This is a genomic window from Paenibacillus xylaniclasticus (assembly GCF_004001065.1).
Classification (GTDB): Bacteria; Bacillota; Bacilli; order Paenibacillales; family Paenibacillaceae; genus Paenibacillus_T; species Paenibacillus_T xylaniclasticus.
The window spans coordinates 1-57,671 of record NZ_BIML01000015.1; the positions used below are offsets into that span (position 1 = coordinate 1).

Annotated in this window: 49 protein-coding genes (2 of these 49 only partly in view); 12 read left to right on the forward strand and 37 right to left on the reverse strand. The window is 51.8% G+C overall.

The genetic code is table 11. The features are described 5' to 3' along the window. Window positions 1-150 precede the first annotated feature (150 nt). The 19 genes from PXY01_RS14520 to PXY01_RS14610 form a co-directional block, all read right to left on the reverse strand. A complete protein-coding gene (locus tag PXY01_RS14520) occupies window positions 151-543 on the reverse strand; it encodes a DUF4280 domain-containing protein (protein WP_127570747.1) in 393 nt (130 codons plus the stop codon). Between the two features lie 61 nt (window positions 544-604). After that, entirely contained in the window at window positions 605-1,132 is a 528-nt protein-coding gene (locus PXY01_RS14525) for a hypothetical protein (RefSeq protein WP_246027952.1), read from the reverse strand. Continuing rightward, complete coding sequence (locus tag PXY01_RS14530; protein WP_127570749.1) at window positions 1,132-1,734, reverse strand: hypothetical protein; 603 nt, start codon at window positions 1,732-1,734, stop codon at window positions 1,132-1,134. Before PXY01_RS14530 ends, PXY01_RS14525 begins: the two co-directional genes overlap by 1 nt. Beyond that, window positions 1,734-3,143 (reverse strand): phage baseplate assembly protein V, encoded by a 1,410-nt coding sequence (locus PXY01_RS14535; RefSeq protein ID WP_127570750.1) that lies wholly within the window; start codon window positions 3,141-3,143, stop codon window positions 1,734-1,736. Before PXY01_RS14535 ends, PXY01_RS14530 begins: the two co-directional genes overlap by 1 nt. Continuing rightward, entirely contained in the window at window positions 3,140-3,742 is a 603-nt protein-coding gene (locus PXY01_RS14540; protein ID WP_127570751.1) for a hypothetical protein, read from the reverse strand. The genes PXY01_RS14535 and PXY01_RS14540 overlap by 4 nt, the downstream gene beginning before the upstream one ends. 19 nt (window positions 3,743-3,761) lie before the next feature. After that, window positions 3,762-4,535, reverse strand: a complete 774-nt coding sequence (locus tag PXY01_RS14545) for a DNA and RNA helicase (RefSeq protein WP_127570752.1) — start codon at window positions 4,533-4,535, stop codon at window positions 3,762-3,764. A gap of 37 nt (window positions 4,536-4,572) precedes the next feature. Next, entirely contained in the window at window positions 4,573-7,224 is a 2,652-nt protein-coding gene (locus PXY01_RS14550) for an acetate and sugar kinases/Hsc70/actin family protein (protein ID WP_127570753.1), read from the reverse strand. A 29-nt stretch (window positions 7,225-7,253) separates the two neighbouring features. After that, window positions 7,254-7,943, reverse strand: a complete 690-nt coding sequence (locus PXY01_RS14555) for an iron-dependent peroxidase (RefSeq protein WP_127570754.1) — start codon at window positions 7,941-7,943, stop codon at window positions 7,254-7,256. Then, a complete protein-coding gene (locus PXY01_RS14560; RefSeq protein WP_127570755.1) occupies window positions 7,940-9,253 on the reverse strand; it encodes a normocyte-binding protein in 1,314 nt (437 codons plus the stop codon). The genes PXY01_RS14555 and PXY01_RS14560 overlap by 4 nt, the downstream gene beginning before the upstream one ends. Window positions 9,254-9,285: 32 nt before the next feature. Continuing rightward, window positions 9,286-10,977 carry a PP2C family protein-serine/threonine phosphatase gene (locus PXY01_RS14565; RefSeq protein ID WP_127570756.1) on the reverse strand — a complete coding sequence of 564 codons (1,692 nt, stop codon included), beginning with the start codon at window positions 10,975-10,977 and terminating at the stop codon, window positions 9,286-9,288. Between the two features lie 5 nt (window positions 10,978-10,982). Then, the gene (locus tag PXY01_RS14570; protein WP_246027953.1) at window positions 10,983-11,843 is read right to left on the reverse strand and encodes a PP2C family protein-serine/threonine phosphatase; all 861 of its coding nucleotides are present in this window, start codon (window positions 11,841-11,843) and stop codon (window positions 10,983-10,985) included. A gap of 10 nt (window positions 11,844-11,853) precedes the next feature. After that, window positions 11,854-12,378: an FHA domain-containing protein gene (locus PXY01_RS14575; protein ID WP_127570757.1), complete on the reverse strand. Its 525-nt coding sequence runs from the start codon at window positions 12,376-12,378 to the stop codon at window positions 11,854-11,856. A 54-nt stretch (window positions 12,379-12,432) separates the two neighbouring features. Then, entirely contained in the window at window positions 12,433-12,975 is a 543-nt protein-coding gene (locus PXY01_RS14580) for an FHA domain-containing protein (RefSeq protein ID WP_127570758.1), read from the reverse strand. Between the two features lie 57 nt (window positions 12,976-13,032). Beyond that, a complete protein-coding gene (locus PXY01_RS14585; protein WP_164744437.1) occupies window positions 13,033-13,479 on the reverse strand; it encodes a J domain-containing protein in 447 nt (148 codons plus the stop codon). A gap of 82 nt (window positions 13,480-13,561) precedes the next feature. After that, window positions 13,562-13,987, reverse strand: a complete 426-nt coding sequence (locus PXY01_RS14590; RefSeq protein ID WP_127570760.1) for a membrane-associated protease 1 — start codon at window positions 13,985-13,987, stop codon at window positions 13,562-13,564. Window positions 13,988-14,126: 139 nt separating this feature from the next. After that, window positions 14,127-16,298 (reverse strand): transcriptional regulator, encoded by a 2,172-nt coding sequence (locus tag PXY01_RS14595; protein WP_127570761.1) that lies wholly within the window; start codon window positions 16,296-16,298, stop codon window positions 14,127-14,129. Window positions 16,299-16,688: 390 nt separating this feature from the next. Next, entirely contained in the window at window positions 16,689-17,597 is a 909-nt protein-coding gene (locus PXY01_RS14600; protein ID WP_127570762.1) for a serine/threonine protein kinase, read from the reverse strand. Between the two features lie 25 nt (window positions 17,598-17,622). Then, the gene (locus PXY01_RS14605) at window positions 17,623-18,459 is read right to left on the reverse strand and encodes a 1,4-dihydroxy-6-naphtoate synthase (RefSeq protein ID WP_127570817.1); all 837 of its coding nucleotides are present in this window, start codon (window positions 18,457-18,459) and stop codon (window positions 17,623-17,625) included. A gap of 10 nt (window positions 18,460-18,469) precedes the next feature. After that, the gene (locus tag PXY01_RS14610; protein WP_127570763.1) at window positions 18,470-19,174 is read right to left on the reverse strand and encodes a futalosine hydrolase; all 705 of its coding nucleotides are present in this window, start codon (window positions 19,172-19,174) and stop codon (window positions 18,470-18,472) included. 385 nt (window positions 19,175-19,559) lie between these two features. Between PXY01_RS14610 and PXY01_RS14615 the strand changes: the two genes are divergently transcribed. Continuing rightward, window positions 19,560-20,792, forward strand: a complete 1,233-nt coding sequence (locus PXY01_RS14615; protein WP_127570764.1) for an aminopeptidase — start codon at window positions 19,560-19,562, stop codon at window positions 20,790-20,792. Between the two features lie 135 nt (window positions 20,793-20,927). On the opposite strand, the gene PXY01_RS14620 is transcribed toward PXY01_RS14615, so the two are convergent. Both PXY01_RS14620 and gntK read right to left on the reverse strand, forming a co-directional pair. Beyond that, a complete protein-coding gene (locus tag PXY01_RS14620; protein WP_246027954.1) occupies window positions 20,928-21,485 on the reverse strand; it encodes a MarR family winged helix-turn-helix transcriptional regulator in 558 nt (185 codons plus the stop codon). A 240-nt stretch (window positions 21,486-21,725) separates the two neighbouring features. After that, window positions 21,726-23,261: a gluconokinase gene (gene gntK, locus PXY01_RS14625; protein WP_246027955.1), complete on the reverse strand. Its 1,536-nt coding sequence runs from the start codon at window positions 23,259-23,261 to the stop codon at window positions 21,726-21,728. 209 nt (window positions 23,262-23,470) lie between these two features. On the opposite strand from gntK, the gene PXY01_RS14630 reads away from it, so the two are divergent. Beyond that, on the forward strand, window positions 23,471-25,348 hold the full coding sequence (locus PXY01_RS14630; protein ID WP_127570766.1) for a prenyltransferase/squalene oxidase repeat-containing protein: 1,878 nt from the start codon (window positions 23,471-23,473) through the stop codon (window positions 25,346-25,348). A gap of 61 nt (window positions 25,349-25,409) precedes the next feature. After that, a complete protein-coding gene (locus tag PXY01_RS14635) occupies window positions 25,410-25,739 on the forward strand; it encodes a DUF1904 family protein (RefSeq protein WP_127570767.1) in 330 nt (109 codons plus the stop codon). 143 nt (window positions 25,740-25,882) lie between these two features. On the opposite strand, the gene PXY01_RS14640 is transcribed toward PXY01_RS14635, so the two are convergent. Further along, a complete protein-coding gene (locus tag PXY01_RS14640; protein WP_164744438.1) occupies window positions 25,883-31,747 on the reverse strand; it encodes a S8 family serine peptidase in 5,865 nt (1,954 codons plus the stop codon). A 663-nt stretch (window positions 31,748-32,410) separates the two neighbouring features. Continuing rightward, window positions 32,411-33,166: a GNAT family N-acetyltransferase gene (locus tag PXY01_RS14645; protein ID WP_164744439.1), complete on the reverse strand. Its 756-nt coding sequence runs from the start codon at window positions 33,164-33,166 to the stop codon at window positions 32,411-32,413. Window positions 33,167-33,322: 156 nt separating this feature from the next. Here PXY01_RS14645 and PXY01_RS14650 point away from each other — a divergent pair, with 156 nt between their 5' ends. Together PXY01_RS14650 and PXY01_RS14655 are read left to right on the forward strand one after the other, a co-directional pair. Beyond that, a complete protein-coding gene (locus PXY01_RS14650; RefSeq protein WP_127570770.1) occupies window positions 33,323-33,520 on the forward strand; it encodes a hypothetical protein in 198 nt (65 codons plus the stop codon). Between the two features lie 113 nt (window positions 33,521-33,633). Beyond that, on the forward strand, window positions 33,634-33,975 hold the full coding sequence (locus PXY01_RS14655; RefSeq protein WP_127570771.1) for a hypothetical protein: 342 nt from the start codon (window positions 33,634-33,636) through the stop codon (window positions 33,973-33,975). A 62-nt stretch (window positions 33,976-34,037) separates the two neighbouring features. Here the strand turns inward: PXY01_RS14655 and PXY01_RS14660 are convergent, their stop codons facing one another. Beyond that, complete coding sequence (locus PXY01_RS14660) at window positions 34,038-34,544, reverse strand: ferritin (protein ID WP_127570772.1); 507 nt, start codon at window positions 34,542-34,544, stop codon at window positions 34,038-34,040. Window positions 34,545-34,712: 168 nt separating this feature from the next. Continuing rightward, the gene (locus PXY01_RS14665) at window positions 34,713-34,937 is read right to left on the reverse strand and encodes a DUF1450 domain-containing protein (RefSeq protein ID WP_246027956.1); all 225 of its coding nucleotides are present in this window, start codon (window positions 34,935-34,937) and stop codon (window positions 34,713-34,715) included. A 296-nt stretch (window positions 34,938-35,233) separates the two neighbouring features. Between PXY01_RS14665 and PXY01_RS14670 the strand changes: the two genes are divergently transcribed. After that, window positions 35,234-37,090 carry an LTA synthase family protein gene (locus PXY01_RS14670; protein ID WP_127570774.1) on the forward strand — a complete coding sequence of 619 codons (1,857 nt, stop codon included), beginning with the start codon at window positions 35,234-35,236 and terminating at the stop codon, window positions 37,088-37,090. Window positions 37,091-37,407: 317 nt separating this feature from the next. Here PXY01_RS14670 and PXY01_RS14675 read toward each other — a convergent pair whose 3' ends face one another. Then, window positions 37,408-38,835, reverse strand: coding sequence for a S41 family peptidase (locus tag PXY01_RS14675; protein WP_127570775.1), 1,428 nt, complete (start codon window positions 38,833-38,835; stop codon window positions 37,408-37,410). Window positions 38,836-38,862: 27 nt separating this feature from the next. Next, window positions 38,863-39,858 carry a Gfo/Idh/MocA family protein gene (locus tag PXY01_RS14680; RefSeq protein WP_127570776.1) on the reverse strand — a complete coding sequence of 332 codons (996 nt, stop codon included), beginning with the start codon at window positions 39,856-39,858 and terminating at the stop codon, window positions 38,863-38,865. Between the two features lie 194 nt (window positions 39,859-40,052). Between PXY01_RS14680 and PXY01_RS14685 the strand changes: the two genes are divergently transcribed. Continuing rightward, window positions 40,053-41,117: a hypothetical protein gene (locus PXY01_RS14685; RefSeq protein WP_127570777.1), complete on the forward strand. Its 1,065-nt coding sequence runs from the start codon at window positions 40,053-40,055 to the stop codon at window positions 41,115-41,117. 134 nt (window positions 41,118-41,251) lie between these two features. Continuing rightward, window positions 41,252-42,061, forward strand: coding sequence for a Cof-type HAD-IIB family hydrolase (locus PXY01_RS14690; protein ID WP_127570778.1), 810 nt, complete (start codon window positions 41,252-41,254; stop codon window positions 42,059-42,061). A 104-nt stretch (window positions 42,062-42,165) separates the two neighbouring features. Here PXY01_RS14690 and PXY01_RS14695 read toward each other — a convergent pair whose 3' ends face one another. The 8 genes from PXY01_RS14695 to PXY01_RS14730 all read right to left on the reverse strand — a co-directional run bounded on the left by PXY01_RS14695 (window position 42,166) and on the right by PXY01_RS14730 (window position 51,513). Further along, on the reverse strand, window positions 42,166-44,688 hold the full coding sequence (locus tag PXY01_RS14695) for an ATP-dependent DNA helicase (RefSeq protein ID WP_246027957.1): 2,523 nt from the start codon (window positions 44,686-44,688) through the stop codon (window positions 42,166-42,168). A 91-nt stretch (window positions 44,689-44,779) separates the two neighbouring features. Beyond that, window positions 44,780-45,052, reverse strand: a complete 273-nt coding sequence (locus PXY01_RS14700; protein WP_127570779.1) for a DUF2642 domain-containing protein — start codon at window positions 45,050-45,052, stop codon at window positions 44,780-44,782. A gap of 161 nt (window positions 45,053-45,213) precedes the next feature. Next, a complete protein-coding gene (locus PXY01_RS14705; RefSeq protein ID WP_127570780.1) occupies window positions 45,214-46,311 on the reverse strand; it encodes a sulfate ABC transporter substrate-binding protein in 1,098 nt (365 codons plus the stop codon). A 42-nt stretch (window positions 46,312-46,353) separates the two neighbouring features. Beyond that, window positions 46,354-47,418: a sulfate/molybdate ABC transporter ATP-binding protein gene (locus PXY01_RS14710; protein ID WP_127570781.1), complete on the reverse strand. Its 1,065-nt coding sequence runs from the start codon at window positions 47,416-47,418 to the stop codon at window positions 46,354-46,356. A 3-nt stretch (window positions 47,419-47,421) separates the two neighbouring features. Continuing rightward, window positions 47,422-48,219 (reverse strand): sulfate ABC transporter permease subunit, encoded by a 798-nt coding sequence (locus tag PXY01_RS14715; RefSeq protein ID WP_127570782.1) that lies wholly within the window; start codon window positions 48,217-48,219, stop codon window positions 47,422-47,424. After that, the gene (cysT, locus tag PXY01_RS14720) at window positions 48,216-49,031 is read right to left on the reverse strand and encodes a sulfate ABC transporter permease subunit CysT (RefSeq protein ID WP_127570783.1); all 816 of its coding nucleotides are present in this window, start codon (window positions 49,029-49,031) and stop codon (window positions 48,216-48,218) included. The genes PXY01_RS14715 and cysT overlap by 4 nt, the downstream gene beginning before the upstream one ends. A gap of 496 nt (window positions 49,032-49,527) precedes the next feature. Further along, window positions 49,528-50,160: a YigZ family protein gene (locus PXY01_RS14725; protein ID WP_127570784.1), complete on the reverse strand. Its 633-nt coding sequence runs from the start codon at window positions 50,158-50,160 to the stop codon at window positions 49,528-49,530. Window positions 50,161-50,163: 3 nt separating this feature from the next. After that, window positions 50,164-51,513 (reverse strand): glucose-6-phosphate isomerase, encoded by a 1,350-nt coding sequence (locus PXY01_RS14730; protein WP_127570785.1) that lies wholly within the window; start codon window positions 51,511-51,513, stop codon window positions 50,164-50,166. A gap of 107 nt (window positions 51,514-51,620) precedes the next feature. Here PXY01_RS14730 and PXY01_RS14735 point away from each other — a divergent pair, with 107 nt between their 5' ends. Continuing rightward, window positions 51,621-52,526 carry an NAD(P)-dependent oxidoreductase gene (locus PXY01_RS14735; RefSeq protein ID WP_127570786.1) on the forward strand — a complete coding sequence of 302 codons (906 nt, stop codon included), beginning with the start codon at window positions 51,621-51,623 and terminating at the stop codon, window positions 52,524-52,526. Between the two features lie 121 nt (window positions 52,527-52,647). On the opposite strand, the gene ppnP is transcribed toward PXY01_RS14735, so the two are convergent. After that, window positions 52,648-52,965 (reverse strand): pyrimidine/purine nucleoside phosphorylase, encoded by a 318-nt coding sequence (gene ppnP / locus PXY01_RS14740; protein WP_127570787.1) that lies wholly within the window; start codon window positions 52,963-52,965, stop codon window positions 52,648-52,650. A gap of 151 nt (window positions 52,966-53,116) precedes the next feature. Further along, complete coding sequence (gene tkt / locus PXY01_RS14745) at window positions 53,117-55,135, reverse strand: transketolase (protein ID WP_127570788.1); 2,019 nt, start codon at window positions 55,133-55,135, stop codon at window positions 53,117-53,119. 324 nt (window positions 55,136-55,459) lie between these two features. Here tkt and bioA point away from each other — a divergent pair, with 324 nt between their 5' ends. Then, a complete protein-coding gene (bioA, locus tag PXY01_RS14750; RefSeq protein WP_373864297.1) occupies window positions 55,460-56,848 on the forward strand; it encodes an adenosylmethionine--8-amino-7-oxononanoate transaminase in 1,389 nt (462 codons plus the stop codon). Then, window positions 56,845-57,671 carry the 5' portion of a dethiobiotin synthase gene (gene bioD, locus PXY01_RS14755; protein WP_127570789.1) on the forward strand. It continues 25 nt past the right edge of the window, so 827 of the gene's 852 nt are visible here — the first part of the coding sequence; it begins with the start codon at window positions 56,845-56,847; its stop codon lies beyond the right edge, outside the window. Before bioA ends, bioD begins: the two co-directional genes overlap by 4 nt. Then, window positions 57,662-57,671, forward strand: partial view of an 8-amino-7-oxononanoate synthase gene (gene bioF / locus PXY01_RS14760; protein ID WP_127570790.1) — the start only. It continues 1,166 nt past the right edge of the window; 10 of the gene's 1,176 nt are visible here — the first part of the coding sequence; its start codon is at window positions 57,662-57,664; the stop codon falls past the right edge of the window. The genes bioD and bioF overlap by 35 nt, the downstream gene beginning before the upstream one ends.

Genomic DNA, 57,671 nt, shown 5'->3' on the forward strand with positions numbered 1-57,671 from the left:
GCTCTCGTCGACGATTCCGCGCAGCCGCAATCGGCCATGCTCATTCGGCTTCCAGACGACGTCTAACGCATCGAGCCGCTGCAGCCGAAACGGCAGGCTAGCGCGTATCTGATCGTAGCTTAGCATTGCTTCGTCAGCCTCCATTCGTTATTAGTCGCTGTTCTGTCCATCATCTAGAAAGGTAATGCTCCCTTGGTAATAGCAATATATAATGGAGTCCGACATTAGCGCCGCCCTGCCTCCAACCCGAGCCTCTTCCTTGCAATTGCTCCATCTCGATGGAAGCTTCGGCTCGCAAGGCCGGCCGCTAATTTGCTGCCCGTCCTCCGCAATCAAATAAACGGTGGAAGTGTTCGGATTATTCGGGCAATTACATATCCCAAAATGCGGAATATTAACGGTAAGCCGACAATCCTCTTCATTCATCTTCGGTTTGCCGTTAACGTATGCACCGTGGCTGGCCGGCAAATTAATACGCCGCGCATGGGTACCGTACTGGCATCTCATCTTGGCACCGCGAACGACGTAGCTCGAATCTGCCATTGTTCTCCCTCCTTCATGAATTGAATGGATTCGTTAGCTCCGTGAATACGAAATACGAGAATTACTCCATCGGCACTCGTTCGAGTCGAACGGCTGCGAAGTCGCGCCGCAGAATGCTCTCGGCAACGTCCAGCCGGACGACGATGAGCAGGGCGCCGTCGCAGCGGATTCGTGCAATTCGTTTCTTCCGAAGCGGTTCCGACAGCAGTACCAGCTTCGTGATCGTCTCCCCATCGGGCTTATACTCGCAGCTCGGACTAAGCGCCTCGATCTCCTCGAAGATCGGCAAATAATAGTCATGCTGACGTTGATGCTCGGAATCGAGCAGGACGGTCAGCTTGCTTATCATGTTGGGCTCATAAAGCTCAAGAAGCGGCTTCATTCTTGAAGATACGAGGAACAGATCCTTGGTGCTGAGCACATCGGGGTATTCGTTGTCCGGTTCGGACCGGACCGGCAGCATGAGCGCGTCTGGAATAAGGTGCGCCCGCGTCTGCCGAGCGTCCCGCGGATCGAGATGCTGGCGTACATTCAGCAGCACCGGTGCATCCTTGCACCGCTCATCCTGCTTCAATAAGAAATAGTCCATTATTCACCCTCAGCTCCATATAACAATTGGCTCTCATCCCGATACTCTCCGGCCATAATTTTGAGCCCTTCATTCTTCAGCATCTCCTTGTATTCGTCCATCAGGAGCAGTGACGGAATTTGGTCGCGCATGAACTCAAGTACCATCCAATGATATTTGACCACCTCGATCTGCTTGATTCGATCCAGATCCATCGACGTGACAGCACGCGCATAATCGACCTTCACCCGCTCCAGCTCCTGCATGCGGCGAAACAGCGGAGAGAAGGCAAAATCGGCCCGCCACGTTGAGGTGCAAGCCACTGGATCGAGCAGCCATTGCTCATCGAACGCCTCAAGCAAATAGAGCGGGTCATCCTCCATTACGCTCGTCCGAAGCATGGAGATATAAATGTACTGCACCGGCCCCTTGCGGCCTTCGCGCTGCTGCTCCGCTGCCCTGGCGCACAACTTCGCGAACGATTGCTTGAAGCTGCCAATAATTTCTGTCTCCCGCTCGGCTAATTGATTCTGAATGACGATAAGATCCGGCTCCCACTTATCCAACACATGGTCTTGCAGGAAGCGGTCCATAACGACGTCTTTATCCACGCGCGCGTTCATCACTTAATGTTCACCTTCGCGCCGCTGAACGTCACCTCGTCTTGAATGACCAGATTGGAGGACGATTGGACAAGCTCCACCTGCTCATTGCCTTGAATCATCACCTTGTCGCCTACAATCTCGATATCTTCCTCCGCCGTCAGCTTAATTTGCTTGTCGCTGTTAATTTCGATTCCGCCATCGTCCGTCAGCCGAATAAGCAGCTGTCCGTTGCCGATAATTTCGATTGCGCCTGGCTTGAACACGATCTGCTTGCCGTATTTGTTACTAATCGTCTTCACCGAAGGGTCGCTCCGATGCTGCGGACTGCTCGGCTCAGTATCGACCGAGCTGGCGGCGAAGGCATGGTGTTCATGCTCATCTGGAAAATACATCCGCACTTGATCGCCAACCTCCGGCATACAGTACCAGCCGCTGCCATCCGGCGACGAATAGACGGTCGAATACGGAAGCCAGACCGCTTCGTTCTCGGACTGCTCCGAATCGATGTCCAGATGAAGCTTTACTTTGTCCTTCGATACGGCAAGAACAGTACCGAACAGCGAGGTCCCGGCAAGCGCGTACGGATATTCCGTACTGCAGACGAAGCCATCCTTGTCCCGCAGCGTATATAGGCCGCTCAACACGCCGTCGTGCATCGTAATTTCTGCCCGGTACACATACAGCTTGCGCTTGTGGAACAACACCGGGTCGCCCAGGTCATAAAGCCCATAGCTTGCCGCCTCATAGCTGACATAGGCGCTCTCCTTCGCGCCGGGCTCATGGTTGTCGGAATACGACACATATTCCTGCAGCTGCTTATTCACCGTATAATGATAGGCGTTCATCTGCTGCGGCTCTCCGCCTTCTGCAAGCCCTGCCGTAAAGGCGATGCCTCCGCGCGTGCTCGACGGAAGAAGCGGCACATGGAGCCGCGAGGCCATCCGGCGCAGGAAGCGCCAATCCGTTTCCTTATACTGCACCCTCATTCCGCCCAAGCTTTGCCCGCCGGAGACCGCGACCGACACCTGTGAGCCCGAATAATGGCCTGCAATCCGCTTGAACAGCTGGGAATACGTCATGCTTCCGTTCTGGAACGTTCTCGTGTGCGGCCACATATCCATCGCAACGGTGAAGCTGTGCGCTTCGACGGTCATCGTCCGCACATCACGGACCGTCTGGACAGACAGGGAAGCCACAACGCCCTGGAACAGCACGACCGAGCGATTGCCATTCTGCACCCATACCTGAATCGTCTCGGTGCCCTCCGACTGCTCGATATATGAATCCTGAGCATCCTCCTCAATAACGCCGCTGATCGTCAGCACCGCATGCTCATTGACCTGCTTGATGATCTGTAGACTCGTCACATTAACAAATGAATACGGCGCAACGTGCAGATGGCCGTATGTATAGACTGTCTCGCTCATTGGTCACCCTCTCCCTCCGGCTGCTCCAAGACGCGGATCGACTGTATCATTTGCAGCACGATCGGCCGCCAGGCAGCATAATCCTTATACAGACAGCAGAACGTCCCCATGACGGTCGTTCCCTCCAGCATGAAATAGAACATGACGTTGTAGATCGGATCGTCGATGGCCGGGCTCTTGAAATCGAAATAAGCGATCTGTTTGCCCTCGACCTCCTCGACTCCCTCCGTGTAGAACACACTTGCAGGATTGGCTTTGCGTAGTATCGCTTTCATCCCTTCCGCCAGCTCCTGCACCCATTCCTCCTCCAGCTCCTGATCGATCCGGCTGAGCGTAACATTGATGCAGCCCGTCTCATCGGTCTTAATGATTTGCGGACGCTGCTCATGCGGATATTTAATTTTGCTTAAATGAGGAGGCATGTCGTCAAAATCTTCCGGTATCAACAGCGTGACCCGGCCATCCCAAAAAGCCGTTTCCTTGAATGCATAATAGCGGCTGCCGATCTTCACCGGTCCTTGCGTAATATCCTTCCTGTCCGCCGCCTTCTCCGCTTCGTTCAGCATCGACACGATCTGCTCATCCATGAACGATCCCATATCGCTCTCATCCCCCTCGTTAATCTACAATCATGCGCTGCGGGCCATGGCTCTGACCGCCCAGACGACCGCTCCCGCCCTTCACGCTTTCCAATAGACGCACCAGATTTCGATGAATGACCGCATTCGGGTAATCCTTATAAGGCTGGCGAAGCTTCCGGGCCAAATAGTGCAGAATCAGCTCCCGCTCCGCCTTCCCCTGATTCAAGCAAGTCATGCCGAAGGCAAGATCCGCCGCATCCGCCGCTTCACTGTGCAGCAGCTCAGAGGCAAATCGCCGAAGCATCCCCGGATGCAGCGTCGGCGCGCCGATTCCGGCATAGGACGTATGCAGAAGATTGAGCGTGTTGTACTCTGTCGCATAGTCGGCGAAGCTGCGGTATTCCGTACGGATTCGAGCGCCTTCCTTCAGCTTGAAGCGCCCCAGCTCCAGCTCATTCGATTCAAGCCGGGACTCCTTGTCCAGCACGACCTCCGCTCGCCGCACCGTGAAATCCGCATCCGACTGCTCGTCGTGCAGCCGCAGCTTGATGACCGTCTCCACGCCGCTTGCTGTAAAGGCCAGCTTCTGCTCCTGCGAGAGCACATAGACGACGCCCCGATGCTTAACGATCCCTTGCCCGATATAGAGATTGGCGTCGTCGGCACGAACGGCGCAGCCGGACACAATACCGTCCGAATATGGCTGCAGCTGAATGTCCATGATATCTCGAGGATAATCACGGAGACATTCGAGCATTTCCGTCTTCAAGATCCGCCCTTTGCGAAATTCCGGATACCGGTCCGTGAACATAGGGACGCAACTCCTTTCTGCGATAGCAGACGGTAAATTATTTCAAGCCGTCAAAAAAGTCTAACTCGGACAAATCGTTCTCGAATGCACAGAACTTCTTGCGTCCGATATACAGCTGCTCATTCTGACGGGCTACCGGCAGAATGTAGAAGCCCCAATTGTTCTCGCCGGTGAAGACAAAAAATTTAACCTCTCCGTTATGAATCGAGTCGGTATCGTCCTGCGGGACTTTGTCGCCGTAGATGGCGTAAATGTCCTTGTACAGCATGCTCTGATAGCTGGCAGGATCGTTCGTGTACGTGTACGTATGGCGCAGCTTGCCGTCGCTCCCCTTCAGCAAGAAGTCGACCTCGGATACGCCGATCGGCCTCGAGATCGTCCCGTACGTCCGGTTCAGCCGATCATAGCTGCTGAGCAGCAGCACCTCCTGACGGTTATGCGTGAAGGCACTGACCGAGTAAGGAACAGCCGGATCATGATTCGTAATACTCGCCTCAATAAGGCCGGATTTCTGCGCATTCAAATAGCGAATAGCTCCCCTCAGGCAGGCAAGCTTCAGGTCCGGCACCTTGCCATCCTCTGCCGTCTTCTGCTTGAATTCGATGCTCCGTCCCGGCACGAATTCCTTCAGCGCCTCACGGAATACATCGATGCGGCAGGACTGTCCGGTCAGCTTAATAATCGAATATTCCGAAAGCTTGCCGCTAAGATAGAAATCGTCCAGAAACTTCCGTACCGTCTCATAGATGTCCGCCTTAATCAGATGATTGATCTCCTTAATGTTGAAGACGACGTTCGGGAAGTCGTACACCTGCTTGAAGCGTCCCGCTTCGAGCAGCGACAGACACCAGCGATCAACTGTCGTAACCTTCAGATCGTTCTCGTGCATACTCTCGCTCTCCGTATGGAACCGATTGCGGAGAATGCCTGTTTTGCGAAAAAACTCCTTCTTCATGTTCTCTGCAATTTCCCACAGGAAGTAGAAGTTGCTCTTGACGCGCTGGTACTCCTCCCGCGTACGATTCTCGTACTCGGCGAAGCGCGTCGGAATAACCGCTTCCGCCTGCCGATAACGCTCCTCGAACCGCTCGTACACGGAACTGACGCCATATTCGTCAACATGACGGAATAGATCATTGCCCGGGATGTCGATCAGATTATCGATATCCGTCGTACCGCCGCCGCTGCGATAGTAGTCCGCGAAGACAATCTTCATGAACTGTAATATTCGATACGTAATGTTGTTGCCGCCGAAATTCGTATCGCCGTTCTCGTACGTCGTCTGAATGTCGATTTGGTAAGAGATTGCGCCGTTCTCAATGCGGAACTTGCCCGACGACAGATCGGTTGTGCCGCCGCCGCAGTCGATGACGAGCGCCTTGTACGTCTCGCCGTCAACGAAGCTGTTGCGGTCGATTTGCTCGGCAATCGTGTTGTACAGCACCGCCATTCCTTCGTCCAATGCATGAACGGACTCGATCTGGTATTCCGGAATGATGTCCGCGAACATATCGAGGAACTGTGCCTTCAGCTTGACCGGGCTCGAAATATGAAGATGCTTGAACCTGCACTTGAACTGCTGCTCCGCGGTCTCAATGACATGCAGAATATAGGCCCGCAGCATATCGCCTCGAGTAACCTGAGCGCTGTAGCCCTGGCTGTCCGTAATCTCCTCGACGCGCTTATAGTTGTTCACCCAGCGCTTAATCGCATGGAAGACGGTCGCCGTTCCGCTGAACCCGTTCTTCTTCAAATATTTCAGCGCATCGTATCCGAATTCGTAACGGATGTTCGCCGGATCGGAGCAATCCGCCGCACTAATAACGGTCGGCAGCACCTCGATCCATTCGGTCGACTTGCCGGTATGATCCGGGAAGCTCACATAGTTAATGCTGTCTAAGCGCACTTGACCGTTCAGCACCGCATTGCTGCATACGGACGATACGTACCGTTTGTCCAAATAAGCGCCCGCCGTTGTATTCGAAGTACCGAAATCGATCGCCAGCACCGCATCCGTCTGCTCAACGCTGCGAATCTCAAGATCTGGAACCGGGATTTTATAATATTGCAAATTAACAGGCAGCAGCGGCTTGTCCTGTGTATACGCTTTGTATAAATATTCCGAATCCTTCCGGCGGAACAGTAGCAGACTATACTGCTTATTCGCCGTCCGCTTCACCCGAATGTCCTTCCCGGCTGTCAAATAATAAACGCCGCCTGACCGGCCGTCCTTGACGAGATTGAGAACCGCACATATTTCCATCCGATCGTTAACAAGCAGCACATTCGATTCGCCGACAAGCCCCGCCGTTTCGACCCGGTACTGATCCCGCTTGTCGATCTGCAGCCCTTCATAAATTATGATCCGCGCCGGCACCTGAATCGTTCCGTTATCCGACAGCTGCGTCTTCAAATATTTGTCCAGCGCCGTCTCCAGCCGCTCCATGCCGCCGCTCATGTACGATTGAATAAGCAGGCTCCTGTCAGCACTGCGGTATTTCAGAATCGTATGAATTAGCCCTTCGCGGTCGAGCGTATGGGCCATACCTTCGACCAGCTTCTCCTTATGGCAAACGTTGCGAAGCTGGAAGGTCGTCATCTCGTTAAGCTCCTCCCAGGTATAGCGCGCTTCCTCGCCCTGACTCTCCTCGCCCGATTGCTTGGTGTACAGCTTATATGAATAACCCATCGCCGTTTGATCCCCCTTCGCCTGTTGCATCAATACAGAACCGCTTCGTCGAGGCGCATCGTCTCCTCTACCCCCATAATGCCGATATGTCCGTCCCACATAAGCTCCACCGACGCTGTCAGCGGAAGGAACAGCTCCTGCAGCAGCAAAAGCTGTTCCTTCCGCCGCTTGTCCCCCAGCTTGCCGAAATAGAGCATCAGCTCGTCGGCGCTGCCGCTCTTCGCATACAGCAGTACATCGGGAAACAGCCGCCTGACCGTCTCTTTCCACATATAGTGCGACTCGCCTGTCTCATAGCAGCGCAGCAGCTGAAGGGCAATAATCTCCTTCTCCCGATCGCTGAACAATGGAAGACGCTTCTGAACAGCTGCTCCGAATATTCCGTTCTCCATATCTGCAATTAGAAACCGCACATACATCTCCCGCTTGTTCATCCCTTGCAGCACATCAAGCTCCACAAGCAAATGGGTCACCAGATCGAACAGCGTCTCGCGCAGCTCCATGTCGTCAGGAATACGGCGGTCGCACAGCTCATCCATAATCGAATGAAACCGGTAATACGGATTGATCTCCGCTACCGGCTCGATCGCAGGCGGATTTAACGTCGGAAGGCTCAGCTCCATATATGGCGAGAACGATTCGGCGCTTACGAACCGAAGCTCCTTCCGGTCCATTCCCTCCTGCTGCGCCCGAATAGCCAATTCCCATATGTAATTCATAGCCGCTCCCCCATCACCCGATATTCCGGAAGATGGCGCTGCACCTCAGAGGTAAGGAAGCAAATTCGGTCCTGAATGAACAGCGGGTCCTCAGACTCCGGCACGATAAAGCCGAGCCGCAGCACCCGCTTCTCCCGTTCTGCGCGCAGCGTATCGGTCAAGAACGGATTCATGGTGTAAGCATATGGGAAAGCCGCATCCATCGATGAATACGCCTCCGGCGGCAGCAGCTCGACAAGGTCAAGCTGCATCCCTTCGGCCGCCTCGAACATATGGACAAGCCGCTTCACATCTCCGGCCGAACGGATAACAGCGGCCTGCTTCCGCTCGAAGCTGCCGATAAAGCTCGGCTTGCGCCGATTGCTGACCAATAGATCCGCGCTTGTGGTCTGAGGCAGAGTCTCCGCCGGATGCTGCGCGACCTTCCATAAGCTCCACATGCCCGCCTTCTCCTTCGGTGAGACGACGATCAGCTCGTGCGCATCGCGTTTGACATAATGAAGCTCATCCTCCTCCGCATCGACCAGATAGCCATGTCCGCTACCTGTCTTGCGGATCGGCAGCACATGCTCGTAGTTGATTTTGTCGAGGGCAGGCATCGGAAAACCGGTCGAAGCAAGCGTAAGCTGCTCTACGTTCCAGAGCGGAATCCAATCGACCCGCTTCCAGCGTTCATATTCCTCCAGGTCGATCCGAACCTGGTGAACCTCCAGCCCGCTATCGAGCTCTCTGTCGCATTCGATCAGCTCTGCTTGTATGAATTTGTAAGCGTAAGGATGATTGACCGTCGTCCACGGAATGCTGTTGAGCCGAAACAGCCGATACAGCTTCTCGATCACATGCTCATACGCTTTGTTCGCCGACAGCTGTACGTTAATGCCGATCGTCCCTTCCGACGTCTCAAGCTCGCCCCGGAAGGAGCGCTGGCTGCTTAGCAGCTCGTGAAGCTGTTCGCGGCTGCATGACATATAGAACGATTGCAGCACAGGGCGCTCGCCGCGTCCGAGGCTTGCGGCAAGCTCGCCGGCATCTACAGCAGCGTCGGCATTCGCATCCTCCGGAATCATCGGGAACATGAACTCGTCAATCGGGTCAAGCTCATCCCGATGACAGACGGAGGCATAGATCGTATACAGCTCATCGTTGCCGGCCGCCTCGCGGAATACCCGCTCCTCCAGCTGCCGGAAAGCCGTCTCCTGATGCTCCGCCAGCTGGGTGAATACGCCGGTCAATATTTGACGCAGCAGCCTGCGCTGCTCAAGATCCTCCATCCTGTTCAGTCGGTCTGCTGCGAGCTCTTTCATCTCCATCCCATCCGATGCCCCCTTATGAGAATGCTGATTTAACGTTTAGCCGAAGCTTGTCCCTGTTCCGCGCTTGCTTTCTCAGCCGTATTCGTGCTGCTGGCTGAATCCGCCGCTCCCGAAGCTGCTCCCGTTGATCCGGCGGCTGCTTCCGCTAACGGATCGCCCGGTGCCGCCGCAGGCTGCGGCGGATTCAGCTTCGTCTGCGCATCGATAATTTTGTGCTCTAGGTTAAGCACCTTGTCCAGCAGCTCTGCCTGCTGATAGACGTTCTGCGCTGCCGTGAAGGTCGCGATCGCTTCTGCATACGCTTCCTTCTCCATCTGCTCGTCGCCCTTCTGCTCAAGCTCTTCGCCCTTCTTCTGCAGCTCGTTCTTCTTCTGCTCCGCAAGCTGCGTATCGACCTCATTCATCTTCAATGACACCTGTTGAACCCCAGGATCGAAATTCGCAAGCACCGCCTGCTTCTTCGCCTTCTCATACGCCTGCTTAGCGCCGGAATAATCCTTGGCAGCCAGCTTCAAATCTCCCTGCTTAATCGTGGACAAGACGATCAAATACGTTTGCGCCTTCTTCTTGTTCGCCGTCACGCCTTCCATGTCGAAATCCTTATATCGCTTGGCGTCCTTCTCCGCTGCCTCATATTTACTGACCGCCTTCTCGTAATCGCCGTCCTTAAGCGCCGAATCGCCGTCGATAATCGTCTCAACCAGCTCCAGCTTGCTGCCGATCAGCTTCGTATGTACCTTATCCTTCAGCTTGATCGCCGCATTGCGCGCCAAGGAATACTCGTTCAGCGCCTTCTCGAAATCGCCGTCCGCCGCCTTCTCATCACCCTTCTTCTCGCTTTCCACCATGCTCGCGACGGTCTCCGCCTTCAACTGAACCGCCCGCATCTTGTAATAGAACGCCCCGCCTCCGGCCAACACCATCGGAATGAGCAGCATCGCGACGGTTTTGGCCAATTTGCCCCAATTGCGCTTCTTCTGCTGCTCCTTATACACTTTGCCTGCATAGACGGCCGCTGCCGTATAATTGTGAATGACCTTCCCTTGCCGGCTGAGCATAATCTCCTCCAGCAGGTCGACGAACTCATCCGGTCCATCCGTTTCCTCGATCGCATCGAGCATTTCGACGCTGTGGACTCCCTCCCACAAGCCGAGTGAGCAGAGCAGCAGCATGTCGCCGTCTTCCAGCTCCACCTTCCTTGACATGTAAGGGCTGATGGAACCCGGCATCCCGAGATATTGAAGCAAATTATGCTTCTCCTCATGGCTGTCCGCCTCGTCGCGCCGCAGCTTGCCGCTTAGCACCATTTGCTGCGCCAGACTATGGTCGATGCTGCGTGTGAGCAGCTTTCCTTGACGAAAATGGTAAAACCGCGTATGCCCTGCGCTCACCCATACGGCATGCTTATAGTCGGTCGCCAGCAGCGTCAGGCTCGCCTTCAGCCGCATTCGCTTGCTCTCGCGCTGCAGCAGCTTATGCGCCTGCTTCACATAGCTCGTCAGCTTGCGCGGTGACAGCGTCGGCTTCTCACTGAAGCTGCCGAGCACCGACTGCACGGCAAGCTCTGCGCTTTCCAGTTCCAGATCGTTATCCAGGCCGTCAGCAATGACCCAGCATGCCAGATCGTCAAGCTCCACATAAGCGAAGCAATCTCTATTGTGCAGAAACGTTCCCGCCTCGGACAGAAAGGCGGTCTGGAAATCGCTGTTCTCTTTTCTCATTGCCCTTACCAGCCTTTATCCATAATGACAATCGTCGCGTTGTCCTGATTGCTCCGTCCCTTGTCCTCCACGGCCTGAATGATGAGCTCAGCCGCCTTCTGCGGATGCCGCCCTCTACGCAGCAGCTCCTCCAGCTCCAGCTCGTTCAACGCATGGGTAATACCGTCGCTGCACAGGATGATCTTATCCTTCTTCTGAAGCTGGAACGGCGTTTCCCCGATCTCCATTTCTTTAAAGCCTTCATGGCCCAAATAGTTAATCAAACGATGCTGCAGCGGGTTGCTTACCGCTTCCTCCTTCGAAATCTCCCCGGACAGATAACGTGTCTGCAGCAGGCTGCCGAACGTATGCTTCCGGTTCAACGGAATGAACTCTCCATCGCGGTAGACAGTCAAGATACTGTCGCCGACCGAGCCCCAATACAGCAGCCCGTCCGATACGACAGCCGCCACAAGCGTCGTGCCGCCTTTATTGCCGCCGAGACTGCTCACAATCTCCTCATTGCTCCGGCGAGCCGTCCGCGCGAAGAAGGAGCGCCAATCGTCCGCTTTGCCCAGCTTGGTGAACGCCTGAGTGAACACCGTAACGGCTGCCGTACTTGCCAGCCTGCCGTTCGCCATGCCGCTGATGCCGTCACCGAGCACTGCAAGCGTTCCGTAATCTTGAGCGACCGTCGCAAAATAATCGTCCTGCTCCTCGCGCATGCCAATCGTCTGTCCGTTGCCAATGCGGATGCCTCCAAGCATCGCGGCCGCCGCCAGCTTCCTCCTAAGCAGCAGCAGCGCTGCAAACAGCACAATGGAGCCGATCAGCACCAGATATGGCACCGCTGCCGGCTCGTCTAATTGATTTAACAGATCTCTCATGTTCATCATCCTAAGCTCGATTGTTATCCCACTCGAAATGCACGCCGCACAGCGGGATAAAGATAAACTTGCTCCGGCCAAGCTGAATGACATCGTACGCGGTCAGCTCGACAGGCGAATAGACCGCCTCATTGTTGTGATAAGCAAGTCCCGAAGCATCGCCCGGCAGCAAATAAAAGCTGCGTTTCTTCGGATCGTATACGATAACCGCGTGATTGCGGCGGGAGATGGTGTTGTCCCCGATAATTTGGATATGCATATCCTCCGCACGGCCGATAAAGTTCTTCTCTGCGTTAATGCGGTAGTCCTGACCAATCTGCGGCCCTTCGATGCAGACGATCCAGCCGGTAACCGGATCGATGCCGTCCGCATCCTCCAGATAGGGCAATGTCTTCTCGTCTGCCGCCGGCACCGGCGGCCGCTTCTTCAATTCGGCCGTCGCCGCCGTTTCAACGGTCATATAGCAATACGGGCATGTCGTCCCGTGCTTCTTCGTGCTGAACATATGTCCATTCGCGCATCTCGTAATGCTCATTATCGAAATCCCCTTTGCTCTTTCTATTGGTCTATTGTCCGTTACTCGATTCGTCTATTGAACCAGCAGTCTCGTATTCGCAATATAGATCACATCGCCGATCTCGATCGGATGCGGCTCCTCGACCTCAAGCTTGCGTCTTTTCTGCTGCCGCGCCTTCTTGATGCCGACCCCGTTACGCGAATGAATATCCTCAACGAACCATTGTCCGGATACGAAGTTCAAGACGGCATGCTCCTTGCTGATTAAAGAGGCGTATTCCGCCTCGAATAAATTAATATCAACCTCGCCTGGCGTCGTGCTCTTACCGATCAGCAGCGACGAATGCCCTTTCAGCGGCCATTCGTGTACCGCTTCCTCTTCGTCATCCAGCAGTACAAGCTTCGTGATGTCGGACTGGGTCCTTGCGCTGCGCAGCGATCTCACCCAGCGCGGAAGCGCGAAGCCGATGAACCCAAGCGCAAGCAGCGCGCCGAACAGAATTTGCGGAACCGGCTCCTCGTTGAAACCGAACAAATATACCGCAGCAGCGACCGGAACGAGCAGCAGCAGCGCATCGATTATTTTTATCCAATAAAAACCCGTTGCCACCTTCATGGCGATACCTTACCTCCCTGACCGATAAACGTGACGAATGTATGCAAGGCTTGCGGATTATTTCTTTCGAAAACCAAAATAAGACTCGAACCATTCGGACGTCTTGGCAGTATGCTCTTGACTGGCCTGCTCCTGCCCCCGGCCTGCGGCCGGTTTGCCCGTCTTGGGGTTAAAGCCGAAAAATTGCTCAAAATGCTGTGAGAAATGCTCAGCCGAGAATGGCTGTGCCGTCGTCTGTGCCGAGCGCTTCGACTGTGAAGCGGCGCCGGCGCGCTTGTCTTCACCGCGGGCTGCTTTCCGCAGCTTATCGTCATATGCCCGCCGGGAAGCCTCGTCTCCAATATCCTTGTAGGCATTGGATATTTCCATAAACCGCTGCTGCGAATCGGCACTGCCGCCGTTAGCGTCTGGATGATGCTGCTTGGCAAGCTTCCGATACGCTTTCTTAATCTCTTCCTGCGAAGCATTCGGGCTTACGCCCAGAACCTCATAGCTTGTTCTCATCCCATTCATCCCGTCGTCTCGTATTGAAACATTTTAAGGGACCCGAGAGTCCCTTAAAATGCGTGCTCATAGGAGCGCTCGATTAAACCGCGTAGCCGCCTTCGATTTTCGTAAACTCCGTTTTGTCTTTCTTTTGTTTGATGTAGATCGAGAACGTACCAACGCCTTCCACATCACCGAAGCTTTCGGAGTAGTCAACAACGAACGCGTTCGGGAGGTATACCTTACGAACGACTTGATCCGCTGCGATTACTTCCAGCGTCACTTTGCGGTAGCAGTCCGCTTTCTCTGCGGAAACGAGCGACCACAGCGCCAATTTCATCGTGTCATCAGCGTTGTCGCCATCCGTAGCCGTGATGATTTTGCCGGAGATTTTGAGCGTTACGCCGACGTCCGTCGATCTTGCGTTGGAGTCGTCTGGCGTATCCGTGTCAAATTCCACCGTACGAATGTTGTCCATACCCAGTTCGATTGTTTCGGAACCTTCTACTTTCAGTCTGAAACCCATGAAATAAACCCTCCTAAAAAAATATTTGATGGCTCCCAGCGCACAAGGCGCTGGGAAACTTTATGATCAAAGGCGAGCGTAAGGCACGCCTTTATCTAGCGAATGAATCGGCCACCGGTAATAACCGATGACACGCGCATTAAGCTTTAGCAGCGCTGGTCGACTTGCTGATCGTGACTTCAAGGTTTTTCACATTGCCATTGAAGATCAGATCGATCTGGCAAAGATTCGATTCCTCGTCGATCACATAGTTAATGTCGTCGCCATTTTGCACAATCGAGTTCACGAAGCCTTTGTTCGCAAGCCATTGGCTCTTCTGACTGTTCGGATTGTTGCTGAAAAACTTCACGATGTTATCATGCTTGAAGTCGCTTGTCTGGAAGCGAAGCATGCGCTCGATATAGGTGCTGACCAGCGTTTTATAGATCGAATCATAGCCATCCTCCGTTACCGCGAGGCTTCTAGCCTTGTACACTGTAATGCGGCTAATCTTCGTCCCCTGCACCTGCGCGGTCTCCGAGGAGAATACGAAGCCGAAGTTGTTCCGGTTAATCGAGTCCTTGATGTTATTCGTAAAGCCGGATATCTCCTTCGCCATCGTCGTAACCGCTCTTAAGCTGTTGTCGCCCGCCTCAATGTCGAACCGGACGCCAGGATAATCCTTCTTCACTGTCTTGAACATCTCGCGCAAATATTCCGGACACTGGTAAGCGGCTACGAGACCGGCGGCAACATAAGCGGCGCCGATATACACCCCTTCAATCCACAGCTTCAGAATGTCTTCCTTCTCCTTCGACAGCTGAACTCCGTCCTCGGTTTTCAGCATTTTGCTGTCGATGACGACGCCAGACTTATCCTTCGGAATGACCGTAAAGTTCGGCAAGCACGGAATCGCAAATTCGCTGTAATCTTTGCGAGTCAGCGGCTCGCACTTGTCGATATAACGTTCGATTCCGGACGTCGCCATACTGTTGAACGTTGTCAGCTCGCTTGTCTCGAAGTTGAAGAAGATTTGCAGCCGATACGGCTTAACCGAATGGAGAAGCAGTGACAGCGACTCGACGGAGTTGCCGTCCTTCGACTGCACCGACTCGTTGCCCTTAAATCTCTCGCGGCGTACTTGAACATTGCCCGTCGAATTTTCAATTTGAATCGACGGCACGATGCCGAACCAGATCGTATCGGTGAACTCATTCTTCGAGTTAACCGTATTGAGGAACGTCTCCAGCCGCGGAAGATTGCTGCTCTTAACCAGCATGTCGAGCTTCGTGTTCGTGATCAGAAGCGATGGCAGCATGCCCCGGCTTTTTACGGTGTATTGATCGAAGAACAGCTTCACGCCGAGAATTTTCTCGACGAGCGGCTTAACCGTCTTCACGAAGTCGTCCTTCGCCGTCTTGTAGAACTGCAGGTAGGTGTTGTAGTTCTCCACTTCCTGCTCGACATTGACCTCCGTTTGGACGGTTGGCAGCGGACAAAACGTGCGGACGACGAGATTTTTGACATAGTCGGTTGGATTTTCGGTAATTTCCTCATAGTCCTCTTGGAACACCGTCATCAGCCCGGTATTGTTCTCCTCGTTCGCGGCAGCAAGCTGCAGCGCATCGGTCTTCGGCGCTTCGATAATTTTCAGCTCGCCCTGATCGCCGATTGTCAGCATCCCGATCTGTACCGAGTCTGTTTGCTTGTCGCCCTGCGACTCCCCAAGCAGCAGCCGCGTCTTAATATCGTCGATCGCAAGTGGCAGCATCGCCATGACGTTGTTGTAATTTTTGCTCGCTTCCTCGAACTTCGCATTCAGCCGATCGCCAAGATCCATCTTGCGCGGGTCGCCGTCCTCCAGCTTCTCATACTCCGAGTAGTAATAATGGATTTCCTTGCGCACCTGGCGAATGTCATCCATCACCTTCTTCGGCGAAATCATATCGAGCAAATTCTCGAATTTGAAATCGACGTTCGCAATGCCTTGGCTGCGCTTCGTCTCAATGAGCGTAAACAGCATCTTCAAGAAGTCATTGTTCTGGTCGATCCGAATCTCCGAAATGCAGTCGGCTGGAATGCCTTCCGGCCTCTTCAGCGAGTACATGACCTTCTGGCTCGAAGCATTAAAGAACGAATAGACGGTCGGCGTGAACTTGGTCAGAAATTCTTCAAAGCTTCTCACGAGAAGATGCTCGTTAATCTCTTTCACTTTCTCGTCGCTCAAGCTGTCGACGCCGATTACTTCGCCTACGATCGTCAGCAGATCGAGCTTTTCCGGATTTATTTCTTCAAACAGCATCGTCCGATTCGTCTGGCGGATAATATCCATCGAGAGACCCTCCTTCTACCTGCATGTTTCTCGTAATGTAACATTTTCCCATAGCTTATATTTCCAGAGACAGCATAGGATAGCAATAAAGATTTTGTCAAATGAAGGAGGTTTTTGGGAGATAATTCCCTTTTTTGTATTCTATAAGTCTCAAAAATTGTGCAATCATACTAGTTCCATGGCATTAATTCGACAAGAATGCTTAAATATGTCGAAAAAAATCGCCACATTTCGTCACATCCATTCCTCCTAAATTTAGTTCCTTATTACCACTATTTAACTAGTTTAAATTTTGTTAAAGATTTTAATTAGACTATAAAAATAGACCTAATTCCACCTTCAGCTGTGGAATTAGGTCTATTCAAATGGATAGAATTAATTTAGGTCTCTCTACCGAAATTCGATGTGCCGAAATCCAGACTTAAGAGCCCGCCGATACGGATCGAGTGAGGCCGGGCGATCACCCGCAGATAGCGACAGCCCGCTCATAATCGTCTTCGCTAGACGAGAGGAAAGCTGGGGCTGCAGGGATTGAATCGGGCGCAGCGGGTCCTCAATGACGCGATCCGCCACATCCGGCGGGACGATGCCGCACACGATATAATAGAGAATGGCCGACAGACTATAATAATCGGACCGCGGTCCTAGTTCCGCCGATTTCGAGTGCAGCTCGAGCGCTGAGAAGCCCGGTGTAGCCTGTATTCGGCGGCTTAACGGGAGCTTACGGAACGACAGCGCCGAGCCGAAATCGATCAGATGGGGCATGCCGTCGCGGCCGATCAACACATTGCTAGGCTTCAGATCAAGATGAACAATCTCTTGGTCATGAACATATTGCAATGCATCCAGCAGCGCAGGAAGCGTCTGCTGCCAGAGCATCGTCAAAGGATCAGAGCCTTGCTGCTGAAGCTTCTGCACATATTGCGAGAGCGGAATGCCGCGGCAGTAGTCCGTCACAAGGTAGAACGTCCCATTCTCCTCGAAATCGTCCCGATGCCGAACCACTTGCGGATGGTTCAATCCGCGAAGAATGTGCGCCTCTTGAACCAAACCGCTTCGCCACTCTGCGAATGACGGTTTCAAGCGGGGCCTGCTGCATAATACGGTACTCTTATCTAAGTCACGATGCGCAAGCGCCCGCGGGAAATATTCTTTAATGACGACCGTTTCCTTCTTCAGTCGGTCGCGACCGATATATACAATCGACAGCTCCCCGCAAGCGATCGGATAATAGATCTTATAGCGCGACCGCAGCAGGAAGCCCTTCGAGAGACAATTCTCTGTCGGGACTTCGATCATCGTTACCAATCTCCCACCTAATAATTTACGAACGCCATGCTAGCTTCTCCGCATCAATACGCGGTACAAGCCCTTCGTCCGCTGCGCGGTCGAGCAGCGCATGAATGGCCGCGTAGCCATCTTCGCCAAGCTCTCTCGTGAACTCATTCACGTACAGCTCAATATGCTGCTTCGCTACATCCGGCGACATTTCCTGAGCATGGCACATGACGTAGTCAGATGACGCTTCAGGATGCGCCCAGGCGTATTCGACCGAAGCGCGAATCCAACGTGCGATCGAAGCAAGGTCAAGCGAGCGCTTCGCGATAATGGCGCCAAGCGGAATTGGCAGCCCCGTGTCCGCCTCCCACCAGCTGCCCAGATCCTGCATCAGCGTCAGCCCATAGCTCGAATAGGTGAACCGCGCTTCATGGATGACAAGCCCCGCATCGATTCTTCCGTCTCGTACAGCCGGCATAATTTCATGGAACGGCATGACGACGACGTCGAATTCGCCGCCGACATGGCGTGCCGCCCATAGGCGGAACAGCAAATAAGCGGTCGAGCGGTCACTAGGCACCGCGACCCGCTTCCCAATTAACGCGGCTGGATTAGGTCCTCCGTCCTTGGTCAGAACGAGCGGCCCACAGCCGCGTCCGAGCGCTCCGCCGCATGGAAGCAGCGCATAATCGTCCAGCACCCACGGCAGTGCCGCGTATGATATTTTGAGCACCTCCGGCCCTTCGCCCTTGGCCGCCCACTTGTTCGTAACATCAATATCCGCGTATGTAACGTGAAGCTCTGGCGCCCCTTCAATGAGTCCGTGCGCCCACGCGTGAAAAACAAACGTATCGTTCGGACATGGGGAATATGCGATGTTCATAGTCATAATATTACAGCACCTCCGTCAATCGTTTGCAAGCTTTCGTCAAGCTTGCGAGCGCTTCGCCGATTCGCCATGCCGACTTGTCGCGCGGACCGACCGCGTTCGAAATGGCCCTCAGCTCCAGCACCGGCACACCAGCCAGCTTAGCCGCAGCTGCTACGCCGAAGCCTTCCATTCCTTCTGATGCCGCGCCCGGCACACGTACGGCCAGCCTTGCCGCCTGCTCTGCCGAGCCTGTAGCCGTCGAGACCGTCAAGGCTTGTCCGGCGATGACGCGCATACTCGACGTCTGCAGCGCATCAATGAGCCGTAACGCGGTACGCTCGTCCACCTCGATACGCGATGAACCGAACCCAAGCTCATCTACACTTATAAACCGTTCGCCATCCGGCGTCTCCGCTCCAAGATCCGCCGCTACGATTCCTGTCGAAACAACAATGTCGCCGATCTCGGCCTGTCCGGGGTATCCTCCCCCGATACCAGCGCTAATCACAAGCCTATAATGACCTGCAGCTAGAGCGGCTGCACTGCTCGCCGCAGCGGCTGCTGGACCTACGCCTCCAGCTATAACGACGAAATCGTCCGTTGAACCTAACCCACGGAGCACCGCGTCGCGCTCCGCCTCAACCGCCGTCACGATTAATATTTTCCCTGTAGCACCGTCATTACGTTGAACAAAGGCAGGGTTATCGCTCGCGTTGCTTCCATTCATTCCTTCTTCATCTCCTGCCGCTAAGCTAAGTTGTTATCGTCTATCAACGAGTTTACATGAGTCGAAATAACGTTACAAGCTGAACTACCTTCGCGGCATGCATTAGTCTGCTCCTAATAACAGGACGGCAAGCTGGCTAAGGGGCCTGCTTACCGTCCTGTTATTAGGAACGCGTCTAGACGCGGATATTAAGATTACCTCCTAGATTGAAACATCTCACGCCGCCGAGTCCTTCATTCACTTTCCGTATGTCTTGCCTTATTCAGCAATATACTGAATGAACAGCGAATACAACGGTACATTCGATTATTTTGTCCGTTAGCGTTACAATAGTTTCTATAACAGCATCAGCTTAACAAGATTCAATGTTAAAGGAGGAGCTCGAATGCCCATCTCAACTCAAAGGCTTGAACAATATGCGGAGCTGATCGTTAAGGTTGGTGTGAACGTTCAGCAAGAACAAGAGGTATTCGTTACCTGCTCTGTAGACCAAGCGAAGCTGGGCCGGCTTATCGCCGCCCAAGCTTATGAAGCCGGCGCTACTAATGTACATATCGACTGGACTGACGATGTGACCACCCGGCTGAAATATGAAAAAGCAGCCGATCACATCTTCACGGAGTATCCAGAGTACGATCGGCTGAAACGGAACGCCTTCGTCGACAAGGGAGCGGCGTTCATCGCGGTGATCTCCTCGAGTCCCGATCTGCTCAAGGGCATCTCACCGACTCGAATCGGCAATTACCAGAAAGCATCCGGAGAAGCGCTGCAATATTACCGCCGAGCGATCCAATCCGACCACAACAGCTGGACGGTCGTTGCCGCGGCATCGGAAGCTTGGGCACAGAAGGTATTCCCGGACGTGTCTGCCGAAGAGGCAGTTGACAAGCTGTGGGATGCCATCTTCGAATCGGTGCGGCTGAATACTCCAGATCCGGTGCAAGCATGGAAGCAGCACAATGAGAATTTGCATGCGAAGGTGCGGATATTGAACGAGAAGCGTTACGCCAAGCTGCATTACCGCGCTCCGGGTACCGACCTTACGATTGAGCTGCCGAAGCAGCATCTTTGGGTCGGCGCAGCGAGCGAGAATAAGGATGATGTGCCGTTCATGGCGAATATGCCGACGGAAGAGGTGTTCACCGTCCCTTACCGCAACGGCGTGAACGGCTACGTATCGAGCACGAAGCCGCTTAGCTACGGAGGCAATATTATCGATGGCTTCCGGATCACGTTCGAGAACGGACGTATTGTGAAGACCGAAGCGAAGCAAGGCGGCGACATTCTCGAGCAGCTCGTCAATACAGACGAAGGCTCGCATTACCTCGGCGAAGTGGCGCTCGTGCCGCATCATTCGCCAATATCAGAATCGAACATTCTGTTCTACAATACACTGTTCGACGAGAATGCCTCGAACCATCTTGCGATCGGCAGCGGATACTCGTTCAACATCGAAGGCGGCAAGAAGATGTCGCCGGAAGAACTCGCTGCAGCAGGCGTGAACTCCAGCATTACGCACGTCGATTTCATGATCGGCTCCGCCGAAATGGATATCGACGGTATTCTGGAAGATGGCACGGCTGAGCCGATCTTCCGCCAAGGCAACTGGGCGTTCTAACAGCGCTCACTTACAGCGCTTGTGACCGAGCAAAAGCCCAGCTAACCGTACTGCAGCAGCAGTGCAGTTAGCTGGGCTTTGCATGATACATAACCAATCTAGTAGCCTGCCTGCCGATAGTTCTATGGCGTACTTCTAATGCTGCTCGACGTTCGCAGCGTTCACCGCCGTCTCTTTCTTCTCGGCATTATGTTTCGCAAGCGCCATAATCGTTTCGGAGAACCCATCCAAATTGTCGATCATGCGCATATAAACTCGTTGTTGTTCCTCCAGCTCTCTGCTGGAAAAGCCTTTAAAAAGTGCAGCACTGGACTGTGGTCCAATGTTCGCATTGCGTTCAAGCATAGCAAGGCCTGCCGGCGTAATGTTCAACCATACGGTCCGCCGGTCGCCTGGCTTACGCATCCGAACGGCAAGTCCTTTCTCTTCGAGCTTATCGCACAAAGCGGTAATCGCCCCAGAGGTAAAGTCCAGCTCTTCGGCTAGATCGGACAGCCTTTGCTCACCCTGCGACTCGATTTTGTTCAGCACCATCAAACCCGGCAGCGCTACGCCCTCGACCGTAATCTTGTCCCATTCCTTGACGAACTTCCGAACCATTTTACGAAACAGCCATTCCAGCTCCTTGTATGACCCGTTCGTAGCTGCTCCTCCTTCGCGCACATTTGAATACAAAAAAGACTCGACGTTCAATCCCCCCCCTCTTGACGTAATACTGTCAGGTTGAATCGTACGCGAGCCTTTGGTGATCCAATCGGCGTCATATCGTTATTTCATGCACCCTTCATCGTCTTGCCACTGAAGCATTCGACACTGAAAGAGTGAACATTAAGTTGTTTCCCTTAGCTCTATATTAAACCCTATATCCTTACCTGTCAACTAGGAATTAAACCCCTCCCCCATCCCCATAAAGGGACGAGCGAGGTTACTTCGTTAAACGTGCTTCTTCTGAAATGCCGCAATATGCGCATACTCTTCTTGCAGCATACCCGAAATTCGTTCATAGATGGTGATAAGCTCCCGATACACGGACGCTGCCTCTTCATTAGGACGGTGCGTATTAGATCGTCCTACCATGCTAGACACCACATCGAGCGAATGAACTCGGCCAAGTCCATACAAGCCTAGAATAACAGCTCCAAGACAGGAGCTCTCGAAGCTCTCCGGAACCTCCAGCTCCTGATCGAAAATATCAGCCATCATCTGCCGCCAGAGCACCGATCTTGCGAACCCGCCCGTTGCGTGTATACGGGTCGGCTTACCGCTCAGCTCCTTCAGCACCCGCAGCACTGCATTTATATTATAAAGAATGCCTTCTAACGCCGCTCTTACGAGATGTCCCTTCTTATGGTGAAGTCCAAGTCCGAAGTAAGAGCCGCGTGCGTTCGCATCCCACAGCGGGGCACGCTCGCCTGCCAAATACGGATGAAACAGCAGTCCGTCCGAGCCGGGGGCTACGCCTGCCGCGAGTGAGGTCAACAGCTCGTATGCATCCGCTCCCGTACGCTCTGCCTCCGCAACCTCCGCTTGTCCAAGCTGCTCCTTCACCCAGCGGAAAATGACGCCGCCGTTGTTCACCGCCCCGCCAATCACCCACAGCTTATCTGTCAGCGCATAACAGAATATACGTCCTTGCGGATCGGTGATCGGCTTGTCCGTTACGGTACGGATTGCTCCGCTTGTCCCGATCGTCACGGCCACAACACCCGGTGTGATCGCATTCAGTCCGAGATTGGACAGCACACCGTCGCTTGCCCCGACGAAGAACGGTGTGGACGGAAGCAAACCGGTCACTGTCGCATACTCTTCACGCAGCCCTTCAACCTTATACGTCGTCGGAACAAGCTTCGACAGCCGCTCCGGCGTAACGCCAGCGAGCGCGAGCGCTTCTTCGTCCCAATCGAGCCTCTCCAAATTGAACAGCCCGGTCGCCGACGCAATCGAATAATCAATCACATAGCTGCCGAACAGCTTGAAGAAGACATACTCCTTAATGGAAATAAATTTGCTGGCGCGCTCGAACAGCTCCCGCTTCTCATGCCGGAGCCAAACGAGCTTCGACAGCGGCGACATCGGATGAATCGGCGTGCCCGTCCTTCTATAGATCTCAAGTCCGTTCCATTCCCGCTTAATCTTCTCGGCCCATGCTGCGCTTCGGTTGTCTGCCCATGTAATACTGCGGGTAAGCGGCTTGCCATCCTCATCCACCGCGATGACGCTGTGCATCGCCGAGCTGAACGAGACGAGCAGCACCTGCTCCGGCTTAATAGATCCTTGTTCCAATACCGACCGGATCGTTGCCAGTACGGCCGCGAATATTTGGTCTGGGTCCTGCTCCGCAACATCCGGCTGAGGAGACAACAGCGGGTATTCGATGCTATGGCTCGCTACGACAGCGCCGGCCTCCGTGAACAGCACCGACTTCGTGCTCGTCGTTCCGATATCGACTCCTATCATGTAGGCCATCATGATATCCTTCTTTCCTTAAATTAATAATCTATTGCATCATACCGCATCTACAGCCATCGTGCACGGCACGATTGTGCTCAATTGATATGAACATTTGCTGCCCAATGGGCAGATCGTTAAGCGTCCCTTTACACTTCACTCCGACTTTACCGCTTCAAGGACGCATATACATGAATGATAGGCAAATAAGGGACGAGGAGGGCTGATGCATGAATTGGCAAGCTGTTCAGCATCGTATAGAGGAACTATCTAAACAATTAACTGCAATCCAATCCCCCGACGGTGCATGGCGGATGTGCATTGACTGCGGGACGATGAGCGACTGCTTCGCGCTTACCGTCATTCGGTTGCTGGACATCCGCGATGAGGCGCTTATTCGCGAGCTCACCCGGCGAATCGTCTCACGCAAGGAACCAAATGGCGTATGGAAGCTGTTCCCCGACGAACGGGAAGGCAGTCTGGATGCGACGGCAGAAGCGCTGTTCGCCCTGCTCATCTCCGGACAATACAGCGACAGCGACCCGATCATTGCCGATGCCAAGCAATTTATACGCTCTCATGGCGGACTGTCGAAATCGCGGTCGCTGTTGACGCAAGCACTGTTATGCATTGCAGGCCAAGCCGACTGGCCGCAAGCGCTTCGCATTCCGCTTGCCGCATTATTCAGCAGCTCAGGGCCGCTGCCAAGTCTATTCCTCATGTCTGGCCATGCCCGCGTTCATTTTCTTCCTATTATTATAATGGCGAACAAACGCTTCTCGCTTCGAACAGCATTCACCCCGGATCTGTCCTCCTTGTTCCTTAACGGAGTCCGGCGCTTTGAGAACGACTCCCCCATCATCTCCGTCCTAAGCAGCATGTTCGGTACAGCGGCCGGACTGCTTAGCCCTGAAGATGACAAGCTGTATGAGCAAGCGATCTCGTTCCTGCTGGAGCGTATAGAGCCCGACGGCACGCTGCTTACCTACTCCACTGCTTCCGCCTTATTGATGCTCACCCTCATCGCCGCCGGACGTACGCCTGCCGACCCGATTATTACCGCTTCGGTACGCGGCATCCGCACTCTGCTGTGCGGCAATCCGTCTATGATGCAAATTGCGACGCCGACCGTCTGGGATACGGGCATGCTGGCGCACGCGCTAAGGGAGGCCGGCATGCCGACTGCAAGCGAGACGCTTCGGCGGGCAGCCCATTATTTGCGCCAGCGGCAGCATACCCGCTACGGCGATTGGTCAATCCGTAATCCGGGGACCGCACCCGGCGGATGGGGCTTCTCGAATGTGAGCACGCGCTACCCAGACTGTGATAGTACGCACGCCGCGATGCGGGCGCTCCAATCGGATGCACCTTTTGCACCAGGATCTACCGCCGCCGCCGCTGAGCACTGGGAACGCGGACTGAACTGGCTTGTTACGATGCGTAACGACGACGGCGGCTGGCCAGCGTTCGAACGCAACGGCAAGCCGCTGACGGCAGACTTATTCGGCTTTGTCGGCGCGGCCGATATCGTCAACGACTTATCGATGCCGGATCTGACCGGGCGAGTGCTTGAGTATCTCGGCTCATCGATCGGCTTGACCACAGCGCAGCAATGGCTTCATCACTCGGCAAAGTGGATGCTGTCCCAGCAGGAGAAGGACGGCAGCTGGTTCGGACGCTGGGGCATTACGTATACGCATGGCACTGGAGCGGCCGTTCTTGGCTTGACCGCTATCGGCGTCAAGCCGGATCATACAGCGATAAGGAAATCGGTCCGCTGGCTGCTGTCGATTCAGAACGATGACGGAGGCTGGGGCGAATCGTGCTACAGCGACCAGCAGCGGCACTACGTTCCGCTTCACTTCAGCACACCTTCCCAGACGGCATGGGCATTGGATGCGCTTATTGCCGCTTTGACTAAGCCAACGAAGGAGCTGGAGCGGGGAGCCGAGGCGCTGCTCCGGATGATGGAGGCCCCGCCTGAGCAGCGAAGCACTTACCCGACAGGCGCAGGCCTGGCTGGCATGGTATATGTCCATTATGATAGCAATAACTGGATCTGGCCATTGCTCACGCTCTCACGGCTTCTGCGAAAGTTCGGCTCTTAATCGGCAGCGTGATACAATAGAAATGACACATTCCAAAAATCAATAGAGGGAGAATCAACAGATGCCGCACTTGTTATTTAGAGGAATTAGCCCCGATAGACTACGCCCAATCGCTGAGCCGCTTGCTCGCCAGCTCGCCGATATATGCAGCTGTGGAACCGACAACTTTACGATGGACTGCTTCCATACAACAGCTGTCTATGGCGGGGAAGGAGAGAGCTCCTTTCCCTTCGTAGAGGTGGCATGGTTCGAGCGTGGAGACGACGTACGCGGTCGGTTCGCCGAAGCGGTAACCAAGCACCTAACCGAGCTCGGACTAACCGGTATAGAGGTAGCTTTCCGTACCTATCGGGAAGACAGCTACTATATTGACGGCAAGCCGCTTGGCTGATGCAGCATGTTCACCGTCTGCTCTTTCATCACCCAAAATATGAAATAGACTGCTTAAATAAAGGGCACCCCGTATAACAGACATAATAGTCCTAGGGGTGCCTAACCAAGCCATCCTTAAACTCAAATTAAATCGTCCTGCGATTAATTAATAAATTCAATAGCCTCTAGCAATCTCTTAAGAACAACGGTCATCTCCGCTCTCGAGACCGTGCGTGAAGGAGCATAGGTTGTACTGCTAACTCCCTCAATAATATGCTTAGCAAGCAATAGTTGTACACTATCTCTTGCCCAAGATGAAATCTGATTCATATCCTTAAACTTATCTAAATCCGCTGATGAATGTTCTGCCATCGCCGTGCCGCTTGAGCTGGCAATGAACTGTAGGGCTCTTGCCACAATAACGGCCATTTCTTCACGGGTGATGAAATCATTCGGCGCAAACCGATTCCCGTCTCGCCCGAAAATTAATTGAGCCGAAGCTGCCGCTCTAACATCCCCATAATACCAATCCGACTCCTTAACATCTTGAAACTCACTTGTACCACCATCAGTTAAATTCAGAGCCCGACTTAATATAGATGAGAACTCAGCACGAGTAGCCTTCTGACTTGGAGAGAATAGACCGGATTTTTGCCCAAATATAATCTGCTTAGAAGCAAGCTGTTCAATCGCTTGCTGCGCCCAATGACCGTGAATATCTGAAAATGTCTTATCTTGGGTAATAACAGCGTACAAGCTATTCCCATTGCGCTTCATTATCACTTCTGTTCGTCCGCCGCTTAACGGCTTGAATACAGCTGGAGCAAAGGACAACTGCTTTGCATTCAGATCAATCCTTAATACCGCAGCCTTCGAGGATTGAACGGAAGTTGGGATAATGAACGATCGAGCCGCATAGTAAGACCCGAAGCTCTCAATAGCCAGTTCGTTTCCGTTTGACTGTGCAGCTACGCTGAAATCGATAACGGGGCTAATCACTTTTAATCCATTCGTTCGGATAAGCTCTTGTGCTGCTTGCGCAAGCTCATTGCCAGCAACACTCAGTCCAACTACAATGTCCAATTCACTTAAAGATACGTCAAGCTTGTTCGCTATACTTTGGATATCCAATGCTTGTAGTGGCAAATCGTAAGTCATTTCATTGGCACGAATCTGGATGACTACACCTTGATCGGCTGCGGCTTCATCAGCTAAAATCTCTGCCGGCAAACGAACGACAACAGATTGTTTAACATCCTCCAGATTAACAATGATCTTCTTCTGCTCAGCCTCTATGCTCGAAGAAGAAAGCAGGAATTGAAGTGCTTCTTTCAGTTCAGAAGGTTGAATCGTAATTTCAATTTGTTCTTCTCCTTGTTGTTGAACTTCACTTCTGTGCAATGCATGGCTTGGAAGCTCCAAATTTCCATTACGTAATACAACCGTCTGGTTGGAAGGTTGTGTTGGAATAACCGTCAGTACTCCGCTTCCTGACTGCGGCGGTTCGCTGCCTTCTTGAGGCGGTTCAACTCCTTCTTGCGGTGGCACATTTCCTTCTTGAGGCGGCTCGCCTCCTTCTTGCGGTCGTTGTCCTCCAGAGTTACCTCCCCCATCACCATCTGTATCTCCCGGCTGCGGATGCTGGCCTCCTGCATTTCCACCTCCAGCATTCCCCCCGCCTCCTGGCTGTGGCTGCACCCCTCCCGTATCCGGGATAGTAGGAATTACACGTTCTATTTCAATCGTTTGATCGGCGTAATTGCCCGCTTTATCATAGGCCTCTACCTTAATGAAATTTCGTCCCATAGATAAATCAAACTTTTGTACAATTGCCTTTTCCGCACGTTTACCATAATTTATCCCCTGACTATCCCAGTACAACGTATTTCCATTAACCAATATCGAGTGAAGCGAATAATCATCCGATACTGTCACGCTTAAGTTAACCGAACTTTCTTCGGTTTGATAGATATTCGTGTGATCCCAAGAAATAGTTGGAGCAGAAATATCAACTAGAACCGTTCGATCCAACCGTGTCCTATTTCCACCCTCGTCTGCAGCCTCGATAGCGATCACTTGCTTTCCTTCAGGCAATTTCAATACCCCTGAAACAAGTCGAAGTGATCCATAGTAGAAGGAGTTATAGACGGGGATCGATATCCAATCACCTAATTGCCCATTAATAGCGACATTAACATCCGACTCTCTGTCGGAAATGAGCACATTGCTTAACTCGACCTGGCTAATATCTAATATTTGAAAAGCTGATATCGGAAGCCCGTATATATTAAGCAATGGTTTGGATTGATCCACACGAATTGGATAAAAAAGTCTGCCGATAATTTGATCGTTCTCGTCATATGCGTCAATAAATAATGCTCCGAATCTCTGCTCAGCAGTTAATTGACCCGGGTCAAATGTAATAGAATGACTTACAGCGTCAATGGATGCCAAACCGGTACTTGTACTCGAAAAATTAAGCGCAGCGTCCCCCCAGTTCAGTGAATAATCATAGCGGATCGGCTGCTTAGCATTCGGATCTACCGTCCAACTAATTGTATTGTTCATTGCTGATAGGACAGGCCACTCGTTCTCAGATGATAGCGTCCGCAATACACCTTGATTATAACTAAACAGCTCAATCGTTTTATTGAACGCTAATAAGGTATTGCTCTCGGTATAACCTTCAAACTTTAATCGGAACGCAGAGATAATATCCGCTGGAAGCTCACTTCTTTGAATCGAAATAACGGATTGTCGATCAGTTCCATTAACAGACTTTAGATAAGTCCATTCGTCCATTCCTTGTGTATAGGATTGATAATACACATTCGTTCCGTATACAGCGTCCGTTACACTCAGATGGATTTCTAGAGGAGCGTCGTCGGTAAAATCCGAAATTTTATAAAGATCCGTATTAAACTGAGCATACGCTTGATCTATCGCTTGAATTTCAATCTTTTGCAGCTCTAGAGCCGGGATATAGCCGCTGTCCGTTCCAACAATCCGCCCTTGGTCATCATAAGCATCTATCGTATATAGAACAGCTTCAGTAGTCCCCAAGATTTGACTCACCGTTATAACATTCGACTGCCCGATGCTCGCCTGTACTCCACTTCCGAGTTCTTGTACACCATCATACAGTCGAGCTTCGACCCGTTTCACTGCGGAGACAGCCTGCTCATGAATCGAGTAATGGATAACAGCATCTTGACCTTCTACAATTGGTCCCCTAATTCCAGATTCCACAATAGCATTAACATAGACACGAATTACATCAGACTCGGTTAATAGATTTCCGTCCACATCGTAGGCCTGGACAACTAGGCTATGCTCCCCCGCCTCCAACACGGCATGTAATCGATGAGCTCCTTGCAGCGCCTCATCCAAAATAGCTCCATCTTCTATTAATACGACCGACGCCACCTCATCGGATGCCTGAAACGACAGCTCAACCGTTCCATCTGGCGCATAAATTTCATTTTCTGATGGTTCAAGCGTTAAGTATGGTGAAGTAATGGTAATCATTTCGTTCACTTCTTGCGTATTCATTGCATAGTCCCATACCTGAACCGTTACCTTATGCTCACCTAATGGTACATTAGGTATAAAGAATGAGGTACTAGCAGGATCAAGGTAATCGTACATAATAATTTGATCGTCCAGCCGTATATCATATCCCCACAAATCACTTCCGCCCATGTCCGATCCAACATAATCGACTCGGACTCCATCCGCTTGCTGTGATAACGTTACATCCAAGGTCGGCCTCGTCAGGTCAACTCGAAGATCGGTCTCAATCGATTGCCAATCATCTGCAATATTCTCGTTACCAGATTGAGGGAGCGTATTGATTCGCAGCGTATACTTCCCTTCCGGCACGATCTGTTGCCGACCGGTCTTTGTATTAAAGTAGGTTCCGTCCCAAAGCATAGGCAGCGCATTGTTCCAGAACCAGCTATAATTCTTCATAAAGCCTTTTTTAACATCGTCGAACTTGTATTCCACCCACACCTGCCCTTGTTCATCAACAACTTGAAAAATTTGCTTCTTGGCATGTCTCAATAACTGGTAGTTAAACATAATTCCCGGCTGCGCCATTGGCGAAAAGGCCACTTTATCCGGATCAATGGTGTTAAATGTATAATCATACCCGCTTGGTATGTAACCATTCGATTCATATATTCCGGTTGGGATCATTGTATTCAAGAAGTTATCCAGTCCATTATGTTTCGCTACTTCATTGAGCATTGAGATCGATGCCCAATCACCTACATAACCAAAGAACGGAATGGTTAACGACGGAACATGATCGGACGTTAACTCTACCCAACCGCCTACATATTGTTCGCTGGCAGCCCCATCAGGCAGCGTTAAAGTAACGATAAACTTCTTCGTCTCGTAAGCAGATAGCGTTATTTGATTATGAGGCAAACCGGTTGAAACGACAGCCCCATCTATTAGGGAGGCGGTTACGCCCACATCCGTTATATTTTCTGTAAAAACACCATTATTGGATACCGTATAAGTCAAGCTCCTATTCGACAAGTTTGTCACTTGTAACGTGAATTGTGTAGAATGAGATATTTCGCGAAGTGAAATGCTTGACTCCTCTTTCTCACTCATGACAACAGCTGGCGTTTGAATAGCTTGCTCGATGCGCACCGATCCGGCGCCTTGAGCATTCGGCAAGTATGGTAACCCATTCTCCTGCTTTATAATTTCTGCTGTATTAGTAAGCGCAGCCCGAATTTGAGCCACTGACGGAGACAGACCTTTATTCTTAAACGCTTCCTTCACTAGGGCGGAGGCGCCGGCTATATATGGCGAAGCCATAGATGTGCCGTTATAGGCTTGATAAGGCTCATCGCTATCGTATATGGTTGGCTTTATAATATCTGTACCGGGGGCAGTAATATCCGGCTTCAATCCAAGATCCGGGATAGGCCCGCGTGAACTAAAGCTGGCGATATGTAGACTTCCATCGGTCTCCGACTGGCCTGATGCTGCCACTGAAATCGCTGCAGACCAAACCGCTGGCGTACCAATCGTTCCATAGTCGTTCCATTCAGGCATATCCGGATAGAATGCATGACCATAATTTCCACCCGAAATTGTAACAACAATTCCTGCATCTACCGCTCTTTGTACCGCTAACAATTCAGGCTGATCGCTGCTGACATAACCGGCAGGACTCGAAATGCTGATGTTAATGACATCGGCTTTATAAGTGATCGCATGATCGATACCCGCAATAATATCATCTGACATTGCAAAATCAACTTCAGGGTCATTAGAAAACACCTTCTCAGCCAAAATACGCGCATTAGGCGCAACCCCAACTCCGAATTCCGGATGTACTGGGTTCCCTTGTCCTGCTGCAATTGCAGCTACATGAGTACCGTGGCCTATAAAAGAAGGAATAATATCATTATTTCGATCGGCCCAGTTATAACCACCAATTACTTTCGAAGTATATCCTCCTGACTCTGTCAAATCTTGCGTTGACACAGGCTTTGATGTGCCATTACCAGCAAATTCGGGAAACCTATAATCTACTCCGTCATCTAAAATCGCAATCGTCAGATCATCGCCCAGCAAAGAATAGCTCTGTAGTTGATTCTGTACTCGACTCGCCGCTGATGCTTCCGAAACAAGATCACGCTTGTATTGATTCGCAATATGAACCGCTTTCACTTGACTCATAGCTTGTAGACGCTGAAGATCTTTATACTTGATCGTGCCGCTCCAGCCATTCATCGTATTCGTAAAGCTCGCTCTCTTCTTAAAGGACAAACCAGACTGGTCCAGCTTTTTAATGACTTGTGTCTGATAGTTAATAATATCAGCCCGCATTTGCTTCATTTCGTTCGGAGTCGTTCTAGCTAATGACTTCCCTTGTGAATTAATCTTTTGTAAACTGCTGGCCTGCTCCAATTCCACAATGACGCGAACCTCATCTTCCGGCTTATAATCAAAATTGTTGACGTTCAAAGCTTCTTGCATGCGATCGGCGATCGCTTGCACTTTCGAGCCATCTGGAATTCTACGCTCACTAAGAATATTTGAGCGGGCACTTGACTCAGTGGATAAGGATGATTTATGGCTAACGCTGCCCTTTTCAACCGTCTGAGCATTAACAACTCCATAAAGTACATTGCTTAGTAAGAAAATAGTGCATAAGCTTGCCGTTATTGTTCGCCAATTGAGCTTCAAGACCATTCCTCCAATTCAAGGTTCGATTATTATTTCTACCGTTTCACTGATTCGGCTAACCGACTATCCTCTCGTTCCGAGATATGTAATCAACCCCCTTTCATTAATCATTGGTCCTCGATCTATAGCCCCCTTCTAATACAATGAATCTATTAAGAGCACTAGGGCATGCAGAGCCTTCATCCTCTTAAAATCAATAAGAAAGCAACAACGAAAGAAAAGTTTTACAATAATAGAACATAGAGATAAATAGTTCATGTTGCATAACACTATTAACACATATAAATCTTTCTACTTCGACGTCTTAGACAATTATACACATACAAAAATTTACTAGTAAATAGCATAAAATGTTTGGTAATGTCGATTTATGTTTTTTTATTCTAAACTATCCCCTCATGGCGTACAGCCAACAAAAACAAGCTGGCTCCGATGATAATCGGACCAGCTTGTGAACGAACCTATTTAACCTCATCATTTCACTACATCCTTCATCCGGTACCAGTAGCGGTACTGCTCTACAAAGCCAACCTTATTATACAGCCGCACAGCAGGAACGTTGTCCAGCACGACCGCCAAATACGCCTGGGCCGCTCCATTAAGTCTCGCCCATTTCAATACATTCAGCATCAGCTGCTCACCGTAGCCTTGATTGCGATACTCCGAGTCTGTTACAACCCCGTATATCCCAACATAGTCGCGCTCTAGTACAGCAAAAGCACATGCGATATCCCGTTCACCATTATATAGAGTGAAATAACACGCTGGCTGTACCATACGCTCTAGTATAAGCTGCAGCGTATGCTTCGACGCTTCATCATTCACGCCAGACATTGAGGTATAGCTCGACAGCCAGCGCTCCGTCGGCTTAATGCTCATCTCAACCATTTGGAGAGTAGGCTCCGAAGCTGCCTCAAGCGCTCTTGTCATAATCGCCGTTAGTCCCTCCTTACAATAGCCAAGCTGCGAGAGCTCCTCGTCCAGCTTTTGCAATGCCGGTGCATCGGTTATCTTAAATACGGCAGGCTGCCCCTGTTCTGCATATAATCGTTCAACTGCCGCGATTTTATGTAACGCTTCATCAGTCGTGCTCTCCATTCCATACAACGGATATACAGCATTCGACCGTTTCGTATAGCCGTTAGAAAAACGGACGAACCAGCCTTCGTAGACGACTGTACGCAGCGCCGGCCAAGCATTCATCATCATCTCTTCCACCATCAGCTGCATTGTCATTCTCCTCGCTTAATTTCGTCATGATTATTATTTATACATCAGATTGAATAAATATTCAATCATGTTAGCTGACTTTTTTACTCCCCTTGACCTTCCTTCCAAGACATGCTATCGTTCACATTAACATCGTAGTTAAAGGAGTTGTCCGACATGAGTGAGCATATGGAAGAAGCACAAGCACCTGCGAAGAAGCCGATGACTCAGGCAGAGAAGGCGAAGGCGCTTCTGGCTCAGAAGAAACAAGGCAAAGCTGGTCTGCAGCACAATCATCAATCGAGCGGCGTCACCTCAATGAAGTCTCAGAACAATCAGAAACCGATGAATCACCGCAGAAAAATGGGTGTGTAAGCATTTGCTTCACACCTTTTTTGTTCATACAGCCCTTTACTCTATTCCCCCAACCGTTGTCCTATGCTATAATGTAAGCGCTAACAACAATTCCAACGAGGGGGCTTGAGGGAATGCGTGTAGCGGATCCAACACATAACCTTTACGATTTCGAGGTTGAGCGGGATATTTTGTTTTTCAAAATAAACCGCAAAGGTCTCGTCAGCTTCCACGGAGTCAACTATAACTTAAAGAAACCAATGACCCGTGAACAGCTGGCTGCCCTTACGAAGGATGGAACGTTTGCTGCGGTAGCTTCCGACTGTTATGTGAACCTGAAGAAGGTACTGTCGATGAATGAAGATGGTGTGTTCCTTGGCGCCGATCTTACAGAAACGAAGAAGCTTCCGCTTTCGAAGCGGCAGCTGCAAGGCTTGAAATCCCGCATCACCGCCTCACGCCGATTTTCGTCCTAGTCGCATAAGTTAAGTCATAATAAAGAAACCGGAGAGCAATAGCTCCCCGGTTTTCGTCATTCCTATTCGTTGGCAGGCGGCGTGAACGTCCGACTCGCGAATTCCGTATCCATCATATAGAAAGCATTGCTGTCCTTATCAATGCGCTTCAGCTTCTGAATAATGCCATCGAACAGCGCTTCCTCTTCTACCTGCTCGTCAATAAACCATTTCAGGAAGCCAATCGTAGCATGCTCGCGGTCGTTCCATGCAAGATCAGACAGGTTATAGAACCGCTGCGTATTGACTTGCTCGTGATGGTAACCAGCCTCGAATACTTCCAGCATCGAGGAATATTCATTCTTCGGCGCCTCGAGCCCTGTCAGCAGCGCGCGTTTCCCGCGGTCGTTCAAGAACTTGTATATCTTCATGGCGTGGAACCGTTCTTCTTCGGCCTGCACGATGAAAAAATTAGCGAAACCGTCAAGACTCTCTCCCGAGCAATAAGCTGCCATAGCCAAGTAAACGTGAGCAGAGTAAAATTCGAAATTCATTTGCTCATTCAGCGCATCAACTAATTTGTCGTTCATTGCGGATTCGCCCCTTCCAATCATTTCATGTCGATTGCTTACAACAAGTATATTATACCCCGACTACAATCGACAATGAAAAACGGAAAAAGGCCGCAAATGTTCATAAATGAAGAGAACCATTATCAATTTTCATTTATTATTTCATATATAATAGGGTAATGTATATTATCCAATTGCTTCTCTAATTTTTTTGCGCAGCTTCTTCGCAGTAGGCGCAGTAACGATCGTTGTTTTACCGATTAAGGCGAAGCACTCGTGCCTGCACGTTTTGCAGCGTCCAAGGCAATCTTCCTTCTTATGCTTCAAATCAGGATACTCATTCTTCACTGATTTGTAAACCGGCTTTGCATCGTTCGCTTTTAAATTCTTGGCGCAATACTTAATTTTCAACTCTGCACCCCCGCACAAGCCATTCTCAGTAATAATCATTCTCTATTGTATTCGATGATAAGAATTATCATTCGCCAAGTCAAGACTCGTACGCGAAAAACTTAGCATTCACGAGAAAACTAGTGATTTTGTCCTGTTTTGCATCTTCCTTACACCTAAAAGCATATGATTATGGAGTCCGTTGTCACCAAAAGCAGAAACAAACATTGTACATGACCGTATAGTAGTTGTAGAATACAGTTATGTGTTTTACGAGACTATCATATAGAGATAGAGAAAAAAGGGAGTGTATAGGGTTGTCTGTTCTAATGAGACTGCTCAATCGGAGATTTATTTACTTTACTGTGGTCATAATGCTCAAAAGCTTCCTGGCCTGGTACGTAGTATTCGATGAGGGTCCGTCCGTCATGACGATGGTTACCGAAATACCATTCTTCTGGGCAGTATTCTGCCTGATCGAATGGCTTGCAAGCAAACGCAAACTGCTGTATTACATGATTACTAACCTAGTGATGACCTTACTCTACTTTACTGTACTCATGTACTACAAATATTATGGCATTATCGTTACGTACCATGCATTGAAGCAGGCGGATAAAGTAACGCAGGTCGGCAACAGCACTTATTCGCTGCTTGATCCTTACTATCTGTTCGTCTTCTTAGACATTGTCGTGCTTGCCATTATCGTATATCTTCCTAAATACAAATCAATACGGCAATCCATTAGTGCAAAGCCTGTAAATAAGGTTGCCTTGTCGATTGTGTTCGCTATCTCGGTAGCCCTTTGCCTGTTCAACATTTGGCCGAACCGTGCCAGCATGAACGAGAACAAGCAAGCGGAAGGAATGGGTATTCTCAACTACGAGGTTTACACCATTTTTGCCGATACGAGCGGGGACGATGAGATCATCGACCAAAGCGAAATTACGCAAGACGCGATCAACAGCCTCAAAGGCGTTCAAGCATCGGACAATCCACAATATTATGGCGCTGCCAAAGGTAAGAACGTCATTCTGATTCAGATGGAATCGTTCCAAGATTTCTTGATTGATCTGAAGATCGACGGACAAGAAATTACGCCTAATATGAACAAGCTTGCACATAGCATCTTCCATTACAACAACTTCTATACAATGGTCGGTCAAGGCACGACCTCCGACGCTGAGTTTGTTGTCAATACGTCGCTGTATATACCGAAACATGAAGCTGCGACAGATAAATATGTGTCCAAGCAGCTCCCAAGCTTGCCGAAGCTCATGAAAGCTAATGGTTACACAACAGCAACGTTCCATACGAACTCAGTAGAGTTCTGGAACCGTAAAGAGCTGTATCCAGCGCTCGGCTGGGACCGTTATTATGACAAGCAATTTTTCGGAGACGAAGATCATGTAGCATTCGGCGCTTCCGATGAAGTGCTGTTCTCGAAAACATTAGAAGAACTCAAGCAAATGGATCAAAGCGAGCAGCCGTTCTACGCGCAGGTAATCTCGATGAGCGCTCACCATCCATTCAACCTGCCGGAAGCAAAGAGCAAAATTCAGCTGCCTAAACGGTTTGATGACACAATCGTCGGCGACTACATTCGCTCGCAGAACTATGCTGACTATGCAATCGGTCAATTCATCGACGGACTTAAAGAAAGCGGGCTGTGGGATAATAGTGTGATCATGTTCTATGGTGACCACCAAGGCCTGTCCCTCTACTCGTTAGACAATCATGAGCGGAATCTTCTTCGCGAAATGATCGGCCATGAGTACGGTTATGCCGATATGTTCAACGTTACGTATATGATGCATGCACCTGGCGTCACTTATCCTTCGACGATTACGGATACTGGCGGCGAGATCGACATTTTACCAACCGTTGCGAATTTGGCTGGCGTATCGCTGAAGGATCAAATTCACTTCGGCCAAGACCTGCTGAATAACAGCAGCAACCTGCTGCCGATGCGCCACTTCTTGCCAACAGGCTCCGTCGTTACCGATTCGAACGTGTTCCTGACGGGCAAAGCATTCGACGACGGAACGAACTACAAGATCGAAGACAGTACCGAAACGACGGATAACGCAACAACGCAGCAGCAATACGAGAATGCGCTGAAGCTCCTTCAGCTGTCCGACAGCTATGTGAAGCAGCTTCCGGACCGGAAGTAACCTTGACGGTGCCCTGTATACACAGGGCACCGTTTTTTCTTGCTCGAACGCGGGGCAGCCGCTCTGTTAGGTGCCTTTCGGCACTTATCTAGGCACACAAAAAACGGCGTCCCCATAATTTCAAGGGGCGCCGTCTTAGTACATTTAATAGGTCTGAAGCGAGAACGGAGCAGACGAATGATTCTGGAGAAGCGTCAGCGTCCGCCTTTGTACTTGGATTGTTACCGCTTGGCGGTATTATACATTCAGAACAATCCGAGTACAACAGCGGTCGGAAGAACATTCGTCTGCGGAGTGGCAACTGCCAGCACCTCAGACTACAGCAGCGATTTAAGCTGCTTTATCCCTTCTTGCATTTGATAGTCTTCGTCTTTAAGTTTGTTTTGGAGAAGCTCGGTAATCCGATTCATCGTGCTGTCGCCTACTTGGCCATTGGCCGGTACGATTGATTGCGCCTGCTGGAGACGAATTACAGCCGACTCAGTCGCCTCGTCGAATACACCGTCGGTAGCTCCCTGCTGCACATAGCCGAGCGCGGAGAGCATTTGCTGCAGCGTTTTGACCGAATCACCATAGTCGCCTCGTTTCAGAACTGTATCCGATGGCAGCGCCGGCAACTCGGCATACGCGGGAAGCGATACTTTAATATCCGGCTCTACACCCTTACCATTAATCCAATTGCCATCTGGGGTCTTCCATTGCGCTTCTGTTAAGCTCAGAACCGACTGGTCCGGGAACTGACTGAAGCGCTGCACAACACCTTTGCCATACGTTGTCTCACCGATGACGGTCGCTCCAGCCGATTCTTTCAGCGCAGCGGTAAGCACCTCTGCAGCGCTGGCAGAATGTCGGTTCGTAAGAACGACAATCGGAAGCGTCCAAGGCTCCTTCTGTGCTGATTTGTACGTATGTACGTCAGCCTCGTCTTTGGAGACAACCTGCAGTATCGTTTTGTCCTTCGGAATAAGAATATTGGCAATATCAACGGTCGTGACGAGCAGACCACCAGGATTGCTGCGCAAATCGAGCAGCAGCCCTTTCATCCCTTGCTTGCTCAGATCAGCAACCGCAGCTTCAAATTGCTCAGCCGTCTTCTGTGCAAAACGACTGATCATAATATAGCCGATACCGTCCGGCTTCATCTCATGCGCAACCGTCATAACCGGAATCGATGCACGCGTCATCGTTACTTGAATCGGCTCTGATCGGTTCGGCCGCGTAACGGTAACTGACACTTTCGTGCCTTTCTCTCCTCGGAGCATTTCGACAAGCTTATCCAACGAGACATCCTTTAGAGACTTCTCATCTACCGCTTGCAGTGTATCCTCCGGCTTTAATCCGGCTTTCTCTGCCGGCGAATCCTTAATGACAGAATCAACAATAAACGCCCCTCCCTCTACACGCAGCTGAATGCCGACGCCGACGATTTCACTTTCATAATTTTGCACATAGGCCTCGCCGGATTCTCCGATCATGTAGCGGGAATATTTGTCCTCAAGTGACTGAACCATACCTTCGGCCGCTCCGTCAATAAGCGCTTTCGGCTCCGCTCCGTTCAAATAATTGCTCATAATTTCATTATAGGAGGCAGATAGATTATGGAATGTCGGTTCCTTCATAATCGGATGACGTTCTTTCAACCACGTAACACCGATGAAAAAACCAATGGCGCCTGAAGCGAGAACACCTAGCAGACTGAATACGATAAACCGCTGACGCGCTAACTGTGATGCAAAAATTTTCATCCTTCAAACCCAGCTTTCTGAATGATCCTATTGTTGAACGAGTACGCGGGATCTCGTACGAGCCGACTGTAAGCAAACGTCTACTAAGCGCATATTCGCAATTGCATCCTGCGATGGGAACGGAAGAGGCTCCTCTCCGAACACAGCTTTGGCAAATCCATCTGCTTGAAGCGTGTACGAGTCCAATCCTTCGAATTCCGCTGCTCCTTCTTCGCGGCAGCCATTGTCCGTCGTAACGACAATTGGCGTATTTTCCTTAAAAGCTCCGTCCAGCACGATTCGTCCGTTCGAGCCGAGAATCTCAATCCCCTCCCGGTAAAATGACCACATGCCGCAGTCGAACGTCAGAGCGACGCCGCCTCGGAACTCTACCAAGCCGGATGCCATCATATCGACGCCGCCATGCTGCTCTGAGAACTGCGCATGTACCGTTACAGCCTCTGGCTCTGAGCCAATAATCCAACGTGCTGCACTAAGCGGATAGACACCAACGTCATAGATGGAACCGCCGCCCCATTCCGAATTGAACCGGACGTTACCCAAATCTTCTGCTTTATTGAACGTAAATCGCGCATGAACCGTGCGCAGCTCGCCGATTTCGCCTGATGCGATAATTTCTCTCACGCGCTGAACGCGCGGATGGTACCGATACATGAAAGCTTCCGAGAATGTGACTCCGGCCTGCTTACAAGCTGCTACCATCTGCTCCGTCTCTTCAGCCGTTAACGATGCCGGCTTCTCGCACAGCACATGCTTGCCCGCTTCAGCCGCTTTAATCGTCCATTCCTTATGCAGATGATTCGGCAGCGGAATATAGACCGCATCAATATCAGGGTCTGCAACCAGCTCCTCATATGATCCGTATGCTTTCGGGATGTTCAGCTTCGCTGCCGTCTCCTTCGCCTTCTCGATGCCGCGGCTTGCAATAGCTGCAACCTCTCCCCGCTCTGACTTCTGAATTGCCGGTATCACCGATTTGACGGCGATATTCGCACAGCCGATTATGCCCCAACGCAGCTTCATGTCTTGTTCACGAACCCTTCTCTATAAAATAATTGAGGCGTTCTCGCCCGTATAAAGCCAGTGATCACTTCCATTATAAAGGACATCTACATCAGAATAAAATGCTCGAACAATTTTCATAGTTTAAACAAAAGCAAACGCTTATTATGGAGTAAAATGGAATTAAGATATCTCTAAGCCAAGGAGTGACCGCCATGCCAGTGTTGCGCGCGAGTTCCCGAAAGCCTTTAATTTATTTTGTGCTTATCGCTCTTTTTATTTATTGCTTTGACAGTCTCGTGCCCCGTCTTCCTTCCATTCAACAGGAGCTGGACTCGGATCAATTACTCTCTGCCGCAATCCTATTCGACTTTATCATTGTCGTGCCGCTTCTCTATTATTGGCTCGTCGTCAGACGGCAGCCTAGAACAAACACAACGACTATGCCACGAATTGCTCGGGCGATGCCGATAGCCGTTGTCGGCGCCGTTGTTGCATGGCTGGCGCTTCCGAAGTACATGCATGATTCTATATGGATCATGGAGCTCACTCTGCTGCCGATTGAAGCCATCTTTCTCGGGTACGAGCTTCGCATGGCTATTACGATCTACCGCAAGCTCCGCTTACACCAAGCTCAATCGGGTCAATCGTTACCGGATGCTCTTGCAGCCGTTCTTGGTCCAGGCAAACTCAATGGCTTAATTCGTAACGATCTTTCGATCCTCTATTATTTGCTTGGTTCTTGGCGCGCAAGTAGACAGCCTTCTTCGACAGTCCGTTCGTTCACCTATCACAGGAAGACAGGGCTGTTCGTCATGGCTGCGCTCATAACCAAAATATTACTGTTCGAAGCTTTGTTCGATCATCTAGTCGTTCGGATGTGGTCGGAGACGCTTGCTTGGGTAATGACACTCGGCTCGGTATGGGTACTCGCCCTGCTGTGGGCTGACTGCCGCCGAAGCGTGCTTGAACCGACAAGGCTGACGGATAACGCCCTACAGATCCGCCATGGCTTACGGCTGAATGCGGACATCCACTATTCGTTTATCGCCGATGTTCAGACCGGAATAGAGTTAAGGCCTCCTAAACACGAGCGCCGGGTTAGTGCTGAGCCAATACTTGGAACAGCTAATGTCCGCATTACGTTGAACGAACCAAGCACCGTGGAAGGGCTGCTGTTTCAGCCGCGGCTTGTCTCGTTCATTTATCTCACGCTTGATGAGCCTGATGCTTTCGCTAGAGATCTGCGGGAAAGAATAAGAGAAATGGAGACCAGCTAAGAACAATCAATATTAAGAAGAAGCTGGGCTTGGGCGAATTCGCCGCTTGGGGCAGGGCTGCTATTGCCGAAATACCCGCATTAGGCTACAATCTCCCTATTCAGATGAAATAGGAGAGGGAGAAACGTACCGTGATGTTTAAACTAATTGCGATTGATATTGACGATACGCTACTGAATGACGAGCTGATTGTAACCGAAGGGACGAAACAAGCAATGGCAGCCGCTATGGAGCAAGGCGTAATGGTGACGCTTGCCACCGGCCGTATGTATGCATCCGCACGCCAGATCGCGAGCCAGATCGGGCTAAATGTGCCGATCATCACCTACCAAGGCTCGCTCGTTAAGACGCTGCTGGATGGTCAGGTGCTGTATGAGCGCAGCGTGCCGACGGAGGACGCGAAGCGGCTTGACGAATATTGTGTGGCGCACAATTTGCATCTTCAGCTGTATGTAGACGATGTGCTCTATGTACGTGAAGACAATGAGAAAGCGAAGCTCTATTCACAGCTTTCCAAAATTCCATATGTCGTCGAGCCAGACTTCGCCTCGCTGCTGAACAAGCCACAGACGAAGATGCTCATTATTGATGATCCTGAGCTGCTCGATCGTGTCGCTGAGGAGTTGAAGCCGCTGATCGGTGAACGCGTTCATATAACGAAATCAAAGCCACACTATTTAGAATTCACCCACAAGGAAGGGACGAAGGGTCACGCCCTTCGCTTCCTGGCAGAACATATCGGCTGTACGACGGAGCAGGCGATCGCCATCGGCGATGCTTGGAACGACCGCGAAATGATCGAAACAGCCGGTCTGGGCGTTGCTATGGGCAATGCGCTTCCAGCGTTGAAGGAGCTCGCTGACTACGTTACGCTGTCCAACAATGAAGAAGGCGTCCGTCACGTCATCGAGAAATTCGTACTGAACGGCGCTGTGAATCGCTAATTGCGACCTATAAGAAAATGACAAAAGGGAGCTGTCCAAAAAGTCTGTGGATACAGAACTGACGGACCGCTCCCTTCTTTTTTACTCCTAATAGCTAACCATGACTACAATGTGCAGAAATCTGGCTTCGTTACCTGAATAATCTTATAAGGCTTCCATTCCGGCGGCAGAAGACGATTGTACGGCTGCGCGAGGTAGCGGTCATCAATGAGGAGCAAGCACCCTTGATCCGTCTCCGAACGGATTAACCGGCCTCCCGCTTGGAGAACTTTATTCATACCAGGGTAGACATAGGCATAATCAAACCCGTTCCGTCCTGTACGTTCGCAGTAATCACGGATCATGTCACGCTCCAGCCCGACCTGCGGGAGGCCGACGCCAATAACCGCGACGCCGGTCAGCCTGTCTCCGACAAGATCGACACCCTCGGAGAAAATGCCGCCCATCACAGCGAAGCCAAGCAACGGCTCCGCGTTGCCTGCTTGGAAGGCGGCTAGAAACGCTTCGCGCTCCTCCTCCCGCATACTCCCGGCTTGAACGATCGTCTGCAGCATCAGCGAGCGAGGCTCCATCGATTCGACAATCGCCATGAAACGCTCATACACTCGGTTCATATAATCGTACGATGGGAAGAAGGCGAGCGTGTTACCATTCGGCCGTTCCTCTCCGCTTACCATCTCCAGCAGCGCTCTCGCAATCGGCTCGATGCTTTGCTCCCGATCTCGATACCGGGTAGACAATGGCTGCACCCGCACGTCAAGCTGCTCCGGCGAGAACGGCGAAGGCACCGACAGAGAATAATCCGACTCGCCACCCCCGCCAAGTATATCCATATAGTAAGACAATGGCGACAGCGTAGCGGAGAAAAACACTTGAGCGCGAAATCCTTTGCCCGCTTGGCACAGCAGATAGGAAGGGTCTAAACAGAACAGCTTCAACCGTACCTCGCTCTTCTCGCATTCCACCATTGTTACATACCGCTCATCATATAGCTTCGCAATCCGCACCCAGTTCTGCGAGGTAAAATACAGCTCTGAGAGTGAGGCTTCAGCCGCTATAGCCTCCGTCCCTATCGCAGGATAAGACAGCTCTAATGCAGCCTCTTCCGTGAACGTCTCTAGAAGCGGGATCAGATCGCCCGGCATCGTCACGGATACCGCTTGTCCATTGCCCAGAGCAGTCCATGCCGCCCTGCTCTCATTCCCTCTGCGCTGCTCCGGTGTCTCTGCTCTGTCCTGACCTGCAATGCCCTCTTGGGCTCCATTGTCATCCTTAGCGCCTATGGCTTGTATACCACCCTTGCCGGACTGCTCCTTCTCCACCCTTTTGCGCAGCGCCAGCAGCCAATCATTGATCGCCTTCGCCGCAGCCTGCAGCCTCACATTAATGCCCTTATAGCTGCGGGACAGGTGGAGAAAAGGGGCCTTCATCAGCTCAGCCGAGTACATCTCGCGCCCGCGCTCCACCAAGTTATGCGCCTCGTCTACTAAAATCACCGAATGCCGCTTGCGTTCCTCGAACATTCGCTTCAGATTGACGCGAGGATCGAACACATAATTATAATCGCCGATCAAGGCATCCGAGGCGTATGCAGCGTCCAGCGACATCTCGAACGGGCACACGCGATGCTTGCGAGCATAATGCTCGATGACCGTCCTCGTCATCAGCGTCTCGTTGTCCAGCATATCAAGAAGCGCGCCGTTAATCCGGTCGTAATAACCATCGGCATACGGACAAAGCTCCTTCGAGCACCGGACCTCCTCTTGAAAACAAATTTTATCTTTCGCCGTCAACGTCACGACGTGCATCGATAAGCCGTTCGACTGCATGAGCGCAAAAGCTTCTTCAGCAGCCGTCCGCGTAATCGTCTTCGCCGTTAGATAAAATAGCTGCCGAAGGCGCTCCTCCCCAATCGCCTTCACGGCCGGGAACAGCGTCGAAATCGTCTTACCGATGCCCGTCGGGGCTTGCGCGAACAGCTTCGTTCCGTCCGTTATCGTCTTATAGACGGCCCCAGCTAATTTCCTCTGCCCCGCCCGATAAGAGGGAAAAGGAAATGCCAGCGCCTTCGCACTCTCCGTTCGCCTTAAGGCATGCCGCTGAAGCATCCGGGCATATGGGGCATAGGCACGAACCGCGTCCATTACCGCCTCTTGCAGCTGTATGAAGGTATACTTGCGAACAAATGACACGCGCTCGCCCGATGTAGTACTCACATAGGTTAGGCGCACCTGCATCCCGACCTTTTCATGTTGGGCTGCATACATATAGGCATAGCACACGGCTTGCGCCCAATGGACTCTAGGAGCCGTATCACCAGACGCCGGAAGCTCCCCTGCCATTGACTTAATCTCGTCGATCATCATGCCATCTTCCGACTGCAGCAATCCGTCACAACGGCCGTCAATGCGGTACACAATGCCGTCATACTCGATTTCTGCCTTCAGATAATGCTCCTTCTCATCCTGCGGCCCATATTGCGATTGGACGTCCACATGAATCCTCGCCCCTTCGGCCATAGCCGCCGCAGACCGAAAGCCAGAGACGATATCGCCGCTCCGGTACACATATTCTACAAGCTCACGGACAGACAGCTGAACGGACGGCAATGCGGTAGTTGAACTCAATGGCGTTCACGACTCCTTATGGCGAAAGGCCAGAACATTCGTTCTTCCAGTATACCATGCTGGAGCCCGCTGTCGCATCTGCTTCATCCAGCTAACTACCCGGGAACGAGACGGATACGATATAAGCGAGCGCTGCATATTCCACATCGCCGCTTGCCGTCCTTACCGTTGCATACGATTGCTGAACTCCTTCTAATATTCCCGAAATAACGGTAGCGGCAGCAGTCGTGATCGACACGCTGTGACCGATATGCGATAGGAGCAGCTTATAGATCGCAGTACTCGTCACCGAAGCGAAATGGGCATTGTCCACTCCCATACTGCACTCTCCTTTGCGAACTGCTTGAAGTCTGCTTACCTCCATGCTCGTGCTTCTAGCTTATGGGAGTCCGCATCTGCCGGATTAGACTTTATATGCAGGCATCCGCATATTTCACAAATACAAGTCCGTACCTGCGCCAAATCCATAAAAAAACGCCCCCTCCATCACTGGAGAGAGGCGCTTCTTCTTGCTGCCAATTGTTATTAGATACCGGCTAATACTTGATACCAGACGCCTTTCTTCGAATACAGCTTGTCCTTCACTTCGTCCCATCCGCCGAGATAGCTGATATCGAATAGCCCTGCTGGCTCCTCGAATTGATCCTTCGTCGCCTCAGCTGCCTTCGCGCTGACTGGTCGGAAGCCATACTTGGCGAACACCATCTGAGCTTCATCCAGCTTCAAATAGTCGACCAAAGCTTGTGCAGCTTCCTGCACGTCGTGCTTCTTCGCATTCACGTCGACAACGGCTGCCGGATTCTCAATTAAGATCGTATCTTCAGGAATTATGATCGTATAGGCAACGCCCTGCATTATACGTGCACGCAGCTCGTTCTCATAGGTCACGATCACATCGCCGACGCCGTACTCGAATGCAGCCATCGAAGCACGGCCGCTTTTATCAAGCGATTCCACGTTGGCGTGAATCTGCTTCAGAAATTGCTTCGCAAATTGTGGGTCCTTCGTTCCGGTTTGACGCTCCGACTCCTTCAAGCCTGCGCCATAGATCGCGTTAATGTCCCATTGCGCGCCGCCGGACGTCTTCGGATTCGGATACAGCACCTTTACGCCTTTACGCGTTAAGTCCTTCCAATCACGAATGCCGAGCGGGTTGCCATCACGAGTGCCGAGAGCGACAACCGATCTCGTAATCATGCCGCTCGTCTCGTTATCTTTCCAAGTCGGCTCGAGCAAGCCGGCTTTTTGAATTTTCTCAATATCCGTCTCCATAGCCAGCACCGCGACATCCGCTTCGAAGCCGCCGACGATCGCGCGTGCCTGTGTACCGGATGCTTCATACGATTGCTGGAACACAACCTTCTGCCCCGTCTTCTCCTGCCAATAACGTTGAAAGCTCGGGAGCAGCTCGTCGAGCGCATCCTTCACAACGGAGTACGCACCGATGACCAGCGTAATGTCACCACTTTGTGCTGAACCCGTCGCTGCTTCTCCACCCGCATTGTTCTTCGTACTGCTTGAGCTGCCGCAAGCGGATAGAAACAGCAGCATGCAAGCACCTGCGAGCAGAGCCGCCGCGCGCATCCGTTGTCGGGCAGCCCGCGTTGATACCCATTTCCACATGATTATATGCCCCTGACCGCTTCCGATAGGCCTAATGCCGCATTAAATATGAATCGGCATCGGGTCCTCCTTCAGCTTATTCTCCATAATCCAGCTGTCCGTATCGTTGAACAGATAAGCTCGGTGTACGAGCACGCTAAGCTGATCGCCCGGATGAAGCACTTCCTTCTCAAGCGAACGATAAGTAATCAGCTTCGTTGATCCGACCTCCAGCTCTACCATCCATTCGCTGCCCCGGAAGTGCAAATGCTTCACGCGGCCAGTCATCGCTGCCGATGCCAGTCGAATCTCTCCCGGCTTGCCGATCTCGATATATTCTGGACGGATGAGCGCCTTCGTACCTGGTATATTCGCCGCATCTTCAAAGCCGTGGATGGCCGCGACATTCTCAACAATCGTCGATTCACCGATAAAGCTTGCGACGAATGGAGTTTCCGGACTTTTATAAATATCCCAAGGCGTTCCTTTCTGCTCGAGACGTCCTTTATTAATAATCATAATTTCGTCGGCAACCTCAATCGCTTCCTCCTGATCGTGCGTAACGAAAATCGACGTGATGCCAACCCGTTCGATCAGTTCCTTCAGCCACGTTCTTAGCTCCGTACGAATCTTAGCATCAATTGCCGCGAACGGCTCGTCGAGCAGCAGCAGCTGCGGCTCTGGCGCAAGCGCCCGGGCGAACGCAACACGCTGACGTTGACCGCCGGACAGCTGATGCGGATAGCGGTTCTCGAACCCTTTGAGACCTGTCAGCTCGACCAACTCCATGACCCGCTCACGGATTTGCTCCTTCGACTTCTTCTTAATCTTCAGACCGAAGGCAATGTTGTCGAACACGGTCATATGCTTGAACAAGGCATAGTTCTGAAAAACGAAGCCGATGCCGCGCTCTTGCGGCGGAAGGTCGTTGACCCGCTTGCCGAGAAATTCGATATCACCGGAGGTTGGCGTCTCCAGTCCTGCTAGCATGCGAAGAATGGACGTCTTGCCACCGCCGCTCGGGCCGAGCAAGCCGATTAGATGTCCTTTCTCAATCGTAAAGCTAACATCGCGAACCGCATGGAAATCGCCGAATTGTTTGTTCAGATTACGTACCTCGATATGCATCGGTTAATGCACTTCCTTTCGTTTCTTCGCCCATTCCATGAGCAGAAGCAATCCGACGGAAACGGCCGCCAATACGAGAGCGACGCCATTCGCCGCAGTGACGTTAAAGTTCTCTACATCCTGGTAAACGAGCGTAGTAGCAGTTTGTGTTTTGTTCATGATGTTACCTGACACGACTAGCACCGCACCGAACTCGCCCAGACAGCGCGCGACCGTCAAGACGACGCCGTAAATGACGCCCCAGCGAATTGCCGGCCACGTCACTTTCCAGAACGTATACCATGAGTAAGCGCCTAGTGTCGAGGCAGCCTCCTCCTGTGAGGTACCGATCTCATGCAGCACCGGCATAATCTCGCGCACCATCATCGGGAACGTGACGAATAGCGTGGCAATAACCATACCTGGGAATGCATATACAATCGAAATCCCCGCATCGTTCAGCAATGAGCCAAGCGCTGTGCTCGGGCCAAGGAGCAGGACGATCATGAGACCACCGATAACCGGCGATACAGCAAACGGCAGATCAAGCACACTGTTTAGCAGCTGCTTGAGCTTCTCTGGCAGCCATTCGGCGCGTACGAGATAAAGCGACAGCATCACACCGAACAACGTGTTAATCACCGTTACGACAACCGTAATAAGCCCAGTCATCATCAGCGCATGCACCGCTTCCGGACGGCTTAGCGCATCGGAGAAGCCGTGCCACCCGTCACTCCAAGCGCCGGTAAAAATACGTGCCAGCGGAACGATAATGAGAATAAGAAAAACGATATACGTTAATGGAATCCATAGCTTCTTCACTTGCTGCTCCTCCTTGCCTGTACTCTGCTTACAAACCACAGAATAATGAAGGAGAAGGTGAGCAGCAGAATCGAGACCGCCGCTGCGCCCTGCGGGTTATCGCTTTCGATCTCGCCGTAGATGAACACCGAAGCGATCAACGTCTTTCCCGGAATATTGCCCGCCACAAGTACGACGGCACCGAATTCCGCAAGCGCGCGGGAGAAGGCCAGCATGCCTCCGCTTAGAACGCCGGGCAGCATCGACGGAAATATAATTTGAATAAAGGTTTTCGTCTTCGAAGCGCCCATCGTATAAGCAGCTTCTTCCTCCGATTTATCCAGCTCCTCCAGCAGCGGCTGAACCGCTCGGATAACGAATGGGAAGGTGACGAACACCATCGCAACGACGATAGCAGGCTCGTGATACACAATCTGAAAGCCTAGCTTATCGGCAATATTGCCGACGAAGCTGTTAGGGCCGAGCAGCAGCAAAATCATCAAGCCGCCTACTGCGGTCGGCAGCGCGAACGGCAAATCGACAAGACTGTTAAGCAGCCTCCGCCCAACGAATTTGTATCGATTGAGCGTCCAGCCGATCATCGTGCCAATTAAGATGTTAATGACAGCCGCGATGAATGCCAGCTTCACCGTAAGTAGTACAGCCTTCCATGCCAGCGGATCGCTGACGCTTTCGTAGAAAGGCTTCCAGCCTAGCGAGAACGATTGCGTGTAGATTCCGATTATGGGAACAACGACCAGCAGCACGAAATATAGCATCACTGTGCTGCGAAATCCGAAGCTCCACCATCGGCTGCGGAACATGAAATTCATCAGTACGTTAGACCTCCAGACCATCGGCTCGAGCCGTAGGGGACAACGAATAACGTCTATTCGTCATTTAATTCCTATTATAATACTCGGTATTCTGATTTTACATAAGCACAGATGCCCCGTCAATGGTTTTCTAGAAATTCTATCATAGTCATATATCGCCAATTCCAGAACAGCCTATCAAATGAAACGAATCCTAAGAGATTATAAGAGCTATTATCTAAGCTTTACCTAGGTTTCTCTTATACGATCTATATATTTATGGTTTATTTATATAATTACTTCCAATAGAATAGTATTAATACTTATCGGAGGGTGGTAATAGCGCGCGATGGATAAGCTTAGCTCATTCTTCAAATTGATCAGTATAAGTGTACTTGAGATGAACGATCTGCTGCGAATAGCGAAGCCGTAACCGAGCATAAAGAAAGCTGCCGATAAGTCACAAAGACTCATCGGCAGCTTTCATTACCATCACTTAAAGCAAGCTGACTCTTCACTCGCCTTCGATCCGATACACCGCTTCACCTATCACGATGACGGCTTGGCCTTGCGTCAAGTCGGTCACCCATGCGATGAATGCGTCTGCTTCCTCCTCGATTGGCAAACAGGTGACTGTTACGCGGTCAGTGAATTCGGTGTTCTCTACCCGGTATTCACGCGCATGCAGCTCATTCTCCAGCTTGCCGTACCACGTATAGTCGACGTCAACGAACACCTCGCGGTGCAATACGTTAACGATAGCATCCGCCGCCTCGATCGCGGCCACAGCCCCGTCCGAATAAGCGCGAATGAGTCCGCCAGCGCCGAGCAAAATCCCGCCAAAATAACGAGTGACGACGATGGCAACATTTTTTAAGCCTTGATTCTTAATAACCTCCAGAATCGGCTTGCCGGCTGTACCACTCGGCTCGCCATCATCCGACGCCTTCTGAATCTCGTCGCGCTCCCCGACTACATAGGCAGAGCAGTTGTGCGTCGCCTGCTTGTGAAGCTTCTTAATCTTATCGACGAAAGCGATCGCTTCCTCCTCGGAAGCGACCGGTGTTCCATATCCAATAAACCGCGATTTGCGAATGACGATCTCTTTCTCGCCTTCGCCTCGCAGCGTTTTATATCTTGGCAGCATGACCTACAGACGAGCTTCGAGCTCGGCCTTTTCTTTCTCATAGCCTGGCTTGCCGAGCAGCGCGAACATATTCTTCTTGTAAGCTTCAACGCCTGGCTGATCGAACGGATTCACGCCCATCAGATAGCCGCTGATGCCGCAAGCTTTCTCGAAGAAGTAGACGAGGTAGCCGAACGTGTACGGCGTCATGTCGGCGATGTTCACGATCAGGTTCGGCACTTGACCGTCCGTATGCGCAAGCAGTGTGCCTTCGAACGCTTTCTTGTTCACGAAATCAAGCGTTTTGCCAGCGAGGAAGTTCAATCCGTCGAGATCCTCTGGGTCCTTCTCGATCGTAATGTGCTCTGCCACTTCTTTCACTTGGATAACCGTCTCGAAAATGTTACGGTTACCCTCTTGGATGAATTGGCCCATCGAGTGAAGGTCCGTTGAGAAGTCTACGGATGCCGGATAGATGCCTTTGTAGTCTTTGCCTTCGCTCTCGCCGTACAGCTGCTTCCACCATTCCGATACGAAATGCAGCGACGGCTCATAGTTAACGAGAATTTCCGTTACTTTGCCTTTGCGATACAGCGCATTGCGGACAGCCGCATATTGATATGCCTCATTCTCCGCAAGGTTCGGGTTGCTGTATGCCGCTTGCGCGTCCGCAGCGCCCTTCATCATCGCATCGATATCAATGCCGGCAACAGCGATTGGCAGCAGGCCTACTGCAGTCAGCACGGAATAACGGCCGCCTACGTCGTCCGGAATAATGAACGACTCGTAGCCTTCTGCTGTCGCGAGCGTCTTCAGTGCACCCTTCGCTTTGTCCGTCGTCGCGAAGATCCGTTTGCGAGCTTCTTCTTTGCCGTACTTTTTCTCCAGTGCATCTTTGAAAATACGGAATGCGATAGCCGGCTCCGTCGTCGTGCCGGATTTCGAAATGACGTTGATCGACCAGCTGCGGCCTTCGAGCAGCTGCAGCAGATGCGTCACATACGTGGAGCTAATGTTGTTGCCAGCGAAGAAAATTTGCGGCGTCTTACGGGCTGCATCCGTCTGAACGTTATAGAACGAGTTAGACAGCATTTCGATCGCTGCGCGAGCGCCGAGATACGAGCCGCCGATGCCGATTACGACCAGCACCTCGGAGTCGGATTGAATTTTGGCTGCCGCTTGCTTAATGCGTGCGAACTCTTCTTTGTCATAGTTCGTCGGAAGATCGATCCAGCCCAAGAAATCAGAGCCTGCGCCCGTACCGTTATGCAGCTGCTCATGAGCGAGCTTCACTTGGCTTGCGAAATTGTCAATCTCATGCTGACCGACGAACGACAGCGCTTTGCTGTAATCAAAATGAACCGTTTTGCTCATTGAAATTGCCTCCTTTATAGTAAAAGCCTTGTTCGGCTTATCCGGCTTCGGGTCCGAATATGTTAAACTGAAACAGATAGTAAACGCTATAGAAAGCAGGGATTGTTATGAAAACAACTGTAGGCTTTATCGGCCTTGGTACAATGGGCTTCGCGATGGCGACGAATTTGCTGCGCAAAGGCTTCGACGTTACCGTCTATAACCGCACTGCCTCTAAGGCCGAGGAGCTTCGCACGCTCGGAGCTTCCGTCGCTTCCTCACCGGCTGAGGCCGCTTCCGGGCGCCATGTCGTCATTACAATGGTCAGCAACGATGACTCTATCCACGCCGTATATGATGGCGAGCAAGGCATCTTCGCAGGGGTCGATTCGGGAACTGTCATTGTCGACAGCAGTACGATTTCGCCGGAGATGGCCCGCCGTCTGGCAGATGATGCCGCCAAGCGTGACGCCGTCTTCCTTGATGCGCCCGTAACAGGCAGCAAGCCTGCAGCGGAAGCCGGCTTGCTAGTATTCATGGTCGGCGGAAGCGCCGAAGCCGCCTCGTCCATCGAGCACGTGCTGCTTGCGATGGGACGCCGCGTCATTCCGATGGGGCCAAGCGGCAGCGGTGCCGTTGCCAAGCTGGCACACAACACCATTGTCGGCATCAATACCGCCGCACTTATGGAAGGCTTCGCTATCGCTACCGCTGGCGGTATTGACAGCGAATCGTTCCTCGCGCTTGTCCAATCGGGCGGTGCGGCTAGCAAAGCAGCGGAGCTAAAAGGTCCGAAGCTGCTCGAAGAGGATTACAGCGTACAATTCGCACTCGAGCTAATGCTCAAGGACTTGCGGCTGTCGTCCGTCCTGTCCGATCGGCTCGGTGTTCCGACACCGCTGCTCGAAGCTTCAAAAAGCTTGTACCAAGCCGGCAATTCAGCCGGACATGGCTCGCTCGATCTGTCCGCCGTAGCCAAAGTGTACGAGCAGTGGATCGGCCGTTCGCTTGCCTACCGCCGTCAAGACCAATAACAGCTCACCGCTATACAGAAGGCCGCATGCGACAAGCATGCGGCCTTCTTGCCGCCGCATGTACCGCACGAAGCGTACAGCAGCGTGCGTACAGCTTGTCTAACAACCGTTCGGCTTTCTCTTACTCGTTAATGTACGAGCAGATGTAGTCGGTCACGGAAGCGACTTGTAGCTTGAACTTCGAGTTCGCTGGAACGACGAATTCTCCCTCGCCTTGAATATGAAGCCATTCGGATTCGCCTGGAAGCAACACCTTCAGGTCGCCCGCTTGAATCTCCATAATTTCTTTCGCATCCGTTCCGAACTCATATTCTCCAGGCATCATAATGCCGAGCGTTTTCTTCGTGCCATCTGCGAAAATAACAGCGCGGCTCGTTACCTTGCCGTCGAAATATACATTAGCTTTCTTAACAACCGATACGCCTTCGAATTGAGACATAGTGAACAACTCTCCCTTGTAGTATCAAATTCCGGCATGGACGCTCTCAATGCCTCATTCCATTATGCAATACGTCAAAATTTTCTACAATGAGCAAAAGGCGCGGCGCGAGAAGCGCAGCGCCTTTTGCCTATATTAACGAGGATATGGTCTATTTCAACAGACCTTTAACTTTGCTAACGACGTTCTCAACCGTGAAGCCGTACTCTTTGATCACACGGTCGCCAGGAGCAGATGCGCCGAACGTGTTGATGCCAAGCACTGCGCCTTGGTCGCCAACGAAGCGTTCCCAACCGAACGGATGAGCCATCTCAACAGCGAGACGAGCTTTAACGTTAGGGAGCAATACGGAATCTTTGTACTCTTGCGATTGCTTATCGAACAGATCCCAGCTTGGCATGCTGATTACGCGAACGTGGATACCTTCTGCAGCCAATGCTTGTTGAGCTGCTACAGCCAGTTGAACCTCGGAGCCCGTTGCGATAATTTGTGCGACTGGTTGACCGTTCGCTGCATCGGAGATTACATAAGCACCCTTCTTAACGCCTTCGCGCGCTTTGTCAGCCGTACCTTCGAGAATCGGCAGGTTTTGGCGCGACAGAACGAGCGCAACCGGGTTCGATTTGTTCTCAACGGAATAAGCCCATGCAGCGGACGTCTCGTTCGCATCAGCTGGACGAATAACCGTCAGGTCAGGAATGATGCGCAGCGATGCAAGCTGTTCGATCGGCTCGTGCGTTGGACCGTCTTCGCCGACTGCGATCGAGTCATGCGTAAGCACATACGTTACCGGCAGCTTCATCAGTGCGGACAAACGAACTGCTGGACGCAGGTAGTCCGTGAATACGAAGAACGTACCGCCGTATACTTTGAGACCGCCATGCAGCGTGATACCGTTCATTGCAGCAGCCATACCGAACTCGCGAATACCGAAGTAAATATTGCGGCCGTCGTATGAACCCGCTTTGTATACTGGCAATCCTTTGAGATGCGTCATCGTCGAGCTTTCGAGGTCAGCGGAGCCGCCTACGAAGTTCGGGATGTTTTTCGCGAGGCCGTTCAGAGCGTTACCGGAAGCAACGCGCGTCGACAGCGGCTTATCTTCCGTCGTATATTTCGGAAGGTCTGCGTCCCAGCCAGCAGGCAGGTCGCCAGCAACAGCCGTCTCGAATTGAGCAGCCAGCTCTGGGAATGCTTTCTTATATTCAGCAAACTTCGCGTCCCAAGCAGCGTTAGCTTTCTCACCAGCTTGTTTCACTTCGCCAAAATGTGCTGCTACTTCAGCAGGAACCGTGAAAGGCTCATGCTCCCAGTTATAGAACTGCTTCGTCAGAATCGTCTCTTCAGGACCGAGCGGAGAACCGTGAGGACCTGCATGGCCGCCTTTGCCGCCTTTGTTCGGGCTGCCGTAGCCAATAATCGTCTTCACTTCGATCAGCGTCGGCTTGGATGCTTCAGCTTGCGCTGCTTCGATCGCTTTGGAGATTGCCTCCAGATCGTTGCCGTCTTCTACGCGCAGCACTTGCCAGCCGTAGCTTTCGAAGCGCTTCTGAACAGACTCCGAGCTAGACAGGCTCAGCTCGCCGTCAAGCGTGATGTCGTTGGAGTCAAACAGCACGATGAGCTTGCCAAGCTTCAAGTGACCCGCAAGGGAAGCCGCTTCATGGGAGATACCTTCCATCAGGTCGCCGTCGCCGCAGATCGAATACGTGTAGTGGTCGATAATTTTGAAGCCTTCTTTGTTGTACGTTGCGCTCAATTGAGCCTCTGCCATTGCCATACCGACTGCCATAGCGAAGCCTTGGCCGAGAGGACCCGTCGTTGCGTCAACGCCTGCCGTGTGGCCGAATTCCGGGTGGCCCGGCGTCTTGGAGCCCCATTGACGGAAGCTTTTCAGCTCATCGAGCGACAAGCCGTAGCCAGACAGGTGAAGAAGGCTGTATAGCAGCATGGAGCCGTGGCCTGCGGACAGGACAAAACGGTCCCGGTTGATCCAAGCGGGATTCGAAGGATTGTGAACCATCGTTTTGGCGAACAATTGATAGCCCATTGGAGCTGCACCCATCGGCATGCCTGGGTGGCCCGATTTTGCTTTCTCAATTGCGTCGATTGCAAGTGTACGAATCGTGTCGATCGAAAGCTGATCGATGGACTTCTGCGTAACTGTCATTCCGTAATTCCTCCTAATTGCAATGAAATTGCCTAATTATCTCTGCTTAATGGGATAATGCGCCTCAATTAACATGCGCACTGGCTTTGAAACATTGTACCACTCCCGAGGGTGCTTTTCCATATGTATTCTTATTACGAAAACTGATACGAACTATAAATAACATCTTGAACTAACATGAAAGCTCCTGTAATTATTATGAGCTGCCCATCGCGACAAGGCTCCAGCCTCAGCTCTTTACACATCCTGTGTCATTTGCTACAATAGCAAAAATTTTATTTGTTAACCAATGTGTTTATTTTATGGTTAACAATAGAGAGGAGCGTGGCAGCGATTTTATCCCCATTCCTTACTTCATCTTCCTACGAACGGCTCGCCGAGCTGGACCTCAAGCATGTATGGCACCCTTTTACCCAAATGAAGCAGTACAACGAGGAGCCTCCTCTCATCATCGCAAGGGGCGAAGGAGTCCGTCTCTACGACATGCACGGCCGAGCCTACTATGACGGATTCTCCTCGGTATGGCTGAACGTACACGGTCATAACGTCCCGGAGCTAAATAAGGCGATTACCGATCAACTGCAGCTTATTGCCCACTCTACCTTGCTTGGCATGGCGAACGTGCCGTCTATTGAATTAGCCGCGCAGCTTGCGGAGCTATCTCCACGAGGGCTGACGAAGGTATTCTATTCGGATTCCGGCGCTGCCGGCGTCGAAATCGCTTTGAAGATGGCCTTTCAGTATTGGCATAACAACGGCGTACGAGGCAAAAGCTCCTTCATTACGATGAAGGACGCCTATCATGGCGATACGATCGGGGCAGTCAGTGTCGGCAATATTGGGCTTTACCATGACGTTTTCCGTCCGCTGCTGTTTCATTCCCATACCGTGCCCTATCCGAACGGGTATCGCAATCCGCTCGGGCCGGAGCATGCTATGGCGGATACGCTGGAGGCATTGGAACGTGTACTGCGAGAGCACTCCTCCGAGATTGCCGCGCTTATCGTTGAGCCAATCGTACAAGGGGCAAGCGGCATTATCGTCATGCCGGCAGGCTGCCTGAGCGCCATCGCGGCTCTATGCCGACAATACGATGTGCTGCTTATTGCCGACGAAGTGGCGACTGGCTTCGGACGAACCGGCCGCATGTTCGCATGCGAGCACGAGAGCGTAACCCCGGACCTAATGGTCGTCGGCAAAGGGCTGACGGGCGGTTACTTGCCGGTTGCGGCGACGCTGGCGACCGAGCAAATCTATAACGCTTTCTACGCGGATTATGAGGAGCAGAAAACTTTTTTCCACGGCCACTCTTTCACCGGCAACCCGGTCGGCTGCGCCGTCGCGCTGGAAAGTCTGCGACTTCTGCAAGCCAGGTCGCTCGTTGAATCGGTCGATGCCAAAGGCAGTCTTGTCGCAAGCCGGCTGGCTCCGCTACTTAACCGGCCGCATGTTGGCGATATACGTCACCAAGGATTGATGCTCGGCATCGAGCTGGTTGCGAATACGCATACGAAGGAGCCTTACCACTGGAATGAACGAATCGGCTTGCGCGTCGCCCGCCGCGCCCGTGAGCTCGGCCTGCTGACGCGCCCGCTCGGAAACGTCATCGTCCTCATCCCCCCTCTTGCCAGCACCGATAGCGAGCTTATGGATATGGCGGATATGCTCTCGGAAGCCATCATAGACGTAACCGAGCGCGGGTGGAAACGATGAACCGTGCAGGATACGACCGGAGCTTGCAGCCGTTAGCGCACCGGAGAGGCTTCTTCATTACCGGCACCGATACCGGCGTTGGCAAAACAGTTGCGGTAGCGGGACTTGCAGCCGCCCTTCGCGAAGAAGGCATATCTACCGGAGTATGGAAGCCGGTTCAGTCCGGCGGGCAGATTGGCAGCGGAATCACCGATGCGGAACGGCTTATTCGAGCCGCTGGTTTAAGCGAAAGTCCTTTCGAAATATGCTCCTTCTCGTTCGAGGCGCCTGTTGCCCCTGTGCTTGCCGCGCTTCCCGGTTCGCCGCTTACGCTCGCCAAAATCATCGATTCCGGAAGATCGTTATTCCACACCTACGATACGATGATCGTCGAAGGTGCTGGTGGGGCAGCTGTACCACTGACGTCCGACGATACCGTCACCGAGTTAATGGCAGTTCTCGGCCTCCCTGCGCTTATTGTCGCCCGTTCGGGACTTGGCACCGTAAACCATACCCTCTTGACGGCAAGCTGGCTTCAGTATTGCGGCATCCAGGTCGCCGGCGTACTGCTTAACGATGGCGCCGATCCGCTGCTGCGCGAGGACCTAAGCGTAGAGCGCAATGCTTGTTTAATCGAACGGTATGGCGGAATTCGCGTCTGGGGTAGACTGCCTGCTGAATTGCCGGAGGATGACCCTTCCGCGCTAGCGTCAGCGGTTCGCGCGGCTATCGATATACCGGCGCTGGTTACATTTATGAATCAAGAGGCTGTGAGCGCTGGCTCATGGACACCGACAGCAATACTTCGGTTCATTGGGAAGGAGGCTTCTATGCATGCAATGGA

What these genes read in the sequence shown, in the direction of transcription:
- PXY01_RS14655 (WP_127570771.1), top strand. Translation starts at nt 33,634, where the DNA reads ATGCGTGTAGCGGATCCAACACATAACCTTTACGATTTCGAGGTTGAG.
- PXY01_RS14600 (WP_127570762.1), bottom strand. Translation starts at nt 17,597, where the DNA reads ATGATCGAAGTCCCGACAGAGAATTGTCTCTCGAAGGGCTTCCTGCTG.
- PXY01_RS14725 (WP_127570784.1), bottom strand. Translation starts at nt 50,160, where the DNA reads ATGCTGCCAAGATATAAAACGCTGCGAGGCGAAGGCGAGAAAGAGATC.
- PXY01_RS14615 (WP_127570764.1), top strand. Translation starts at nt 19,560, where the DNA reads ATGCCCATCTCAACTCAAAGGCTTGAACAATATGCGGAGCTGATCGTT.
- PXY01_RS14520 (WP_127570747.1), bottom strand. Translation starts at nt 543, where the DNA reads ATGGCAGATTCGAGCTACGTCGTTCGCGGTGCCAAGATGAGATGCCAG.
- PXY01_RS14735 (WP_127570786.1), top strand. Translation starts at nt 51,621, where the DNA reads ATGAAAACAACTGTAGGCTTTATCGGCCTTGGTACAATGGGCTTCGCG.
- PXY01_RS14645 (WP_164744439.1), bottom strand. Translation starts at nt 33,166, where the DNA reads ATGCAGCTGATGGTGGAAGAGATGATGATGAATGCTTGGCCGGCGCTG.
- PXY01_RS14675 (WP_127570775.1), bottom strand. Translation starts at nt 38,835, where the DNA reads ATGAAAATTTTTGCATCACAGTTAGCGCGTCAGCGGTTTATCGTATTC.
- PXY01_RS14710 (WP_127570781.1), bottom strand. Translation starts at nt 47,418, where the DNA reads ATGCATATCGAGGTACGTAATCTGAACAAACAATTCGGCGATTTCCAT.
- PXY01_RS14530 (WP_127570749.1), bottom strand. Translation starts at nt 1,734, where the DNA reads ATGAACGCGCGCGTGGATAAAGACGTCGTTATGGACCGCTTCCTGCAA.
- PXY01_RS14635 (WP_127570767.1), top strand. Translation starts at nt 25,410, where the DNA reads ATGCCGCACTTGTTATTTAGAGGAATTAGCCCCGATAGACTACGCCCA.
- PXY01_RS14605 (WP_127570817.1), bottom strand. Translation starts at nt 18,459, where the DNA reads ATGAACATCGCATATTCCCCATGTCCGAACGATACGTTTGTTTTTCAC.
- ppnP (WP_127570787.1), bottom strand. Translation starts at nt 52,965, where the DNA reads ATGTCTCAATTCGAAGGCGTATCGGTTGTTAAGAAAGCTAATGTATAT.
- PXY01_RS14525 (WP_246027952.1), bottom strand. Translation starts at nt 1,132, where the DNA reads ATGGACTATTTCTTATTGAAGCAGGATGAGCGGTGCAAGGATGCACCG.
- PXY01_RS14680 (WP_127570776.1), bottom strand. Translation starts at nt 39,858, where the DNA reads ATGAAGCTGCGTTGGGGCATAATCGGCTGTGCGAATATCGCCGTCAAA.
- PXY01_RS14550 (WP_127570753.1), bottom strand. Translation starts at nt 7,224, where the DNA reads ATGGGTTATTCATATAAGCTGTACACCAAGCAATCGGGCGAGGAGAGT.
- PXY01_RS14705 (WP_127570780.1), bottom strand. Translation starts at nt 46,311, where the DNA reads ATGTGGAAATGGGTATCAACGCGGGCTGCCCGACAACGGATGCGCGCG.
- cysT (WP_127570783.1), bottom strand. Translation starts at nt 49,031, where the DNA reads ATGAATTTCATGTTCCGCAGCCGATGGTGGAGCTTCGGATTTCGCAGC.
- PXY01_RS14660 (WP_127570772.1), bottom strand. Translation starts at nt 34,544, where the DNA reads ATGAACGACAAATTAGTTGATGCGCTGAATGAGCAAATGAATTTCGAA.
- PXY01_RS14730 (WP_127570785.1), bottom strand. Translation starts at nt 51,513, where the DNA reads ATGAGCAAAACGGTTCATTTTGATTACAGCAAAGCGCTGTCGTTCGTC.
- PXY01_RS14535 (WP_127570750.1), bottom strand. Translation starts at nt 3,143, where the DNA reads ATGAGCGAGACAGTCTATACATACGGCCATCTGCACGTTGCGCCGTAT.
- PXY01_RS14540 (WP_127570751.1), bottom strand. Translation starts at nt 3,742, where the DNA reads ATGGGATCGTTCATGGATGAGCAGATCGTGTCGATGCTGAACGAAGCG.
- PXY01_RS14575 (WP_127570757.1), bottom strand. Translation starts at nt 12,378, where the DNA reads ATGAGCATTACGAGATGCGCGAATGGACATATGTTCAGCACGAAGAAG.
- PXY01_RS14545 (WP_127570752.1), bottom strand. Translation starts at nt 4,535, where the DNA reads ATGTTCACGGACCGGTATCCGGAATTTCGCAAAGGGCGGATCTTGAAG.
- tkt (WP_127570788.1), bottom strand. Translation starts at nt 55,135, where the DNA reads ATGACAGTTACGCAGAAGTCCATCGATCAGCTTTCGATCGACACGATT.
- PXY01_RS14630 (WP_127570766.1), top strand. Translation starts at nt 23,471, where the DNA reads ATGAATTGGCAAGCTGTTCAGCATCGTATAGAGGAACTATCTAAACAA.
- PXY01_RS14560 (WP_127570755.1), bottom strand. Translation starts at nt 9,253, where the DNA reads ATGGAGATGAAAGAGCTCGCAGCAGACCGACTGAACAGGATGGAGGAT.
- PXY01_RS14595 (WP_127570761.1), bottom strand. Translation starts at nt 16,298, where the DNA reads ATGGATATTATCCGCCAGACGAATCGGACGATGCTGTTTGAAGAAATA.
- PXY01_RS14590 (WP_127570760.1), bottom strand. Translation starts at nt 13,987, where the DNA reads ATGGGTTTCAGACTGAAAGTAGAAGGTTCCGAAACAATCGAACTGGGT.
- gntK (WP_246027955.1), bottom strand. Translation starts at nt 23,261, where the DNA reads ATGATGGCCTACATGATAGGAGTCGATATCGGAACGACGAGCACGAAG.
- PXY01_RS14650 (WP_127570770.1), top strand. Translation starts at nt 33,323, where the DNA reads ATGAGTGAGCATATGGAAGAAGCACAAGCACCTGCGAAGAAGCCGATG.
- PXY01_RS14565 (WP_127570756.1), bottom strand. Translation starts at nt 10,977, where the DNA reads ATGAGAAAAGAGAACAGCGATTTCCAGACCGCCTTTCTGTCCGAGGCG.
- PXY01_RS14555 (WP_127570754.1), bottom strand. Translation starts at nt 7,943, where the DNA reads ATGAATTACATATGGGAATTGGCTATTCGGGCGCAGCAGGAGGGAATG.
- PXY01_RS14690 (WP_127570778.1), top strand. Translation starts at nt 41,252, where the DNA reads ATGTTTAAACTAATTGCGATTGATATTGACGATACGCTACTGAATGAC.
- PXY01_RS14585 (WP_164744437.1), bottom strand. Translation starts at nt 13,479, where the DNA reads ATGAGAACAAGCTATGAGGTTCTGGGCGTAAGCCCGAATGCTTCGCAG.
- PXY01_RS14570 (WP_246027953.1), bottom strand. Translation starts at nt 11,843, where the DNA reads ATGAGAGATCTGTTAAATCAATTAGACGAGCCGGCAGCGGTGCCATAT.
- PXY01_RS14685 (WP_127570777.1), top strand. Translation starts at nt 40,053, where the DNA reads ATGCCAGTGTTGCGCGCGAGTTCCCGAAAGCCTTTAATTTATTTTGTG.
- PXY01_RS14580 (WP_127570758.1), bottom strand. Translation starts at nt 12,975, where the DNA reads ATGAAGGTGGCAACGGGTTTTTATTGGATAAAAATAATCGATGCGCTG.
- PXY01_RS14610 (WP_127570763.1), bottom strand. Translation starts at nt 19,174, where the DNA reads ATGAATGGAAGCAACGCGAGCGATAACCCTGCCTTTGTTCAACGTAAT.
- PXY01_RS14700 (WP_127570779.1), bottom strand. Translation starts at nt 45,052, where the DNA reads ATGGAGGTAAGCAGACTTCAAGCAGTTCGCAAAGGAGAGTGCAGTATG.